At 55.8% G+C, this 57,671-nt stretch carries 52 protein-coding genes and 1 riboswitch (2 of these 53 only partly in view); of the genes, 2 read left to right on the forward strand and 50 right to left on the reverse strand.

The annotated features are described in order from the left end of the window. Positions 1-1,457 carry the 3' portion of a T9SS type A sorting domain-containing protein gene (locus RDU76_05600; GenBank protein ID MDQ7798399.1) on the forward strand. 2,116 nt of this gene lie to the left of the window's left edge, so 1,457 of the gene's 3,573 nt are visible here — the last part of the coding sequence; the start codon falls outside the window, past its left edge; its stop codon occupies positions 1,455-1,457. A 57-nt stretch (positions 1,458-1,514) separates the two neighbouring features. Here the strand turns inward: RDU76_05600 and RDU76_05605 are convergent, their stop codons facing one another. From RDU76_05605 to RDU76_05615, 3 genes are all read right to left on the reverse strand, one after another. After that, a complete protein-coding gene (locus tag RDU76_05605; GenBank protein ID MDQ7798400.1) occupies positions 1,515-5,279 on the reverse strand; it encodes an adenylate/guanylate cyclase domain-containing protein in 3,765 nt (1,254 codons plus the stop codon). A gap of 22 nt (positions 5,280-5,301) precedes the next feature. Beyond that, a complete protein-coding gene (locus RDU76_05610) occupies positions 5,302-5,631 on the reverse strand; it encodes a hypothetical protein (GenBank protein MDQ7798401.1) in 330 nt (109 codons plus the stop codon). Positions 5,632-5,709: 78 nt separating this feature from the next. Continuing rightward, entirely contained in the window at positions 5,710-6,162 is a 453-nt protein-coding gene (locus RDU76_05615; GenBank protein ID MDQ7798402.1) for a cyclic nucleotide-binding domain-containing protein, read from the reverse strand. 38 nt (positions 6,163-6,200) lie between these two features. Between RDU76_05615 and RDU76_05620 the strand changes: the two genes are divergently transcribed. Continuing rightward, a complete protein-coding gene (locus RDU76_05620; GenBank protein ID MDQ7798403.1) occupies positions 6,201-6,659 on the forward strand; it encodes a cyclic nucleotide-binding domain-containing protein in 459 nt (152 codons plus the stop codon). Here the strand turns inward: RDU76_05620 and RDU76_05625 are convergent. The 47 genes from RDU76_05625 to RDU76_05855 all read right to left on the reverse strand — a co-directional run. Further along, positions 6,588-7,355: a PHP domain-containing protein gene (locus tag RDU76_05625; GenBank protein ID MDQ7798404.1), complete on the reverse strand. Its 768-nt coding sequence runs from the start codon at positions 7,353-7,355 to the stop codon at positions 6,588-6,590. The genes RDU76_05620 and RDU76_05625 overlap by 72 nt on opposite strands. A 96-nt stretch (positions 7,356-7,451) precedes the next feature. Next, entirely contained in the window at positions 7,452-10,685 is a 3,234-nt protein-coding gene (locus RDU76_05630) for a cyclic nucleotide-binding domain-containing protein (GenBank protein ID MDQ7798405.1), read from the reverse strand. Positions 10,686-10,690: 5 nt separating this feature from the next. Next, positions 10,691-11,299, reverse strand: a complete 609-nt coding sequence (nadD, locus tag RDU76_05635) for a nicotinate-nucleotide adenylyltransferase (protein ID MDQ7798406.1) — start codon at positions 11,297-11,299, stop codon at positions 10,691-10,693. A 9-nt stretch (positions 11,300-11,308) separates the two neighbouring features. Beyond that, the gene (gene bamD / locus RDU76_05640) at positions 11,309-12,016 is read right to left on the reverse strand and encodes an outer membrane protein assembly factor BamD (GenBank protein ID MDQ7798407.1); all 708 of its coding nucleotides are present in this window, start codon (positions 12,014-12,016) and stop codon (positions 11,309-11,311) included. A gap of 32 nt (positions 12,017-12,048) precedes the next feature. Beyond that, a complete protein-coding gene (locus RDU76_05645; GenBank protein ID MDQ7798408.1) occupies positions 12,049-13,587 on the reverse strand; it encodes a YifB family Mg chelatase-like AAA ATPase in 1,539 nt (512 codons plus the stop codon). Next, positions 13,572-14,306 (reverse strand): glycosyltransferase family 2 protein, encoded by a 735-nt coding sequence (locus tag RDU76_05650; protein MDQ7798409.1) that lies wholly within the window; start codon positions 14,304-14,306, stop codon positions 13,572-13,574. Before RDU76_05650 ends, RDU76_05645 begins: the two co-directional genes overlap by 16 nt. 9 nt (positions 14,307-14,315) lie before the next feature. Then, positions 14,316-14,690: a YraN family protein gene (locus RDU76_05655; protein ID MDQ7798410.1), complete on the reverse strand. Its 375-nt coding sequence runs from the start codon at positions 14,688-14,690 to the stop codon at positions 14,316-14,318. Between the two features lies 1 nt (position 14,691). Then, positions 14,692-15,339: a ribonuclease HII gene (locus tag RDU76_05660; GenBank protein ID MDQ7798411.1), complete on the reverse strand. Its 648-nt coding sequence runs from the start codon at positions 15,337-15,339 to the stop codon at positions 14,692-14,694. A 6-nt stretch (positions 15,340-15,345) separates the two neighbouring features. Then, a complete protein-coding gene (gene rplS, locus RDU76_05665) occupies positions 15,346-15,720 on the reverse strand; it encodes a 50S ribosomal protein L19 (protein ID MDQ7798412.1) in 375 nt (124 codons plus the stop codon). A 185-nt stretch (positions 15,721-15,905) separates the two neighbouring features. Beyond that, positions 15,906-16,625, reverse strand: coding sequence for a tRNA (guanosine(37)-N1)-methyltransferase TrmD (trmD, locus tag RDU76_05670; protein MDQ7798413.1), 720 nt, complete (start codon positions 16,623-16,625; stop codon positions 15,906-15,908). Beyond that, on the reverse strand, positions 16,622-17,146 hold the full coding sequence (gene rimM / locus RDU76_05675) for a ribosome maturation factor RimM (GenBank protein MDQ7798414.1): 525 nt from the start codon (positions 17,144-17,146) through the stop codon (positions 16,622-16,624). Before rimM ends, trmD begins: the two co-directional genes overlap by 4 nt. 42 nt (positions 17,147-17,188) lie before the next feature. Next, positions 17,189-17,422: a KH domain-containing protein gene (locus RDU76_05680; GenBank protein MDQ7798415.1), complete on the reverse strand. Its 234-nt coding sequence runs from the start codon at positions 17,420-17,422 to the stop codon at positions 17,189-17,191. Between the two features lie 6 nt (positions 17,423-17,428). Next, positions 17,429-17,776, reverse strand: a complete 348-nt coding sequence (rpsP, locus tag RDU76_05685; protein ID MDQ7798416.1) for a 30S ribosomal protein S16 — start codon at positions 17,774-17,776, stop codon at positions 17,429-17,431. Between the two features lie 106 nt (positions 17,777-17,882). After that, positions 17,883-19,202, reverse strand: coding sequence for a signal recognition particle protein (gene ffh / locus RDU76_05690; protein ID MDQ7798417.1), 1,320 nt, complete (start codon positions 19,200-19,202; stop codon positions 17,883-17,885). A gap of 220 nt (positions 19,203-19,422) precedes the next feature. Then, positions 19,423-20,601, reverse strand: coding sequence for an FprA family A-type flavoprotein (locus RDU76_05695; GenBank protein ID MDQ7798418.1), 1,179 nt, complete (start codon positions 20,599-20,601; stop codon positions 19,423-19,425). A gap of 134 nt (positions 20,602-20,735) precedes the next feature. Then, positions 20,736-20,897 (reverse strand): rubredoxin, encoded by a 162-nt coding sequence (locus RDU76_05700; GenBank protein MDQ7798419.1) that lies wholly within the window; start codon positions 20,895-20,897, stop codon positions 20,736-20,738. A gap of 75 nt (positions 20,898-20,972) precedes the next feature. Further along, on the reverse strand, positions 20,973-21,482 hold the full coding sequence (locus RDU76_05705) for a flavin reductase family protein (GenBank protein MDQ7798420.1): 510 nt from the start codon (positions 21,480-21,482) through the stop codon (positions 20,973-20,975). After that, positions 21,479-22,126 (reverse strand): ribulose-phosphate 3-epimerase, encoded by a 648-nt coding sequence (rpe, locus tag RDU76_05710; protein MDQ7798421.1) that lies wholly within the window; start codon positions 22,124-22,126, stop codon positions 21,479-21,481. Before rpe ends, RDU76_05705 begins: the two co-directional genes overlap by 4 nt. An 11-nt stretch (positions 22,127-22,137) precedes the next feature. After that, complete coding sequence (locus RDU76_05715; GenBank protein ID MDQ7798422.1) at positions 22,138-22,875, reverse strand: PASTA domain-containing protein; 738 nt, start codon at positions 22,873-22,875, stop codon at positions 22,138-22,140. Between the two features lie 3 nt (positions 22,876-22,878). Continuing rightward, positions 22,879-23,613 carry a PASTA domain-containing protein gene (locus tag RDU76_05720; protein MDQ7798423.1) on the reverse strand — a complete coding sequence of 245 codons (735 nt, stop codon included), beginning with the start codon at positions 23,611-23,613 and terminating at the stop codon, positions 22,879-22,881. A gap of 20 nt (positions 23,614-23,633) precedes the next feature. Then, positions 23,634-24,962, reverse strand: a complete 1,329-nt coding sequence (gene rsmB / locus RDU76_05725) for a 16S rRNA (cytosine(967)-C(5))-methyltransferase RsmB (protein ID MDQ7798424.1) — start codon at positions 24,960-24,962, stop codon at positions 23,634-23,636. Then, positions 24,963-25,718, reverse strand: coding sequence for a DUF116 domain-containing protein (locus RDU76_05730; GenBank protein ID MDQ7798425.1), 756 nt, complete (start codon positions 25,716-25,718; stop codon positions 24,963-24,965). It lies immediately after the preceding gene. Continuing rightward, complete coding sequence (gene fmt / locus RDU76_05735) at positions 25,715-26,659, reverse strand: methionyl-tRNA formyltransferase (protein ID MDQ7798426.1); 945 nt, start codon at positions 26,657-26,659, stop codon at positions 25,715-25,717. Before fmt ends, RDU76_05730 begins: the two co-directional genes overlap by 4 nt. Further along, the gene (locus RDU76_05740) at positions 26,650-27,645 is read right to left on the reverse strand and encodes a lysylphosphatidylglycerol synthase transmembrane domain-containing protein (GenBank protein MDQ7798427.1); all 996 of its coding nucleotides are present in this window, start codon (positions 27,643-27,645) and stop codon (positions 26,650-26,652) included. Before RDU76_05740 ends, fmt begins: the two co-directional genes overlap by 10 nt. Before the next feature lie 6 nt (positions 27,646-27,651). Next, the gene (locus tag RDU76_05745; protein MDQ7798428.1) at positions 27,652-28,680 is read right to left on the reverse strand and encodes a glycosyltransferase family 2 protein; all 1,029 of its coding nucleotides are present in this window, start codon (positions 28,678-28,680) and stop codon (positions 27,652-27,654) included. Positions 28,681-28,697: 17 nt separating this feature from the next. After that, positions 28,698-29,438, reverse strand: coding sequence for a metallophosphoesterase family protein (locus tag RDU76_05750; protein MDQ7798429.1), 741 nt, complete (start codon positions 29,436-29,438; stop codon positions 28,698-28,700). A 1-nt stretch (position 29,439) separates the two neighbouring features. Continuing rightward, positions 29,440-29,859, reverse strand: coding sequence for a transcription antitermination factor NusB (gene nusB / locus RDU76_05755; protein MDQ7798430.1), 420 nt, complete (start codon positions 29,857-29,859; stop codon positions 29,440-29,442). A gap of 7 nt (positions 29,860-29,866) precedes the next feature. Continuing rightward, positions 29,867-30,331, reverse strand: a complete 465-nt coding sequence (gene ribE, locus RDU76_05760) for a 6,7-dimethyl-8-ribityllumazine synthase (GenBank protein ID MDQ7798431.1) — start codon at positions 30,329-30,331, stop codon at positions 29,867-29,869. 39 nt (positions 30,332-30,370) lie between these two features. Then, positions 30,371-31,597, reverse strand: a complete 1,227-nt coding sequence (locus RDU76_05765) for a bifunctional 3,4-dihydroxy-2-butanone-4-phosphate synthase/GTP cyclohydrolase II (protein ID MDQ7798432.1) — start codon at positions 31,595-31,597, stop codon at positions 30,371-30,373. Between the two features lie 100 nt (positions 31,598-31,697). Further along, positions 31,698-32,282, reverse strand: coding sequence for a riboflavin synthase (locus RDU76_05770; protein MDQ7798433.1), 585 nt, complete (start codon positions 32,280-32,282; stop codon positions 31,698-31,700). A 1-nt stretch (position 32,283) separates the two neighbouring features. After that, complete coding sequence (gene ribD / locus RDU76_05775) at positions 32,284-33,390, reverse strand: bifunctional diaminohydroxyphosphoribosylaminopyrimidine deaminase/5-amino-6-(5-phosphoribosylamino)uracil reductase RibD (GenBank protein ID MDQ7798434.1); 1,107 nt, start codon at positions 33,388-33,390, stop codon at positions 32,284-32,286. Between the two features lie 108 nt (positions 33,391-33,498). After that, positions 33,499-33,694, reverse strand: a riboswitch (FMN riboswitch). 34 nt (positions 33,695-33,728) lie between these two features. After that, a complete protein-coding gene (ftsY, locus tag RDU76_05780) occupies positions 33,729-34,655 on the reverse strand; it encodes a signal recognition particle-docking protein FtsY (GenBank protein MDQ7798435.1) in 927 nt (308 codons plus the stop codon). A gap of 2 nt (positions 34,656-34,657) precedes the next feature. After that, positions 34,658-35,572, reverse strand: a complete 915-nt coding sequence (locus RDU76_05785) for a magnesium transporter CorA family protein (GenBank protein MDQ7798436.1) — start codon at positions 35,570-35,572, stop codon at positions 34,658-34,660. 19 nt (positions 35,573-35,591) lie between these two features. Further along, on the reverse strand, positions 35,592-39,122 hold the full coding sequence (gene smc / locus RDU76_05790) for a chromosome segregation protein SMC (protein ID MDQ7798437.1): 3,531 nt from the start codon (positions 39,120-39,122) through the stop codon (positions 35,592-35,594). 161 nt (positions 39,123-39,283) lie between these two features. Next, entirely contained in the window at positions 39,284-40,525 is a 1,242-nt protein-coding gene (locus RDU76_05795; protein MDQ7798438.1) for a PEGA domain-containing protein, read from the reverse strand. Between the two features lie 13 nt (positions 40,526-40,538). Further along, positions 40,539-43,247, reverse strand: a complete 2,709-nt coding sequence (locus RDU76_05800) for a TonB-dependent receptor (GenBank protein ID MDQ7798439.1) — start codon at positions 43,245-43,247, stop codon at positions 40,539-40,541. 85 nt (positions 43,248-43,332) lie between these two features. Beyond that, positions 43,333-44,403, reverse strand: coding sequence for a PorV/PorQ family protein (locus tag RDU76_05805; protein MDQ7798440.1), 1,071 nt, complete (start codon positions 44,401-44,403; stop codon positions 43,333-43,335). 22 nt (positions 44,404-44,425) lie between these two features. After that, positions 44,426-47,593, reverse strand: coding sequence for a hypothetical protein (locus tag RDU76_05810; GenBank protein ID MDQ7798441.1), 3,168 nt, complete (start codon positions 47,591-47,593; stop codon positions 44,426-44,428). Positions 47,594-47,700: 107 nt separating this feature from the next. Next, on the reverse strand, positions 47,701-50,739 hold the full coding sequence (locus RDU76_05815) for a TonB-dependent receptor (GenBank protein ID MDQ7798442.1): 3,039 nt from the start codon (positions 50,737-50,739) through the stop codon (positions 47,701-47,703). 352 nt (positions 50,740-51,091) lie between these two features. Further along, on the reverse strand, positions 51,092-52,807 hold the full coding sequence (locus tag RDU76_05820; GenBank protein ID MDQ7798443.1) for a T9SS type A sorting domain-containing protein: 1,716 nt from the start codon (positions 52,805-52,807) through the stop codon (positions 51,092-51,094). 288 nt (positions 52,808-53,095) lie between these two features. Then, positions 53,096-53,434, reverse strand: a complete 339-nt coding sequence (locus tag RDU76_05825; GenBank protein MDQ7798444.1) for a hypothetical protein — start codon at positions 53,432-53,434, stop codon at positions 53,096-53,098. A gap of 60 nt (positions 53,435-53,494) precedes the next feature. Then, positions 53,495-53,869, reverse strand: a complete 375-nt coding sequence (locus RDU76_05830; GenBank protein MDQ7798445.1) for a hypothetical protein — start codon at positions 53,867-53,869, stop codon at positions 53,495-53,497. Positions 53,870-53,942: 73 nt separating this feature from the next. Further along, positions 53,943-54,299: a four helix bundle protein gene (locus RDU76_05835; GenBank protein MDQ7798446.1), complete on the reverse strand. Its 357-nt coding sequence runs from the start codon at positions 54,297-54,299 to the stop codon at positions 53,943-53,945. 87 nt (positions 54,300-54,386) lie between these two features. After that, complete coding sequence (locus RDU76_05840; GenBank protein MDQ7798447.1) at positions 54,387-56,102, reverse strand: T9SS type A sorting domain-containing protein; 1,716 nt, start codon at positions 56,100-56,102, stop codon at positions 54,387-54,389. A gap of 78 nt (positions 56,103-56,180) precedes the next feature. After that, a complete protein-coding gene (locus RDU76_05845) occupies positions 56,181-56,897 on the reverse strand; it encodes a hypothetical protein (GenBank protein MDQ7798448.1) in 717 nt (238 codons plus the stop codon). Positions 56,898-56,902: 5 nt separating this feature from the next. Then, positions 56,903-57,598 carry a roadblock/LC7 domain-containing protein gene (locus tag RDU76_05850; GenBank protein MDQ7798449.1) on the reverse strand — a complete coding sequence of 232 codons (696 nt, stop codon included), beginning with the start codon at positions 57,596-57,598 and terminating at the stop codon, positions 56,903-56,905. Between the two features lie 37 nt (positions 57,599-57,635). Then, positions 57,636-57,671, reverse strand: partial view of a DUF4388 domain-containing protein gene (locus tag RDU76_05855; GenBank protein MDQ7798450.1) — the end only. The gene runs 834 nt beyond the window's last position; the window shows 36 of its 870 coding nt (coding positions 835-870); the start codon falls outside the window, past its right edge — the gene reads right to left on this strand; the stop codon is at positions 57,636-57,638.

The raw sequence follows: 57,671 nt of genomic DNA on the forward strand, positions 1-57,671 counted from the left end.
GGTTGAAATATACCAAGTATGTTGCTTCAGCCTCTGATCTGGGCAAAATGAGTTCCGAGAAAGATTTTATTGATACCGGTGCCACCTACTACCAGGCTTGGACCCCAACGGCACCAAAAACAACGGAAAATAAGATTCTTTATGGTTTTGCGCCCACCGATACGTTGATTTTCGCCCTGAAGGCCGGGGATGAATCCTCTCCCGTCAGATGGGGCACGCTTGGCAACGAACCCCGTGTTGTGGTGTACGGGGATACCGTTACGCCCCATATCCTCCGGCTGGGCTATCCCTACGGCGGTGTAAATGATTTCTGCAAAAGCGAACGTATAGGAATCCGCCTAAGTGACACTTTGTTTACCACATGGAGTACAAGCAGCCTTTATCTGGGTTACGGCCGTAATGACTGGCGTACCGCTGGCGATCTTGTCTTTTATTTTGACACCAAAACCGGTGGAGCCGATTCGACTTATAAATATAACAGCACTGGCGCCGCGGGATTTGACATTAATTTTCACCCCGATTTCTGTTTGGTGTTTGAAAATGCCGATTCCGTCTTTTTAAAGAAGTGGAATGGCACCATTTGGGTGGACTCCATTAAAAATGCATCATACCCCTTAACTTATAGATATTTGGACAGCATAAATAAATACACTTATGCAGAAATACAGGTGCCCTTTGGTTATTTAGGATATACTGTGGGCAACGTATTTAAATTTTTAGCGGTTTCCCAGTATGAAACCAGCGACAATCCCTGGAACGCTTTTCCCCCAACCAATTCCATCACCACAAAGGGCGCCAAGGTCCCGGCCAAATACGGCTCTTATTACCAATTCAACAGCCTGGCCTCCGGGGTCTCCCCCAGGGTGGTGGCCACCCCCCTGGCAGTGGAACTTTCCCTGTTCACAGCGGCTTACCAGCAAGGAAGCGTAAACCTGGCCTGGCGGAGCGGTCTGGAGGAGGATCATAACCTGTGGCTGGTGGAGCGTTCTTCCGATGACGGGAACAATTATACCCGTTTGGCCGAAATGTCAGGTACGGGTTCGGAGTCGGATTATAACTACAAGGATAATTCGATCCAACCAGGTCAGGCCTATCTCTACCGTTTGGGGGCCCAGGACAACCTTGGCACCACCGACTGGTACGGACCGGTTTTGGTGAACATCCCGGAGGCATCCGATATCTATTCCTACAGTTTAAGGGCCATGCCCAACCCGTTCAACAACAGCTGCCAGATCCGCTACAGCACCAGCCGGCAGGAGAGGATGGCGTTAAAGATTTACGATATCTGCGGGCATCAGGTGAAGACCCTATTTGACGAGGTAAAACAGCCCGGCAGCTATGTCGCCAATTGGACCGGCACCGATGACAACGGACGGAACCTGTCCAACGGCGTATATTTTTACCGCCTGACTTCGGGCCAAGGTTACTTGACCCAGAAGATCACCCTGTTGAGATAACGGTTCAATAAAAAAAGCGCCCCTATCCGGGCGCTTTTTTTTATTGATATCATCTGACTAATCGGAAGATAACCTGGCCTCCATATACCCTTTTCTCAAATATTCCGGGATATTTCTGGCAATGTCATCGAGCTCATTCCTTTGTCTGGCCAATTCGGTTTCGGCCTCTTCTTCCAAACCCTGCATTTTTTTTAACCGGGCCATCAGCCCATCACTTTCTGCCATTTCCTCCCTGGCCCCGCTTTTGGCGGCTTCCTCCCTGGCATCCGATATGAACATCTGGGCTTCGTTGAACGAGCCGCAGACCAGCGATCTTCGGGCAGAGATCAGATAAAGCTTGCACAACAGGATGCCATCATTCATTTCCCGGGCCAGGGTCAGCGCTTCCGATATTGGGGTCGCCGCCCCTTCGTGTTCATTCTGCTGGACCATCAGCAGGGCGCTGTACATTAGGGCATAGGCCCGTTCTCTCTTGTTATGGGTATCGCCGGATATCCTTAGGGCCCGGTCAACTTCCTGCCGGCCGGCTCCGAAATCGCCCTTGGCCTGGTTCAGCTCTATGAAACCCCTGACCACCGACAGGATGACCTCTGGATCCCCCACCTTCCTGGCATCCTCCAGCGCTTCCGATAGAAGCTTTTCGGCCTGGTTCAGATCCCGAAGAGTGACCATGGTCAGCCCATAGTTGGCCCTGATATAGGCCACCATCCGGGGGTCGCCTATCTCCAGTGCCAGTTTGAGGCCGCTTTCAAATTCGGCCCGGGCTCTGCCGTAATCAGCCAACATGGAAAGATCGATCCCCAGGTTGCGCTTGGTCTCCAGTTCGTTGTTTCTGTCGCCTATCTTCAAGGCTATTTCCAGGGCATTGGTGTGATATTCCAGTGCGGCCTTGGCATTGCCCCTCACCTGTTGCAGGCATCCCAGGTTGATGTCTATGTTCATCTGCTGGGCGATATCGCCTATCTCCCGGGCCGAGGCCAGGGCTCCTTGGTAATATTCATGGGCCGAATCGTAATTCCCCATGATATACTGGCAGTTGCCCAGGTTGAAACCGGCCAGGGCTTCGACCCTTCGGTCGCCGATCTTCCCGGCCAGGTTGTAGGCGGTCCGGAAATTGACCGCCGCCTGCTCGATGCTGCCGGTCATCAACAGGTTGATGCCCAGGTTATTATTATACGAGGCAATCCCCTCCAGGTAGTTGATCTCCTGGGATATCGCCAGGGCGGTGCCATTGTGCTCGATGGCTTTGTCAAGATTCCCCATGACCTCTTGAGCCTGGGCCAGGTGCGAATTTATCCGGGCAATGTGTTTTTTGACCTTGAGCTCCTCAAATACCTTCAAGGCCGTCTGGAAATCCTCGACGGCTTTGGCCGGGTCCCCTTTTCGCAGGCATAGAAGTCCTTGATTTTGCAGGGAAAGGGCCTGGGCCTCCTTGTCCTTGTCCTTTAGGGCTGCTTTCTGGACTTTTTGCCACAGGACTAAGGCGCGGTCGGCCTGGCCCAGCATATCATGGATGATGCCGACCTCTAATGTGTATTTCCGGGAAACAGCGCTATTGCCACCCCCGGCTGTTACCTTGACTGCTTGATTGAGATTTTTAAGAGCCCGGCTCATTTCACCTATCAGCCGATAGATGGCTCCCTGGGCACCCAGTATCTCTGCCTTTTCCAAAAGCCTGTCATCGTTTTCCTTTAACGCCTTCAGGACGGTCAGCCCCTTCTCGTAAAACTCAATGGCCTCCGGATTGGCATAAAGTCCGCGGGATTTGTCTCCAGCCCGGTGCAGGTAGGATAGCGCTTTGTCCTGATTGCTGCTGTTGTAATAGTGATGGGCCAGATCCTCCAGATGGAAGAAAAGGTTATCCCGGTAATCGTTCTCCAGGGTCATGGCCACCTTGCCGTGCAGTTCCTTTCTCCTCTGTTTGAGCAGGGTGGAATAGGCCGCTTCATGGGTGGTGGTGGAATGAAATTCGTAGACCCGCCTGGTGTCCACCAGCTTGGAATAGAGCAGCCCCTCGAAATGTTCCAGGCTGTCCAGCAGGGATTGGATCTTTTCCTCCGGCTGCTTGAGCAGTTTGGCCAGCACCGTCCGGTCAAATTCCTTGCCGATCACCGCCGAATACTGCAGGACTCTTCTCAGCTCCTCTCCCAGTTTGTCGATCCGGCCCAATACCACCGAAGCCACGGTGTTGGGAAGGGTCATCTTTCCAAATCTTTTTGACGGGACCAGGCTTTCCCCCTCGCGCCTCACCAGCCGCCGCGATATCAGGTGCCGGATCACTTCCTCGATGAACAGGGGATTCCCCTCGGTCCTTTCCAAAAGCTTGTTCAGAACCTGATCCTCGACATCAGAAACTGCCGCCAGGGCCGAGACCATCTGCCAGGCCTCCTGTTTTCCCAGCGGTTTCAGGTTTATATTCAGGCAATATGGCTTGCCGATGAATGGCAGGGCCAGCTCCGGGCGGAAGTCGGCACAGATCAACAGCGCCTGGCCTGCGGTGGCATCCACCAGATGCTCCAGCAGTTCCAGGCTCAGGGTGTCGGCCCACTGCAGGTCCTCGAAGGCAAGGGCCAGAGGCTGTTTTTTTGACAGACGCAGGTAAAGCTCCTGGATGCCCTCGAAGGTTTTCCTCTTTCGTTTTTCCGGATCCAGCCCCTCTATTTCGGGGTAATTGATGCCCAGCAAAGACCCTAAAAATGATTCGAAATCGCCCAGGTCCAGCATATGGAGCATTTCTTGGATCTTTTCAAGCTTTCTTTCACTGCTGTCCTTTTCTTCGATGTTGAAGACCAGATGCATTTGCCTGATAAATGGCAGATAAGCCGCGTTGTTAGAATAGGAATGGCATTTGCCCTTGATGAATTTGAATCCCTGGTCCCTGGCCAGCAATTCCAGTTCCTTCGCGATCCTGGACTTACCTACCCCGGGGTCCCCGGTGATGGCCACCACCTGCCCCCTTGAGTCCTTGGCATTGGCGAGGGCCTGCTTGATGCTATCCATCTCAGCCATACGGCCCACTAGCTTTATGCTGCCCGCCCGCAATGTACTGGCCTGGCCGGCCTCATCCATCCGCCCCTGGATCAGGTAGACATTCTGGGGCTTGGATTTTCCCTTGACCATCACCGGTTTGAGTTTCTTCAGCTTGATCTTGCCTTTTACCTGCCGGTAGGTATTCTCACCGATGACGCATTCCCGGGCGGTGGCCACCTTCTCCAGCCGGGCCGCCAGGTTGACCCCGTCGCCGATGACGGTGTATTCCATCCTTTCCTTGGAGCCGACATTGAGCGCCACCACCTCGCCGGTGTTCAGCCCGATGCTCATGGCCAGGTCCATTTTTCTCTCGGCGCTGAAGCGGTCCATGGCCTCCAGCATCTCGATGGCCGCCATACAGGCCCGCAACGGGTCGTCCTCATGGGCCACCGGGGCGCCAAACAGCACCATCAGCGCATCTCCCATGAATTTATCGATATGTCCGCCATAGCGGGAGGCTATCTCCACCATGGTGTCGAAATACTGGTTGACCACCTCCACCACCTGTTCCGGATCCATGGTCTCGGACATGGCGGTGAAGCCCGACAGGTCCCCGAACAAAACGGTGACCTGCCGGCGCTCCCCTTCCACCTTGACCCCATCGGGGTTGAGCAGAATCTTGTCGATCACCCTTTTGGGCAGATATTTCTGAATGGATGATATTATCTTCTCCACCTGGCCCAGTTTGGCAAAAACAGCCTGCTCCAGGTCCCCCTGCAACAAGCTGCTTTCCCTGCCGGTTATATGATCCAGTTTCTCCAGTATTTTTTTTACCAGCTCCCGCTGTTCCATTATTGGCTCCTTTTCTGTATCTTTAGCTACGTGGAACCCTGGATTTTATTCCCCGGCGATCGCCGGTCTCCATGGCCCTCAACAGTTTTTTCATCTGAAATTCCTGGCTGGCAAAGTATTGGTGCTGCCTTTCCACCCAGCCCTGGATCCTCTCCGAAAGTTCCATCACCTGTTCGGATGCCAATTCGCCCTCCCGTTGGGCATCGATGATCTTATCCAGCAGTTTGGGCCCCAGGTCCATGTCGCTTTCTCTTTTGAGTTTTTCCAAAAAGACAACCAGCTTAAGGTAGTACCCATAGTTCTTTTTTTGGGTCGGAGTAGCCTGGTCGTTTTTTGATTGCGATTTGCTCATATCCTTGCCCCCGGTTTAAAAGATTCATTATTTCTTGACAGCAAAGTCTTCTTTTGCTATGCTATATAGTGATGGGCGTCAGTTGTTCTGATCCTTGAATTTTTCATCAGTCGTCCTCAAGCGGTGCAAGGCCACCTTTACTAGGGTGATCAGGAGTTTTGACGTTATTTTGGGGTCGGTTTCCAGCATCTGTTCAAAGACCTTTTTGGTGATCACCACCAACTCTCCGTCCTCTGATATTCTGGCGGTGGCTGAACGGGGCTGGGAATCGAGCAGTGACATCTCGCCGAAATAGCTGCCTGGGCCAAGGGTGGCCAGCAACAGTTCCTCTTTATCTTTTACGGTCTTGTATATCCCGACCTTGCCGGAATGGATCAGGTACATCACCTCCCCGGGAGTGCCCTCAAAAAACAGGGTCCTGCCGGCCCGGTAGGATCTTACGAAGATAAGCCGGGATATCCTCTCCAGCTCCTCTGGGGTGAGGGCGCTGAACAGGTTGTTGCCCTTAAGGGCCTCAACAATATTGGTCATTATGTCTTCCTCCCAAAAATAATAGAAAGGATATTTACATGGACGAGGTTACCGGCTTGCGGCAATGCCTGCTTTTTCAGGAATTGACCGATGAGGAATTTTTGAAGATCACCCAGATCATGTCCACCGATGCCGAAAGCTTCATGCCCGGAGCATTGATCTGTCAAAAGGACGCCCCGGGGGACAGTCTCTACATGGTAAAAAGCGGCAGGGTGCAGATCAGTCTGCCGGCCGAACAGACGGATATTATCCTAGCCGAGCTGGGGCCGGGGAAGTTCTTCGGAGAGATGTCTCTTTTGGATAAAGCCCCCCGATCGGCCAATGTGGTGGCCCTGGAACAGACCGAGATTTTCGTGCTGACCAGAAAGCACATCGCCTACCTGGTTGAAAAAGAGCCCAAGATTGCCGCCAAGACTATGTTGGCTTTATCCCGGGTGCTTTCCGCCCGGATCCGGGTGCTCAACGAAAGGATCGAGGACAGCCTCACCGCCGGCTGATCTTTTCCCCGGGAATATATTTTCCTCGGCAAGGCCCAGCTTGTTCGCTATTGCCAGCGAATGATCCAATAGGCATACCGTTCCCCGGTCGTGGCCGTCCGAACCCAAGGAGAACCTTACCCCGGCCTCCAAAGCAATTTGTATCGTTTCATATCCCGGCAGTTCCCATCGGGAACTGATCTCCAGAGCAAAATCATACTTCAGGGCCAGCCCCACCAGGAGCTGGCTCCATTTGTTATCCAGGATCTTTTCTGCATCCGGTCTGAGTTTTAACGGAAGAAGCCCCGGATGGGCCAGTATGTGAAATCTGTGCTGTTGGGCTTTTGTTTCAATCAGGTCCAACATCTGTTCAGTGACGGCCCGAGGTGCGGTCATTTGCGCCTGGCTGTCAAAAAAATTCAGGTGGCCGATCGAATGCACCCCTCCGATGAGATAATCGCATTCATCCAGCAATTGCCGCGATATTCTGATCTCGGTGCCCAGGTCCAACTCGGCCGATCTGAAAACCGGAAGCCTTTCCAAAGCCTGAAGGTAATTCCGGAATTGGTCGTCGCTGTTTATCTGGAAACTTCCTTCGCCGCAATGATCGGAGATACCCACCAGATATCCCTTGGCCTGGGCTATGGCACATACTTCTTCCGGCGTAAGTTTCCCGTCAGAATATAACGTATGGGTGTGAAGATCCTTTATAATCAAGCTTTGGGGCCTGCTTTTCTATTGTACAATTTATGCCTGCTGGTCATCAACTGAATGTCAGAATAATTTATATCCCACCGCCTTTTATTTACCCTGTTAGAAACTGATCTTGTGCCGGGTATCGCTCATCCTCCGGCTGGACGTTCTCTCCAAACTCCTGGCAAAATACAGCTGCTCCCCCAAAAGACTTTTAAAGTCGTCCTTATGGAGCCGGAGCACCAGGCATTCCGTACCGGCCACCACATCGGCCGTGCGGGGAACATCAAGCAGCAGTGCTATCTCGCCAAAATACTCGCCGGGACCCAGCTCGGCCACCTTGTTCTTCTGCCCGTCCTTCATCACCCGGACGTCCAAGCGGCCCTCTTTGATGATGAAAAAACTGTCGCCAATCTCCCCTTGAATAATTACCGGCTGTCCGGGGTGGTATCTTTCAGGAACAAGACGGGAGGCGGCCATGGCCACCTGAGCCGGGGCGAACTCGGCGAATAACGGCAGCCTTATCAGAAAGTCCCGGTTCTCTATCAGCCGATCGATGCGGACCGCCAGGTCCACCTTTCTGGCCATCAGGGATTCGAAATCCTTCCGTTCCAGAACCAGCAGGGAGCAATCGGCCACGGCTTTTACCGAGGCGGTTCGGGGGACGTTTTTGATCAGGGCGATCTCGCCGAAATAATCCCCGCGGGTAAGGTTGGCTGCCATCAGATCGGGCTCGCCTGTGCGGGATATTACAACCTCCACCTGGCCGGATTTGACGATATAGAACTTGTCGCCCGGTTCGCCCTGCCGTATGATCATCTCTCCGGAACGGACCCTTTCCTCCTTGAGGTGGGAATAGAACAGGGCTGTTTCCTCTTCGCTCAATTCCCAAAACCTGGCCACCCCGGCAATGACATTCTGGGCGTCGCGCTTCTCCTGTTTGAGGTTGGCCACAGCCATATCCCTGGCCCACAGAGAGTCCTTCATTAAATACTGCTGGGCTATCTCCCGCTCCTCCCAGTAAAGGCTTTGATAGGCCGTTTTTATTGTATTCCTGGCAAAATAAACGCCCACCTCATGGGAAAGGTAATTCAACACTTCATCCAGCATGCCCCGGAAAGCCAGGCTCCGGTCGACTATACCGACACTGCGCTCGAATCGCTCCTCGCTCCGGCTGCCGTAAAGGCGGATCGGCCAGTTCTTTTCTATCATGATCAGATTAAGGCGGTCGTCCATCGCCCGGGCCTGCCCCTGGCCGAAAAACGAGGCAAAATAACTGCTGGCCATCCGGTAGATCTTTACGGCGGCCTGGCGCATCCTTCTTTTTTCGGACGATGCCGGCTCAAAGCTTGCGCTCTCCGGGAGCCAGCGGGCGCTTTTTATTATCAAATACAGCCAAAACACGGCAAACACCAGAAGCAGCGCGGCAAGAAAACCAAAATTGAACAGCGAAAATATAAGTATGATGTTCCAGGAGATGATACCCAGCAAAAAATACATCCAAAAATATTCCAGCGAAGAACCCATATTGTGCCACACCAGGGACAACAGCATCAAAAAAGCGGTGGTGGAAAGCATTATGGACAGGGACCGCCAAGTGGACATTCCGTGAAAATATCCCACCAATACCAGTATTCCGAACCACAGCCCGCCCCATAATATACGCTGCCACTGCCGCCAGCGGCGCAGGCTGGAAAAGGAAAATTGGGTATAGGTGGCGGCGAACAATGCCACCGACCCGAGCAGCCAAGCGGCCGGCCGGAGATCAACCGGAAATATCTTTATGAATAAGCTTCCCAAGGCCGCCAGAAGAAGCCCCATCAACACCAGCCACAATGAAGATCCCTTATAATAGGAATAAACCCTCTGGGAAAGCGCCCCCAGCGCCAGGGCAAAGATAATCGAGATGACGACGGCCGGCCAGCCTTGAATATGGCTGTATATGAAGCTGCCCAGCAGGCATAAAAGGAAAAGGGCGCCGGCCATGGCTGCCGGTCTGCGATATATCAGATCAGTAAAGCCCCTCCAGAGGCTGACCGCCATAAGTTTTATCTTTTTATAAGCGGCTCCCAACGCCGCCAAGATTATCACACCAACTCCCAATAGAAGGATCAGGCGCAGCTGCTGGCTGGTGGCATTGAATAAATGGCTCCCTATCTGCTGGGCTCTTATCCGCCAGAAATACCCTACGATGGCCAGGGCCAGAGCCGACCAAACGATGGCACCCAGGCCGTAAGCCGTAAAGACCTTGTCCTGCCAGCTAAACGGCTCTTTGGCCCTGATCTTAGGCCATAACCGTTTTTTGACGAAATCGGAGGCCTTGGCCTTAAGGCCGGGAATCTCCAGCCAGTCAATCAGAACGTAATATCCGTCCAGCTCCAGCAGCGGATTGAGATTGAGGAACACCGTCAGGTAGGACAGGAAGGCGAATTTATAAAGCAGCGGATTGATGAACAGATGGGGAAATATCATTATTACGGCCGACAGGACCCCGGCGATAAAGGCCTGGGAGAAAGGCCCGATCAGGGATATCAGAACCCTTTTTCGCTTGGGCAGCAGCCAGGAGTCCGTGATATCAACATAGAAGGACGGAAAGACTGTGTTTATGATCACACCGCCGCTGTTGATGCGCCGCCCGTAATGTTTGCAGGCCAGGGCGTGTGATAGCTCATGGGCCACAATGGAAACGTAATTGAGAAGCACCAGCACCGCCAGCCCTAAAACGACCGAGCCGGACGATTTAAACAGGCTGTATTCTCCGGCCCCGAATAGGTGGGCAAACATGAATAACCCTGCCAGGGAAAAGACGGCGGCCACTACCTGCACCGGCCTGAAATAGAACAGTTTGAAGCCTTTTTCATACAGCCAGGTGATGCCGTTGTCCAGATTTGCAACCGGCCACTGCCGCCGGGGCAGCGATTTTAAGAGAGCAATAAGCTTGACCAGTGGTTTATCAAGTTTGATCCTCTTGAGAAGCCTGCTGTAAAAAGATCTCGGGCTTTGGGAAAGAAAGCCCCCTTTGAAGAGCTCCTGCACCAGGGTCCCCAGCCTGGAGAAGGCCAGAGCACCGTATTTCCTGAAATACTCCACCAGGACCTCCTGGACCGTCCGGCTGCCGTCGAGCAGTGTGAACAGGAAATGATCCTTGGCTGAAAGGCGGATATAGCCGGCTCCGCCGGGGGATTTCAGAACATAAAACTCTTTGCCGTCGCGACTGATAAAACTGGCCTCCTCGCATCCCGGCCGGATAGCCGGTCGGCTTTTGGCAAAATCCATCTTGTCGGCCAGATTTTGCCAGAATGAAATTGATGATGGAGAATTATTGTTCTGGGAGTCCATCGTTTTATCGCACATATCAGTCATTTATCTTTATAGAGCCCCTGCTGCTGGATGTATTGTCTGACCCTGGGAGGCACCAAGTATTCTATACTGGCACCGCGAAAGATTCTCCCCCGAATATCTGAAGCGCTGATCTCGATAAGCGGGACCGTCAGAAAACCCGTCTCCTTCCTCCATTTGCTCTCAACCTCCACGGTCCTGTACCCGGGCCGGGACATGACCACCACTTGGCATATTTTCAATATCTCCTCGGGCTTCCTCCAGGTGGAAAGGGCCAAAGCCTGATCCAGGCCGATCAATAGGTATAATTCTGAACCGGGGAACATTTTTTTTAACTTCTTCAGGCTTTCTACCGTATACGAGGCGCACTGAGATGCCAGTTCGATATCTGAAACCGTAAAATGCTTATTGCCCGTAATGCCCAGCTGGACCATTTTAAATCTTATTGCGGGCGGGGATATCTTCCAGTTGCATTTATGGGGCGGCTTCCCGGCCGGAACGAATATCAGCCGGTCCAGCCCCAGGGCCTCCAGGGCGCTCTGGGCGGCTATCAAGTGTCCGTAATGGATGGGATCGAAGGTGCCACCGAAGATCCCGATCTTTTTTGTTTTATTTTCGATCACCACCATGTAGACGGCCTAGTTGGTCTGGTCGCTCTTGGTGCTGTCAGCCGCTGGCTCCGGTTTTGCCGGGGCCGTTTTTTTCAGCAGCGGTTCGATCTGCAGCAGCATCTGGCCCGATTTTCCGGCCCAGGAAGTTCCGGGATAATCCTTGATGACGCCCTGGAAATATATCTGGGCCGGGGAATATTGTTTCATCTTGAAATATATCAAGCCTGACTCGTAATCCTTGTGGGCCAGCTTTTCGTTTACTTGCAGCAGCAGCTTCTGGGCATCCTCCTGGCCCTCCGGGTAGCGCTCAAAATACAACTGCAGAGTGCTTTTGGCTTTTTCGGCGGTCTCGCTTTGGTCCAGGGCATAGTTGGGCGACATTTTGTAATAAGCGTAAGCCATGCGATAAAGGCCCTTTTCGGCCATGGGGCTGGAAGGATAGTCGGAGGTCAAATGCTGGTACTCGTCAACCGCCGCGGCATAATCCTTGGTGTTAAAATAGCATTCCCCCAGGTAATACGAAGCCTCGGCGGCCACCCTGGTGCCGGAGTAGTTATAAACGATCTCTTTGAAATCGTCTATGGCATCCACATATTTCTTCTGGTTGTAAAACTCCATGCCCCTGGCAAAAGTGTCCTCGGCATCAAGTTTGGCCACCGCCTTTTTCCCGCCGCAGGAGATCATTGACAACATTATCAACAGCGCCGCCGTTATGGATAGGATACCTTTTTGCATTTACTGCTCCTTGTATTGTGAGATTGAATATTTCACTGGCCCCACACGTTCCGGTCCAGGCTGCGGTATTGTATGGCCTCGGCTATCTGGGCCGGGGAGATGTTTTCCGACCCGTCCAGATCGGCAATGGTGCGCGACACCTTGAGTATCCGGTCGTAGGCCCTGGCCGACAAGCCGAATTTGTTGATGGCATTGCGCAGCATTTCATCGCTGGATTCATCGATGGTGCAGAATTTACGGATATCTTTTGACTGCATATGGGCGTTGCAGAAGATGTTCTTCCGGCCCTGAAACCTTTTAAGCTGTACATCCCGGGCCTGGTCAACCCTGGATTGAATGGCCCCGGAGCATTCCCCGGGTTCTTTTTGGGTAAGCTCCTGGTACTTGAGGGCCGGCACTTCTATATGGATGTCTATCCTGTCCAGCAGCGGGCCGGAGACCTTGGACATGTATTTTTGAATGCTCTGGGGGCTGCAGTTGCACTCGTGGTTGGGGTCGGTGTAATACCCGCAGGGACAGGGATTCATGGCGGCGGCCAGCATGAACCAGGCCGGAAAGGTCAGGGACATGGCCGCCCTCGATATGGTCACCTTCCCGTCCTCCAGCGGCTGGCGCATCACCTCCAGCACGTTCTTGTTGAACTCAGGCAGCTCGTCCAGGAACAGCACCCCGTGATGGGCCAGGGAGACCTCGCCCGGCCGAGGATGGGCGCCCCCGCCGATCAGTCCGGCGTCGCTGATGGTGTGGTGCGGGGTCCGGAAAGGCCTGGTGGCCACCAGGGCCGAATTGACCGGCAGCAGGCCGGCCACGCTGTGGATCTTGGTGGTCTCCAGGGCTTCGGCCAGGGACATCTTGGGCAGAATGGTGGGAAGCCTCCTGGCCAGCATGGTCTTGCCGGACCCCGGCGGTCCGATCATCAGGATATTGTGGCCGCCGGCGGCCGCCACCTCCAGGGCCCTCTTGACATGGGCCTGGCCCTTGACATCGGAGAAATCCACCGGGTAAACTGCGCTGTCGCTGAAGATCCTGTTCAGGTCGACCCGGTGGGCCTCTATCACGGTCTCTTTATTGAAGAAAGCCACCGCCTGCTTCAGGGTGTTGACCGGATAGATCTCTATCCCCTCCACGATGGCGGCCTCCTGGGCATTTGCGGCCGGCAGCATCAGCCCCTTGAACCCGGCATCCCTCATGGCCGCTGCTATCGGCAGGCTGCCCCGCACCGGCCTTAAGCTGCCGTCCAGGGAGAGCTCGCCCAGTATGGCGATCTTGTCGAAGTCGTCGCCCAGCACCTGCTGGTGGGCCGCCAGGATCCCCAGGGCGATGGGAAGATCGAAAGCCGATCCCTCTTTTTTAATATCGGCCGGCGCTAGGTTGACGGTGATCCGCTTCAGGGGGAAGACAAAATTGGAGTTTTTTATGGCGCTCTCCACCCGCTCCCGTGATTCCTTGACCGCGTTGTCCGGCAGACCCACCATGGCAAATCCGGGAATGGTGGAGCCCAGATCGGTCTCGATCTCCACCGGATAGGCGTCTATGCCCAGCACCGCCGCGGATATCAGTTTTGACAGCATTTGAATGGATCCGATCGGAGGATATTCCATTTATTCAGGCGGTACAGCAGGGCCGTTTTCAGGCATCCTGCGCCGTACCCCAGACTGCGGAAAAAGTTTATCGAGGAGGCCTCCTTGAAATATTTGGTGGGGCAGGTCACCTCGGCCACCCGGAAATCATGGTACAGGATCTGGGACAGCATCTGATTATCGAACACAAAATCGTCGCTGTTGGCCTGCCAACCTACCCTCTGCAGCACCTCCCGGCTGAAGGCCCGGTATCCGGTATGGTATTCCGAAAGCTTTTGCCCCATCAGGATGTTCTGGACCATGGTCAGCAGCCGGTTGGCGTAATATTTATAACGGGGCATCCCTCCCTGGATGGCCTTGCCGCCCAGTATCCGGGAGCCCAGCACCACGTCGTATTCTCCGGACTCTATAAGATCGATCATGGCCGGTATCAGCTTGGGGGTGTACTGGTAATCGGGGTGCAGCATGATGATGATATCGGCCCCCAGCTCCAGGGCCTTTTTATAGCAGGTCTTCTGGTTGGCGCCGTAGCCCCGGTTGCTCTGGTGAAGATGGGTCTCTATGCCCAGTTCACGGGCCACCGCCACCGTCTGGTCGTTGCTGGCATCATCCACCAGGATCACCTTGTCCACCACGGACAGCGGGATCTCCCGGTAGGTATCGGCCAGCGTTCGGGAGGCATTATAAGCCGGAAGGACTACAACTACCATCTTCACCAATCATCTGGGATTGATACGGAAAGCGTCCTCGATGTGCTCCATTATCTTTTTCCCGCCGGTAAATTTTATGGCCACCACGTCGAAACGGCAGTCGGCTTTTCCATAAAGATCTTTCAGGTACAGGTATTTCTTGGCCAGCCGGCCGATCTGCCTCTGTTTGCTTATTCCCACAGCCTGGACCGGCTGGCCGTATTCTTCCGAGAACCGGGTCTTGACCTCTATGAATACTATGATCGGCCCGTCCCGGGCTATTATGTCGATCTCTCCGTCCCGCCCGGAGTGCCAGTTTCTCTCATCTATGACATAACCCTTTTGCGACAAAAAAGAGACGGCCAGTTCCTCCCCCCATTTACCGGCGGACGGCGTCTCTTTCATTTCAGGCTCCCAGTAAAGATTTGACCGGCTCAAAACTTTTGCGGTGAATGGCACAGGGGCCGTATCTGTTAAGTGCGGCAATATGATATCTGGTGCCGTAGCCCTTGTGCCTGTCAAAACCGTAGCCGGGGAAATCGTTATGATGGGCCCTCATCAGCGAATCCCGCAGGCATTTGGCGATTATCGATGCCGAGGCGATGGACAGGCTGAGGGAATCCCCGGCTATGACCGCCCTAGCCTCTTGGGGCTTGAGGCCCTTGGGCAATCCCCGGGGGATCCTATTGCCGTCGATCAGGACCAGGTCGGGCCTGAGATTAAGGCCGCATAGGGCGTAATTCATGGCCTTAAGCGAGGCCTGCAGGATATTGATCCGGTCGATCTCCTCGGGAGCAACGATCCCGAGGCCCACCGCCAGCGAGCTTTCGAGCACCAGTTTAAAAGCCCTCTCCCGCTGCTTTGGGCTAAGCTTCTTGGAATCGTCGATGCCCGGCAGGGCAGCCTTTGCCCTAAGGATCACCGCGGCGGCCACCACCGGCCCGGCCAGCGGACCCCGCCCGGCCTCGTCCACTCCGGCGATAAGTTTATAGCCCTGCCGCCGGTATGAGCTGTCGAACAGGTATAATTTATTGCCTTGGGACCGGCTGGCCATTTAAGCCTATTTTACCGCCGGGGCTGCGGGCTCCCTCTTCTGGGCCACCTTGGCGGCCTTGCCGGTCAGTTTACGCAGATAGAACAGCTTGGCCCTTCGGACATCGCCCTTCTTGATCACGTCGACCGCGGCGATATTGGGAGAATGAAGCGGAAATATCCTCTCCACCCCCACTCCGCCGGAGATCTTCCTGACGGTGAAGGAAGCGCCGATTCCCCGGCCCCTCTTCTGGATGACCACGCCCTGGAAGGCCTGCAGCCTTTCCTTGTCGCCCTCGATGACCCGGACCTGCACCTTTACCGTGTCCCCGGCCCGGAACTCCTGAAGATCGCTCTTGGTCTGTTCGGCCTCTATGCTTTTGATCACAGCTTGCTTGTTCATAATGGTTGATCTAAACCTCCTGATTGTTTTTTTATTATTATTTGTGGCTTCTGTAAAAATACTCTTTACCACGAAAACCCTGAATTTTCGGAAAGAAATCACCAAGAAAATGAAGATTTAATGGATGTCACTCCGTGTTACTAAAATTTCCGTGATTAAGTGGTTGGTTTCGCAGCGGTCTCTATTTATTGTTCGCTTTCTTTTAAAAAGGCGGCGTCCTGGTCGCTCAGATCGGCCTTATCCAGAAGATCGGGCCGGTGCCTTTGGGTCAGCTTCAAAGCCTGCTGTCTGCGCCACTGCTTTATCTGGGCATGGTTCCCGGAACGCAGCACCTCCGGCACCTTCATCCCCCGGTAATCTTCGGGCCTGGTGTAATGGGGATGGTCCAGCAGCCCGGTCTCGAAGGAATCGCAGTTGGCCGACTCCGGGTCGGAGATGGCCCCGGGCAGCAGCCGGACGATGGCGTCGATCACCACCAGGGCCGCCGGCTCCCCCCCGGACAGGATATAGTCGCCCAGGGAGATGTCCAGGTCCACCAGGCTCCGGTTCCTCTCGTCGATGTCCTTGTAATGTCCGCAAAGGAATACCAGATGCTCCTCTCCGGCCAGCCGCCGGGCGGTCTCCTGATTGAATACCTTCCCCCGGGGGGACAGCAGAACCACCTTGGCGTCGGGATCGGTCTTTATCTTTTCCACCGCTTCGAATATCGGCTCCGGCTTCATCACCATGCCCGGGCCGCCGCCGTAGGGAACATCGTCGCACACCCGGTGCTTGTCGTGGGCGAAATCCCGGATATTGACGATGTTGAAGTTTACGATACCCCTCTTCTGGGCCTGCCCGATGATGCTCTGTCCCAGCACCGGGGGGAACATCTCGGGAAACAGGGTCAATACGTCTATCTTCACCTTAGGCCTTCCGCATCCCTGATGACCATCACCTTTTTATCCAGGTCTATCTGCTGGATGATGTCTCCCTGACCCGGGATATAGAATTCCCCCTCCGGCCCCTTGACCAGGTAGATGTCGCCGGAGGGCATATCCTCGACCTGCGACAGCACCCCCAGCTGCCGGTTGTCCTGGGATACCACATTGAGCCCCAGCAGCTGAAAAGTATAATAACGTCCCGGCTCCAGCGGCTCCAGGCGGGAATCCGGTATGGCCAGCTCCGCCCCCCGCCAGGGCTCGGCCTGCTCGATGCTGGATATCTCGGCCAGCTTTAACAGTCCGTACTTGTTCTGGGGCGTAAAACTCTCCACCGTCGCTTCCTGGATCCGGTGGGCCAGGACCAGCAGCAGGGACTCGCCCGGCAGGAACCTTTTGGGATTGTCCGTCTCCACCCTGACCTTGAACAGGCCCTTCAGTCCGTGGCTTTTCATCACCGTGGCCACCACCACCAGGTCGTCCCTATTTATGTCCTGGGAGAGCACTTTATCCCGACGCTTTTTTACAAACGGAGCAGCCCATCCCGGTCACTCGATTATCTCCAGGGAGGTCCGCTTGCCCAGCTTGGTTCCGGCGGCCGCCAGCAGGGTCCTCAGCGACTGGGCGGTCCGGCCCTTCTTGCCGATCACCTTTCCGATATCCTCCTTGGCCACCCTCAGTTCATACACGGTGACGCTGTTCTTGGTCACTTCGCTGACGCTGACCTTTTCGGGCTGGTCCACCAGGGACTTGGAAAGGAACTCCACTAAATCCTTCAACATAATTCATCAATCCTTTTTCTTTTTGGCAGCCAACCGTTCCTTGTGGGTCTTTTTGGTTTTGGTTGACGCAAAAGTGACCATCACCTTCTTCAGATCCACCCCGTCATTGGCGGCCTGCTTCTCGGCCAGCTTGATCACCCGCATGGCCGTGCTGGAGACGATGGCGCCTTTCTTGATCCACTCCCGGGCCTTTTCCAGATCCACCCGGGCTTCCACCGGCTTGGCGGCCGGGCGATAGTATCCCAAAGTATCCAACTGGGAACCGTCTAGCTTGGACCTGGTGGTTGCCACCACGATTCTGTAGGCGGCTAATTTGTTGCTTCCGCCCCGGGACATTCTGATTGATACCGACATTTGGTTTGACACCTCCCTTGGTTGTAGTGATTATTGTTATTGATTTATTTTGATTTACTTTTATTTAACTATCGTATGGCCATTGTTTTCTATTGCATGACCGCCGTCAAAATCCCTTGGGCATCCTGAAGCCCCGGCCCTTTGAATTCATCATCTGCTTCATCATCTTCTGGCTCATCTCGAACTGGTTCAGCAGGCGATTGACCTCCTGGACGCTGGTGCCGCTGCCCGAGGCTATCCGCTTGCGCCGGCTGCCGTTGATGATCTGGGGGCGGTTCCTCTCCTGCGGGGTCATGGAGCCGATGATGGCCTCGATCCTGCTTAGGGCCTTATCGTCGATCTCGGCGTTCTGGGGAAGTTTGGCCGCCCCGGGGATCATGGCCATTATCTCCGACATGGAGCCCATCTTCTTGATCTGTTTCATCTGCTGGGAGAAGTCCTCCAGGGTGAAGCTCTGTTTGCGGACCTTCTCCTCCATCTTGGCGGCCTGCTTCTGGTCAAAGACGTTTTGGGCCTTCTCCACCAGGCCCACCACGTCGCCCAGGCCCAGGATCCGCGAGGCCATCCGGTCGGGATGGAACGGCTCCAAAGCGTTGAGCTTCTCGCCCAGTCCGATATATTTGATGGGCTTTCCGGTGACGGCCCTGAGGCTTAGGGCCGCCCCGCCCCGGGCATCGCCGTCCAGCTTGGTCATGATCACGCCGGAAAGCTCCAGCTGCTGGCCGAATTGCGAGGCGATATTGACCGCGTCCTGCCCGGTCATCCCGTCCACCACCAACAGGACCTCGTGGGGCTTGACCGCCGCCTGGACCGCCTTCAGCTCCTCCATCATCGGCTGGTCAATGTGCAGGCGGCCGGCGGTGTCCAATATCAGCCAGTCTGCCAGCCGCTTGACCGCCTCGTGCTGGGCGGATTTGCAGATGTCCACCACATCGGTGGTGTCCTTTTTAAAGAAGTCACAGCCCACCTGCTGGGCCAGTATCTCCAGCTGTTCGATGGCGGCCGGGCGGTAGACGTCGGCCGCGGCCAGCATCACCCGGCGGCCTGGCTGCAGCAGGCTCTTGGCCAGCTTGGCGCAGGTGGTGGTCTTGCCGGAGCCCTGCAGACCGCAGACCATCACCACCGTGGGCGGCTGGGAGGCCATTCTCAGCGGCTCGTTCTTGGTGCCCAGGGTGGCGGATAATTGCTCGTGGACTATTTTAATGAACTGCTGGCCGGGGGTGATACTGTTAAGCACCTCGGCCCCCAGGGCCTTTTCTTCTATCGCCGCAACGAAATCCTTGACCACCTTGTAATTGACGTCGGCCTCTAAAAGAGCCCGTTTGACCTTCTGGGAGGCTTCTTTTATATTATCCTCGGAAAGTTTGCCCTTTCCGGTGAGATCTTTGAACAGACCTGTGAGTTTTTCTGATAATGAGTCGAACAATTTTTACTTAATATTAAATTACAAATACAAAACGCCGTCAGTTGTACTGCGTTAATTCCTCAGGTTCCGCCAGGAATTTGGCGTTGCACGGCTTTACTGATCCCCTTTTAACCACCAAGACACCCCAGCTTTTTCGGGGTTCACGTATCTTATTGTTACCTGTGGTTCTCAAGGCACAAATTATTATCTGGGCCTATGAGTCTCAATGACAGTCAAACACTTATAACAGCCCTAAAGATCTATGCTTTTCGAAGACCGCCTCGGCCAGCTTGTCCAAAGCCTCGAAATCATCTTTGCGCGGCGCGCCCTTGATGTAGACCGGCTCCAGCAGTTCGGCCTTAAGGTTGGCCAACAGCGATTTGACGGTCTCCACCGCCTTGCTGCCCCAGCCGTATGATCCGATGATGCCCAGAAACTTGGTCTTGGGCCTTAAGGCCCCCACCAGCGCCGCGGCATACAGCCCCTGGGGATGCGGCCCCACCAGGACGGTGGAGGTGGCCAGAATGACCGTGGCGGCGTCCACCAGCGAGGCGGCCAGTTCGCCCAGGTCGGTCTTGGTCAGATTGAACGGTTTGACGGCGATGCCTTTTTTGACCAGGGCCTCGGTAAGATGCTTGACCATGTCCTCGGTGCTGCCGTGCATCGAGACCCAGGGTATCACCACTTCGTTTTTGACATTCTCCGAGCTCCAATCCCTGTAGGCCTCCACGATGTGGAACGGCTTTTTGTAGACCGGCCCGTGGGTGGGGGCGACCAGGTCCAGATCCATGGTATCCAGCTTCTGCAGGTTCTTGACTATGGAGGGGCGGAAGGGCATCATGATCTCGGCGTAATATCGCTTGGCGCCCTCCAGCACCGTATCGTCGCAGGCCAAGATGTCGGTGGTGGCCAGGTGCGAGCCCAAAAAGTCGCCGGAGAAGAGGATCTTGTCCTCCCTCAGATAGCTGAACATGGTCTCCGGCCAGTGCACCCAGGGAGCCAGGATGAACTCAACTGTCTTGTCGCCCAGCGATAGCGTCTCCCCGTCCCCGACCACCTGGAACCGGCCCTCCGTGATGTGCAGCAGGTCCATCAAAAACCCTTTGCACTTCTCGTTGGTCACCACCACCGCCTTAGGGAATTTCTCCGCCAGGAACCCGATGGAGCCGGAATGGTCCTGCTCGGCATGGTTGCAGATGATGTAATCCAGCTGCTTGACATCGTGCTCGGCCAGGTTGGCCAGCAGTTCATCATACTTGGCCGGATCCACCGAGTCCACCAGGGCGGTCTTCTGACTGCCCTTTATCAGGTAGGAATTATAGCTGGTGCCGTGCGGCAGGGGGATCAGTTCGTCGAACAGCCTGCGGTCCCAATCCTGCACCCCGACGGCGTAAATGTTCTTCTTTAATTCTCGAATCATCTTATTCAAACCCCGTACGCAAAGCCGATATAAAGTCGGCTAGATTATGAACGCCTATCGAACCGCAAAGCCACCAAAAGCGTTAAGACATGAACCCTTTATCTTTGTGCCTTAGTGCCTGGGTGGTTTTTCCCTCAGTCTTCCGGCTCAAAGGCGTCCTTGGCGGCGCCGCACACCGGGCAGACCCAGTCGTCGGGCAGGGATTCGAAACTGGTGCCGGGCTGTATCCCGTTATCGGGATCGCCGATGGCCGGATCGTACTCATAACCGCAGACAGTGCAGGTGTACTTCTTCATTTTGGCTCTCCTCTCTGTTGGGGCAATTCATGAATTGCCCTTTCTTTTATAGTTGGGGCACGGCATGCCGTGTCCTTACTTTGCGATATACGATGGCGCGTTCTTCTGGGTCTTCCCGCCTTTTATCCGGTGATAGTAATCGTAGGTCATGGGGAGGCCTTCGGCCAGGACCTCCGATTCCACCACCTTCCCGATGAACAGGGTGTGGCTGCCCAATTCCACCGATTGGACCACCTCCAGGTCGAAATGAGCCAGGCTGTGGTCCAGTATCTTGGGGTTGCCGCTGGAGCAGACCTGGTATTTGACCCCGCTGAACTTGTCCACCTGGCGTCCGCACTTGAAGCCGAAGGTGCCGATGGTGGTGAGCGGCGTCTCCTGGGACAGCACCGCGATCGAGAATTTTTTTGAACTCTTGATGAACTCGTTGGTCAGGTTCTGGCAGTTGAGACTGACCGCCATCAACGGCGGCTCGGCCGTCACCTGAAAGACGGTGTTGGCTATCTGGCCGTTCAGCTTTCCCTCCCTGAAGCTGGAGACCACATACATCCCGTAGCTGATCAGCCGGAAAGCGTTGGGATCCATCATATCCCCCTGATGGCTTTTATCTGCGCCGCCCGGTCCCGGTGTTTGAAGATGGCCGCTCCGGCCACCAGCACCCCGGCCCCGGCCTCCCTGGCCTGATGTGCGGTCTCGGGGTTGATGCCCCCGTCTATGGATATTATGGCTTTGGTCCTTCCCTGCTTTTTGAGGGCGGACAACTGCCGGACCTTGTCCAGCGCTTCCGGCATGAATTTCTGCCCGCCGAATCCGGGATGGACGCTCATCACCAGGAAAAGGTCTATCCCTTCTATGGCCGGCAGGGCCTTGTCCAGCGGGGTCTCTGGGTTGACCGACAGGCCGACCTTTACCTTGAGTTCTTTGACCTGCTCCACCGCCGCCGGCAGGTCATCGATGGCCTCGGCGTGAATGGTGATGTAATCGGCCCCGGCCCGGGCAAACTCCGGAGCGTATTTCAGGGGGTCGCTGATCATCAAATGGGCGTCCAGCGGAAGCCGGGAGATCCTTTTAATGGCTTCCACGATGAAAGGCCCGAAGGTGAGGTTGGGAACGAAGTGCCCATCCATCACGTCCAGGTGCAGCCAGTCGGCCCCGCCCTGCTCCACCGATCTGATCTCGCTTTTTAGATCTGCAAAATCCGCCGACAGCAGAGAGGCCGCTATTTTGATCATCTCCGGCATCCCTACTGGGTGCTGACCGCCAGGTTGACGGTGTCGCCCTGCTTGATGACGAATCCGGGCTGGGGGGCCTGCAACATGACGGTCCCCGGCTCCAGGGCCTGGCCGGAGATGTACTTGATCTGGCCTATCACCAGGCCCTGGCCCACCAGCTGGCCCTGGATCTCGGCCAGCTTGCGGCCCACCAGGTCGGGCATCAGCATCTTGCCGGTGGGGCCCTTGCTTAAGGTCAGCTTGATGGCGCTTTTCTTGGCCAGCAGGGCCCCGGCCGCCGGGCTGGATGATACCACGCATCCCAGGGCGATGGAATCGCTGGAGATGCTGTCCACCTCAGTCACCGCCAGTCCCAGCCGGTCGATCAGGTTGATGGCCCGCACCGAGGACAGACCGGCCAGATACGGCACCGGGACCTTCTCCTCACCCCGGTTGATGATCACCCGCACCTTGCGCCTTTTCTTGACCATCATCCTGGGTTCGGGGTCCTGGGAGATGATGGAGCTGTCGGGCAGAGCGGCGTCATAGCGCCAGCCGGCGTTCACCAGTTCCAGCTCCCGGGCCTGCAGGATCTCCTGAGCCTGTTTCAGGCCCAGGCCGCGGACATCTGGCACCTCCACCACCGAGCCCTGGCGGACGATCAGCGGCATCAGCACGAAGTTGGCCAGCAGAAATCCGGCCAGGAAGACCAGCAGCACCCAGATCACATTGCGCCACAGCCGGGGAAGTTTTTTGAAAAATTTAGGCATTTATTATTCCGGTTCGACGTCGGTGCTTATCCAGAGGTTGACATTGGAGCCCTTGGCGACCTTGGATCCCGGCGAGGGATCCTGTCGGATCACCAGGCCCGGATCCTGCTCCTCGTCGTAGACATATCGGATGCCGCCCACGTTAAGGCCGGCCTGCTTGATCATCTCCTGGGCCCGGGACCGGCCCCAGCCGCGCACCGAGGGCACCGCCACCTCTCCGGCCCCGGCGCTGACTATCAGGTCCACCGCGCTGTCCTTGGACACCTTCAGCCCGAACACCGGATTGCTGGATATCACCCCGTCCTTCTCCACCGAGTCGGAGGGCTGCATTATCACCTGTCCCAGCTTAAGCCCGGACTGCTGCAGCACCACCGTGGCCTGGGCCAGAGGCAGGCTCTTCATATTGGGCACTTCGGCCCCGGCGCTGTTGGGCCACACCTTGACCGTCCACCCTTTGCGGACCTTGCTGCCCGGCACCGGATCCTGCTTGCTGACCGTCCCGTCCGGCACGGTGGGATCGCTGATGGCCGTCTCCTCGTACACCCGGAATCCGCGGCCCTCCAGCAGCGATTTGGCGATCTCGACCTTCTTGCCGGTGACATCCGGCACCTCGGACATCTCCAGGATCGGCTGGATAAAGGCCCAGAATAAAATGGTGGTGATCAGGCCGGACAGGGCCCCCGAGAGGATCGCCACCCATACGTTCTTTTTGTTGCTGGTCTGCTCGTATATCGGCATAGCTTTCTCCTGGATTGGTTTTATATGTTTTTACTTTTTATTAAGCGGGCGGCAAAGGCCCCGTCCATCTGATGGAGCTGCGGCCAGGCGGCCAGAAAACCGTCCTGGGCCAGCGCTGCCGGAAGATATTTTTCGGCCGGGTCCAGCCGGAATTCGGGATGGCGGATCAAAAAACCCTTTACCTGATCCTGGTTCTCCTCCGGGGTCAGGGTGCAGGTGCTGTACACCAGCGCCCCGCCTGGCTTGACCAGCCCTGCGGCATTTTCCAGGATCCGGCTCTGCAGCCCGGCCATCCGCTGGATATCGGCCTCCCTGATCCGCCAGCGCAGGTCCAGCCGCCGCCGAATGACGCCCAGCCCGGTGCAGGGCACATCGGCCAGGACCAGATCGAAAGCGGTTTTGAATTTTATATCAACGGCATCGCCGTTGATCAAATACCATGAATCCAAGCCCAGCCGGATGAAATTCTCCCTGACCCTGGGCAGTTTCCGGAAACTTCGGTCCAGGGCGAACATATCCGCCCGGCCGCCGGCCTGCTCCAGGGCCAGCCCGGCCTTGCCCCCCGGAGCCGCGCAGAGGTCTAAAATGTTGTCGCCTTCCTTGGCACCAAAAAGCATCCCCGCCGCCTGGGCGCTGAAATCCTGAAAATAGAAATGCCCCCGGACAAATAATTCATTATCAACCAGTCCGGAAGGGTTGTCTATTTCTATGGCCTGGGGAAGGATTTCCAGGCATTTGGGCCCAAACCCGCCAGCCTTAAGTTGTTCGAATAAATTTTCGGCCGAGGCCTTCAGACGGTTGGCCCTTATGATCACCGGGGCCGGAGAATTATTGAATTCCAATATCTTTAGGGCATCATCCCAGCCCAATTGCTTGGCCCATCTTTCGATCAGCCATTCCGGATGGGAATATTCGATGCCGGCATCTTTAACTTTATCCCCGGTATCGGGTTTTTTCAGATATTTTTTGTTCCTAATTATATCCCGCAGCACGGCGTTTGTCAAGCCAATTATCTCTTTCCGGCCAAAGCGTTTAACCAGTTCAACGCTTTCATTTACCGCTGCAAATGCCGGGATTTTGTCCAAAAATGCAACCTGATACAACCCCAACCGCAAGATATTGGCTTCCAATGTATTCAGTGATTTAAGGCCCCTTTTAAGCGACCCATCCAGCAGCCAGTCCAGTTTGGCCCTTTGCCTGAGCACCCCGGACACCAATTCCCTGGCCAGGTTCTGGTCGACCCGGGAAAGCCCGGCCTGGCTGAAATATTTTCTCAATATGCTGTCGCTGAATTCGGTATTCTGATCTATGGCCGACAGGATATTGAGAGCGGTTTCTCTGGCCGTCACTTAAACTTCCTTTCCCAGCAGGGAGAAAAATCCCGCCTGGACCTTTTCCATGTCCACCGTGGTGTTGTTGCACGGTCCGTGGGGGCGCTGGTTCAAAATGCCGTAGACCGGGATGGGGTAGGCATCCAGGATCCCCGAGACCAGGTCCCGTTCGCAGGCCACCGCCAGGATCAGGGTCGGCTTGATCTCCACGATCAGCCGCCGGGCCAAGGTTCCTCCGGTGGCCACTGCGATCCTGGCGTTGATTTTTCCAGAAAGCTCGGCCAGCTTGGAGATGGCACATTTGCCGCATCTCCGACAGTTCCCGATATCCGATGTTACCCGATATTGGCAGTCGCTCAGCTGCAGGCAGTGCGGCAGCAATATCATTATCCGGCCGGGATCGACCCGCTTTCTGGTGGCCCGGACCAGGGCATTGTTGAATTCCACGAAAGACTCCCCCACCCTCTCCCGGCCGATGCCCAGCAGAAATCCCAGAAAAAGGTTTATGGGGTAGAGCACCTTGACCGTCACCTGTTTTTTCCCGTGGGGGAACAGGAAATCCCTTTCGGTTATGGCCGACAGGAAAAGCAGGAACAGTCCGCCGCTGACCACCAGCAGGAACAATGCTGCCGCGGCTCCGGCGGCATAGAACATCCATTCCGACAGCAGCTGCAGGCGGGGCATCACCAGCCAGAAAAGCAGCATCACCCCGCTGCCCAGGATGGCCAGGCTGGCGAAGGACAGGGCCAAAAACAACCTCTTGCTGCCGGTCATGATAACTTTTCCCCCACCAGCGGCTTGTATCCCCGGATGAATTCGTCCCCGCTCATCGCATTTTTTCCCTGTGGTTTTAGTTCCGTCAAGATGACCGACCCGTCCAGGGTTTTAACCGCCAGTCCGCTGTTTTTGTCCGTTGCCACTACTTGCCCCGGTAGTAATTCGTAATTTTCAATTTTCAATTTGCAATTTGTCAGTATATTCAGGATCTCTAATCGTTTCCCTTTGAACAGGGCAAAGGACCCCGGCCTGGGGGTCAGCCCCCGGATCTGGTTCTGTATCTCTATGGACTTCCGTTTCCAGTCTATATGCCCGTCGGCCGATGAAAGCTTTGGAGCATAGGTCACCAGGGACTCATCCTGTTTTTTAAACTCTGCCTTGCCTGTCTTCAAAATATCCAAACTACTGGAGATCAGATCTGCCCCCAGCTTGGCCAGCCTGGCTTCCAGCATCCCGGCGTTTTCATCGTCGGTGATCGGCACCTCCTGCTGCAGGATGATGTCCCCGGCGTCCATCCTGTCGTTCATCAGGATAGTGGAAACACCTGTCGCCTTGTCCCCATTTATCAAAGCATGATTGATGGGTGCCGCCCCGCGGTATCTGGGAAGCATCGAGGGGTGCAGGTTGACCGCGCCGTATTTCGGGATGTTCAGGATGTCGCTGGGGAGTTTGAGCCCGTAAGCCACCACCACCAACGCTTCGGGGGCCAGGCTGGAAACAGCCTGGATTATTTGATCCTGTTTCAGATTGCCGGGCTGTTGAACCAATAAACCCAGCTCCAAAGCCTTCTGCTTGACCGGGGAAAAGACAATGCTGCGGCCCCGGCCCGCCGGCCGGTCCGGCTGGGTAAAAACCGCCAAGACCTCGTGCCCCTTTTGATGAATGGCCTCCAGGGTGGACAGGGCAAACCCCGGGGTCCCCATAAAGATTATCCGCACTTTGAACCGCCTTTATTGTCATTGGCCGGTTTGCGCCCCCCATAGATCAGCCACAGTATTCCGCCCAGCAGCGAGATGGCGATAGCCACCAGATGGTATAAAAACCCCAGGGAAAGGGCTGCCGACCTGACCACCCCGGCCCGGCCGAAGAACAGGATGAACGCCCCCTCCTGCAGCCCCCAGCCGTTGATGGACAGTGGGATCATGCTCACTGCTGCTATCACCGGCATGTACAGGAAGAAGGGAATTATTGAAATGGATATCCCCATCGATACGGCGATGAAATAGGCCGTAAAAACCACGAACAACTGGACCATCAGCGATTGGATGAAAGCCCAGAACACTTCGTTTTTATGGGTGCGATATATGTACAGGGAATGATAGAAATCGATCAGGTGATTTTCAATCCTCTCTACCAGTGGAAGTTTCAGGACCCAACGGAACTTCTTCACCAGAGATTTATTCAGGAACAGGGCCACGAACAGCAACACCGCCACGATGACTATGACCATGACCCTCAGCAGGAACAATTCTTCCCCAGTCTTGGCCACCAAGACCAATCCTACGATGCCGGTGATGATCACCCCGAAAAGACCGATGAAGCGATCCACCAGCACCGAGGCCAAGGCTTCGGATTTTTTATTGCAGTCATTCACAACCAAGTAGGCCCGGGCCAGGTCGCCCCCCACCGTGGTGGGCAGAAAATTCCCGAAGAACAGCCCGTTCAGAAAATATCGGAAGAGTCTCCAGTAGCCGGCTCTGATTCCTCTGGCCGATAGCAATATCCGCCAGCGCCATGTGCAGAACGCATTGACTATGAAGTAGGCCACAAAAGCCCCTATCAGGTACCAGTGATCAATGTTTTTAAAGGTCGCTGTCAGCTCCTGGGGATCTTTTTTATAGGGCCAAAGTATCCACCCGATCAGTCCCAGGCTGACCAATATCCTCAGGATCAGCAGGGAGGTTTTCTTTATCTTTTCTCTCATTTCACTTTATAAATCGTTGGCAGTGCGTTTGCCCTGAAGAAAATACCTGACCGCTATGCTGCCCCGGTACATTTCGGCCCTGATCCTGCTGTCGCTGGCGGCTCTTAACTTCTGGACCTCCCGGCGTTTTTTCCAGACCAGCCGGGGGTTTTCCGCCATCCATAAACCCGCCTGGACAATGGCCCGGGCCCACTCCAGGTTGCCGGATGCCAAGGCTTTCAAGAAAGCCATCCCCTCCAGCGCCAGCCGCAGGGGCCAGATCCACAGCAGGCTGACCAGCGAATAGTTCTTCCACAGCATCAGCAGGCTGTTGCGGTGGTTAAGGTACATCTTGCGGAAATTGCCGGCCGGCAGGGAGCCTCCGGATAGATGATAGATCACCGACCCGGGGACGGCTGTCACCCGGTGCCCGGCCAGGTGCATCCGCCAGGCCAGGTCTATCTCCTCCATATGCATGAAGAAATCCTGGTCCAGCAGGCCCACCTTGTCCAGCACGCTCCGGCGGTATATGGAGGCCGATCCCGAGGCCCAGAAGATATCTTTCTGGTCATGGTCGTACTGCCCCAGGTCCTTCTCCTTGCAGTCGAACAGGCGGCCCAGACAATAGGGAAAGCCGAAAATATCCATCATGCCCCCGGCCCCTCCGGAATAATCGAACAGGCTGCGATCCTTAAGCCACAGGATCTTGGGCTGGGCCGCAGCTATGGTGTCGTCCTGGTCCAGTTCGGAGGACAGCTTGCCCAGCCAGTCCGGTTTGACCTCGGTGTCATTGTTCAGGAGAACGATATATTTCTCGGTGGTGGAACGGATGCCCAGGTTGCAGCCGCCGGCATATCCCAGGTTCTGTTGGGAGGAGATCACTTCTATCTGCGGATAGTTTTGTTTGGCCCATTGGGGGCTTCCGTCCCGCGAGGCATTGTCCACCAGGTAGATCCGGAAATTGTCATATTCGGTCTGGGCCAGGGACCGCAGACAGTCGGCCAGCATCTGTTGGCCGTTGTGATGCGGTATTATTATGGCTGTGGCGGTTGACATGGCTGCGATATCCCCCGTTAGATCCCGGTTGACAGGCGTTCGGCCAGACGGGCCGGCAAACCGGCCCGGATTATCTTTCCCTGGGCGGATTTGATGTCGTACTCCACCCGCCGTATGGCCACTTCCATTCTTTCCCCGTCGCAGATGGCATAGGTGGCCCTAGGGTCGCCGTCCCTGGGCTGCCCCACGCTGCCCACGTTGATTATATATCTCCGGTCCCTCTCCAGGTGAACGTACTCCCGGCCGGCTATGCTGCACTTGCCCTGGGCGTCGCATTCCCAGAATACGGGCTGGTGGGAATGGCCGACAAAACAAAGCCTTTCGCCAAATTTTTCAAACTGGTATTCGGCCTCATCCAGCGACAGGATATAATGCCAGTCCTCCGGCTTATGGGGAGTGGAGTGAACCATCAGCATTTCGTTTCCCTGAATGCTGGATTTTAGATTAAGTGGTAGTTTTTTGAGGAGGTCCCTTTCCCCCGAGGTTAGCTTTTTCCCCGTCCATTCCGCCGCTTTGCGGGCATTAAGATTGAAGTTGGAAAGATCCAGCAGGCCCACCGCCCCATGGTCGTGATTGCCGGCAATGACCTTATCGGTAAGCCCGCCTACCTCCGCCAGGCACTCGGCCGGATCGGCGCCGTAACCTACGGTGTCGCCCAGGCAAAATATGTCCTTGATCCCTTTTTGTTTGATATCGGCCAGCACCGCGGCCAGGGCTTCATGGTTGCCGTGTATGTCTGATATTAAGGCGCACCGCATCTTATCTTTCCTTTTTTCCCATATCCTTGAATATCTTGTCCAGCACTCCGTTTATGAAGCGCCCGGATTCCTCGTCCCCGAACTTCTTGGCCAGTTCGATGGATTCGTCGATGGCCACCTTGGGGGGCACCTGCTCCTCAAGATGCTGCAATTGAGCCACCCCCAGACGGATGATATTCCGGTCGATCAGGGCCATGCGGTCTATGGTCCAGTTCTGGGCCGCTTTCACGATGACCCGATCGATGCTGTCCAGGTTGGTGATCACGGCATTGACCAGGACCCCTGAAAACTCGACCATTTCAGGATCCTCTGGATTCCGGTGTTTAAGGTCATACAGCGCCTTCTCCACCAGGTCCCCGGTGACGTCCACCTGGTACAGGGCCTGCAGGGCCAGTTCTCTTGATTTTCTTCGGGAGCCCATCGGTTCCTTATATCTTCCGGTAGAGGTCGGTCAGCTCGATGGCCGACAGGGCCGCCTGCCATCCCTTGTTGCCGGCCTTGCTGCCGGCCCGGTCCAGGGCCTGGTCCAGGTTGTCGGTGGTGATCACTCCGAACACCGTGGGCACCCCTGAATTCATGGAGACCTGGGCCACCCCCTTGGCCACCTCGGCCGCGATATAGTCGAAATGCGGGGTATCGCCCCGGATGACGGCCCCCAGGCAGATGACCGCCTGATATTTTTTGGATGCGGCCACCCTGGCAGCCACCCCGGGGATCTCAAAGGAGCCCGGCACCCAGACCAGCTCCACGTTGGCGTCGCTCCCGCCGTGCCTGGTTATGCAGTCCAAGGCCCCGTCCACCAGGCGCTGGCTTATCAGGTCGTTGAACCGTGACACCACCAGGCAGAATTTTTTGTCGGCCGCGCTTAAGTGGCCCTCGATTATCTTTGGCATTTTAACCCTCCTTAAAATAATGAATGTTCCGTTAACGGATCAGCTGAGGCAGAAATTCTTGTCCAGCAGATGTCCCATCTTGTCGCGCTTGGTCTTCATATAGCGGGCGTTGGCCGGGGTGCAGGGCACCTGACTGGCGATCCGCTTTACTATCTTCAGGCCATAGCCCTCCAGGCCGGCGATCTTATCGGGGTTGTTGGTGATCAACCTGATGCTGGAGAGGCCCAGGTCGGCCAGTATCTGGGCCCCGATGCCGTAGTCCCTCTCGTCGGCGGCGAAGCCCAGGGCCAGGTTGGCTTCGATGGTGTCCATCCCCTGGTCCTGCAACTTATAGGCCTTCAGCTTGTTGAACAACCCGATGCCCCGGCCCTCCTGCCTCATGTACAAAAAGACCCCCCGGCCCTCCTGGTCGATCATCTTCATGGCCCCCGCCAGCTGGTCCCCGCAGTCGCAGCGGCTGGAGCCCAGAATGTCCCCGGTCAGGCACTGGGAATGCACCCGCACCAGGATATTTTTCCGGTTCCTGACCGCCCCCTTGACCAGGGCCAGATGATGGTAGTTCTCGATCAGGTCTTCGTACACCACCAGCCGGAACTGGCCGTATTTGGTGGGCAGCCTGGTCTCCAGCACCGGCATCACCAATTTTTCCTTCTTCCGGCGGTATTCTATCAGATCCTTGATGGTGATGATCTTCAGTTTGTGCCTGGCGGCGAAGGCAAAAAGTTTTGCACCCCGGGCCATGGTGCCGTCGTCGGAGATGATCTCACAGATCACCCCGGCCGGATACAGTCCGGCCAGCCGGGCCAGGTCCAGGGCCGCTTCGGTATGTCCGGTCCGCCGCAGCACCCCGCCCTCGGCCGACATCAGGGGGAATACATGGCCGGGCCGGGCCAGATCGGAGGGCCGGGTCTTGGGGTGGATCAGGGTTTTGATGGTGGCCGCCCGGTCATGGGCGGAGATGCCGGTGGTGGTGCCCTTTACGGCATCCACCGAAATGGCAAAGTTGGTGCCCAGCTTGGCGGTGTTGCGCTCCACCATCGGGCCCAGATCCAGCGCCTCCAGCCTCTGTCGGGCTAGCGACGCGCAGACCAGGCCCCGCCCCTCCTTGGCCATGAAGTTCACCGCTGCCGGCGTCACCCTGGCCGCGGCCATCACCAGGTCCCCTTCGTTCTCGCGGCACTCATCATCCACCACAATGATCATTTTGCCGGCCCTGATGTCGCGGATGGCCTCGGAAATGGAGTTGAATTTAGGTTTACCGTTCATCGTTTCCTTATAAAATAACATTCCGGATTTGGCCACATAACGCACATTAATCACAAAATACATCTCTTGGTTTTGATTTGTGCCTTTTGTGGTTGAATTGTCACTTGCCTTTTATTATTGACTCGGTGTATTTGACCATCATATCGAATTCCAGGTTTACCCTGTCACCTGTTTTTCGGTGTTTCAGGTTGGTATGGTCCAGGGTATGGGGAATGACGGCTGTCCAGAATCCGTCAGGCTCTTTGCGTGACACGGTCAGGCTGATGCCGTCCACCGCCACCGATCCCCGGTCAACTATGTACTTCCAATGCCCTGAGCCTGTCGATATCTTGATCTCGGTGCTGTCCGGCCGGCGGATGATCTTGGAGATCTTTGCTGCGCAGTCGATATGGCCGGACACAAAATGGCCGCCAAACCTGTCTCCGGCCTTCAGGGCCCTTTCCAGATTGACCGGAGCCCCAGCTTTGATCTCAGAAAACGAAGTTTTGCTGATGGTCTCCCGGCTGAGGTCGGCGGAAAAGCCCCCGGCGACCATCCTGGCCACGGTCAGGCAGGCCCCGTTGACAGCGATGCTCTCACCCAAAACCAGGTCGGACCACCCGGCCGCAATATCGATCTGGGCCGAATGCCCGGCATTTTTGAAGGCCTTGATGGTGCCTATCTGCTCTATCAGTCCGGTGAACATATCAATCCCTCGCCGGGTAGGCTTCGACTAAAATATCATCGCCCACCGGCCGGGCCTTCAGATCGCGAAGCTTGAAGGCCTCGGCGATGTTTTTCAGACCCAGCTGGCCGAAAGGCGGGACCCCGTCCCCCCCGATGATAGTGGGCGTATAAAGGAGGCTCAGCTTGTCGACCAGCCCCGCTTTTAAAAATGACGTGGCCAGGCCGCTGCCTCCCTCGACCAGGAGGTTGCAGTATTCATGAAGCCCCATCTGGCGCAGCAGTTCCTTTATGTCCACCATTCCGTCCGGCAGGGCCCGGATTGTCCAGATCTCTATTTCTTTCTTTTCCAGTTCCGCTTTCCTGCTGGGATCAGCCTGGTCGGTGGTTATCATCACCGTCTTGGCAATGGATTGATCAAATATCTTGGAGTTGATCGGACTCCTTAGGGTGCTGTCGACCACGAACCTGGTGGGCTGCTTGTGATCCGGATTATCAACCAGCCGGACGGTCAGCTGGGGATCGTCCTTGGTCACCGTGCCGCTGCCCACCATGATGGCCTCCGATTCCAGCCGCAGTTTATGCACTAGTTCAAGGGATTCCTTCGACGACAGCCCACGGGACTCCCCGCCCGGGACAGCGATCCTGCCGTCCAGGCTTAAAGCCATTTTCAGGACGGTGAAGGGGTACCCGGTGGTCATGTATTTCCGGTAAACTTCGTTCAATCCTTGGGCTTCTTTTTCCATCACTTTTCCTATCGTTTCGATTCCGGCTTTTCTGAGTTCTTCGGCTCCCTTACCATTGACATTGGGGTTGGGATCATCCATTCCGTACACTACGGTTTTGATTCCGGCTCCGATGATTGCCTGGGTGCAGGGCGGGGTCCTTTTTCCGCTGTGGCAGCAGGGCTCCAGGCTGACATACAGGATGGCCCCCCCGGCCTGTAGTCCAGCCTGTTCCAGCGCCTCAACCTCGGCATGATTCATTCCGGCCTTTTGGTGATACCCCCGGCCCACCACCCGGCCGTCCTTGACGACTATGGCGCCCACCATGGGATTGGGCCAGGTCCGGCCTTTGGCCTTAGCCGCCAGCTCCAGGGCCATCATCATGTATCGTTTATGTTCTCCCATCTGGCTCACGCATTGACAAATAAAAACCCCGAATAAGCCTAAAAGACTCCTTCGGGGAAACCAAAACAGACAGCCCTTGCGCAAAACGCTGCTTGCATTCAGGCCCTGTTAAACCTTCTTTCATCCGGACTTTCCCCCTCCGCTCAACCATTGAAAGAGCAGATTGTATCAGGTATTGTGGAGGGACCGTCGGCCCCGGAATCTCACCGGGTCGATCCTTAATGGATTTGCGGGCTTTGTCCGTCAGGCTTATTTTGCGGACCTACCGCCGATCGGGGAATCTCACCCCGCCCCGAAGGTGTGGTAAATATATCCCATTATCGAGATAATGTCAATATTCAAATGCCTTTAAGGGCCGACTGTTGTTCCAGCAGGCTGTCCACAAAAGCGACCTGATCGAAAGCCAGCAAGTCATCCAGCCCCTCCCCCACCCCGGTGAACAAAACCGGGATCTTCAGCTCCATGGCTATGGCCAGCACTATGCCGCCCTTGGCGGTGCCGTCCAGCTTGGTGAGGATTATGCCGTCTATCCTGGCCGCCTGGGAAAATAATTTTGCCTGGCTGACGGCGTTCTGTCCGGTGGTAGCATCCAAAACCAGTAAAGTGAGATGCGGAGCTCCGGGCATCTTCTTGCCGATGGTGGAGTATATCTTGCCCAGCTCGTCCCGCAGATGCTTCTGGGTATGCAATCTGCCGGCGGTATCTATCAAAAGATGGCTGATCTCCCTGGCCGCGGCCGATTCCACCGCATCGTAGGCCACGCTGGCCGGGTCGGCCCCGGTCTTACTGCCGATGAACTCCACCCCCAGCCGGTCGGCCCATTTTTTAAGCTGCTCGATGGCGGCCGCGCGGTAGGTATCACCGGCGGCCAGCATCACCCGCCGGCCCTGTTCTTTCAGGTAATGCGCCAATTTGGCGATGGAGGTGGTCTTGCCCGACCCGTTGACCCCGATGATCAGCCATACCTGCGGCTTTATTTCGAAATTTGAGATTTGAGATTTGAGATTTGAATTCAGGGAGAGTATCCCCGTCATCTCGCCCTTCAGCCGTTCCATGGCCGTTTGGTCGCTCGGGTCGTTCCTGACAGCGTTGATCAGCCTTTCACCGGCCTCCACCCCGACATCCGAAAGGATAAGAAGCTCTTCCAGTTCCGACAGTTCCTGAGGAGACAGCGATCTTTTGCCGGTGATCAGGCCGACCGTTTTATGCCAGATGCCCGTCCGGGTCTTATTCAGGCCGTCCCTGATGGTTTTGATCAGGGGCACGGCTACCACTTTTTGAAGCGCCAGAACAGCATGAAGGCCACCACCGAGACCAGGGCCAGTCCCATCACCATCCAGAAGGCCGCCGGGTGCCAGGAAAGGGGGATGCCGACGTTCATGGAGAAGGCGCTGACCACGAAGGTGGGCACCATGATGCCGATGGTGATGATGTTCAGGGTCTTCATCAGCACGTTGAGGTTGTTGCTGACGATGGAGGCTCTGGCGTCCATCATGCTGGCCAGGATGTTGGAATATATCTCGGCTTGCCGGTAGCACTGGTTGTTCTCGATGATGATGTCGTCCAGGAATTCCAGCTCCTCGGGCGAGAAGTCGATCTTGGCGGCATTGGTCTTGAGTTTTTCTATCAGCATGGAATTTGAGTTGATGGCATTCAGGTAATAGACCAGGCTCTTCTCCAGGGTGAACAGGTTCAGCAGGTATTTGTTCTCCATGGAGGAGCTGATCTTGTCCTCCAAAGAATCGGTTATCATGTTTATTATCTTCAGGTGCTCCAGGTAATGAAAGATGGATCGGTAGATCAACTTAAGCAGCAGGTCGTTCAGGGATGCCACCCGCTGGAACTGTTTCCCCTCGAACAGCGGAGACTCTTCCGGCATCACCACGATCAGCCGGTCCTTGAAAAGGAATAGGCCGACCGATGACACCTTGAACAGCAGTTCGTCCTGGGAGGAGTAGTTCTTGGGCCGTTTGAATATCAGGGCCGCATGGTCCGGCTCGAATTCCAGCCGCGACAATTCATCGGGATCCAGGGCCGAGGTCAGGGTGTGCTCGTCGATCTTCAGCTCATTTACCAGATGCTTCTTTTCCTGGTCGCTGGGATTGGTATATACCCAGACGGTGCCCTGTTCGCCGGAACAATCGGACACCTGATGGTCTTTTATTTGGCATATTCTTAGCATCGGTTATAACCAGTTAATGTCAGTTGTTATCAAATTTGACCGAGACCACCTTTGAGATGCCGGGCTTCTCCATGGTCACCCCGTAAAGCCGGTCGGCCACCTCCATGGTCCGCTTGTTATGGGTGATCACCAGGAATTGGGTGCCGCTGGCAAAATCCTTGAGCATGGCGCAGAAGCGCTGGACATTGGCGTCGTCCAGCGGAGCGTCCAGCTCGTCCAGGACGCAGAAGGGGGCCGGTTTGACCAGGTAGATCCCGAACAGCAGGGCGGTGGCGGTCATGGCCTTCTCCCCGCCCGACAACAGCCGGATTGACTTCATACTCTTGCCCTCCGGGGTGGCCAGGATCTCGATCTCGGCCTCCAAAGGATCATCGCTGCCGGTCAGTTTCAGGTCGGCCTCCCCGCCGATGAACAAGCGCTGGAATATCTGGGAGAAGCCTTTCTTGATGGCCTCGAAGGTTTCCAGGAACATGGCCCTGGCGGTTTCGTCGATTTTCCTGATGGTGTTGGCCAGATCCTCCTTGGCCGACAGCAGGTCGTCCCGCTGTTTGACCAGGAAATCGTACCGTTCCTCATCCTGCTGCAGCTCCTGGAAGGCGGCAAAATTGACCGGGCCCAGTTTCTTCAAACGGTGGCGGAGATCCTCTATCCGGCTGCGGCTCTCCTCCAGGTTTGTTTCTTGGGAGGCCGCCAGGTCCTGGATATCGACCTCGTATTCGCTCCTCAGCCGGTTGGTGATGTTGTCCAGATCGTTGCGCACCGAGCCTAGCTCTATCTGAGCCTGGGAAAGCTTGCTCTGAAGCTCGTCGCTCTCCAGGCGGCTGCGGTGCATCACCGACTCGGCCTGCTTCAGGCGGTTGAGCGAGCCCTGGCTCTGCCTCTGCATCTCCTCCCGCTGGGCCAGAAATGTCTTACGGTGGGCTGCGCTGCCCTCGATCTCGATGCTCAGCTTTTCCGCCTCCTCCTGAAGCTTGGCGATGGCGGCATACCCGGCCTGGTCCTCGGCCCGGAAGTTCTGGATCCTCTCCAGTGCCTCGTTCTTCCGCTGCTCCATGTTGGCCGATTCCTGCCGCAGCCGTTCCCTTTCCGACTGGGCCTGGGACAATTCTATCCGCAGACGGTTCACCTCTTCGGCCGCCTGATTGCGCTTTTCCTCCTTCTGCGACATATCCTGATCCCGCTGTCCCAGCAAACCGCTTTCGTCCTTGTTGCTTTCGCTTATCTCCTGGAAAGATCCCCGGGCCTGGTTCAATTCCGATTCCAGAAGGGAGAGGCTGCCCTGCAGGGCTTGGGACCGTTGCTCCAGTTCGTTCAACCGGCGGTGGTTCATTTCCAGGGAGGATTTGCTCTTGGCCAGGGATCCCTCCGAGGTCGTGATCTCCTTCTGGTATTTTTCCGTCTCCCGATCGACGTTCTCCAGCTGTTTGTCCTGCTCCTCCAGCTTGGCCTTAAGGCTCTGGATGCCGCCAACCTCCTGCTTTATTTTTTCTTCAAAAGAGGATATCTCTGCGCCCAGTTTTTCAATCCTCTCCTTCCTCTGCAGCAGCCCTATCTGGCCCTGGGGAAGCTCTCCGGCTTCAATGGCCCCGGTGGAATGCAGCACCTCCCCGTCCAGGCTTACCAGGCGCACTCCGGGGTATTTGCTTGAATATTCCCAGAAATTGTCCAAGCTCTCGACTATTATCACATCCTTCAACAGAATATTGACGATATTTTGAATCTTCTGGTCGCAGCGGACGAACTTGAAGGCAGACCCCCTTATCCCCGGCCCGGAGATCTCCCGGCCAGCGGTGTTTTCCACCGGAGCCGAAAGGGCTATCAATGCGGCCTTGCCGGTTTTTTCGGATTTCAACAGGGCGATGGCCTTTTTAGTGTTATCCAGATCCTCCACCGCCAGCCATTGCAGCTTTTCGGCCAGGGCGGCCTCTATCGCTGCCTGATAGCCGGGCTCCGCTTCTATCATCTCGGCCAGGGGCGCTATGGTGCCGGTGAAATCCTGCCGCCGGGAGAGCAGGTGCTGCGCCCCCTGGCCGTATCCCTCATACTTCTGCTGCAGTTCGGACAGCAGTTCCTTTTCTTTCTGCAGCCCGGAAAGGCTGGAGGACAGTTCCCGCAGTCTGTCGTTGGCGATCAACAGCTGCTTCTGCCAGTCACCGCTCTTCTGCTTCAGCCTTATCTTTTCCTCGGTCAGCACCTGGAGGGCCTTTTTCTGGGAATCCATCCTGTCGTTCAGCTCGGCCAGTTTCAGATTACCCTCCTCCAGCTCCCGCCGCAGGGATTGTCCCTCCTTTTGGGCCTTGTCCTGCTCGGCCACCGTGTTCCCGTAGCGGTTCTCCAGCAGGGCCAGCTGTTCCTTGCCGTCGGCCTCCTGCTTCAGGGACTCGAATAATTCTTTCCGGGCCTCGCTCAGGGCCAGTTTGGCCGAGGTAAGCTCCGATTCCAGCCCGGCCAGGGCCGATTCCTTTATCTTCAACTGCTCGGTTTTGGCCACGATATCGCCGGACGACCTTTGCAGGCTCTCCTGGACCCTCTTGATCTGGCCCTCGTGCTCGCCGATGGAGGCCATCAGCAGTTTTATTTCTTTCTCGCGACGCTCCATGGATTGCTCGATGCCGGAACGCCTTTCCTTGATCACCGCCTGGTTGTTCTCCCATAGCTGCAGCTGCTCGCTTAGTCGGGATAACTCCTGCTGCAGTATTTCTATCTGCCCCTCGTTGACCTCCAGGGCCTCCCGGGCGGAGGAGATCTCCCCCTCCTGCATCTCCAGTTTGGCCGAAAGTTCGCTGCGGGCATCCTGCCATTGGGATATATTTTCCTTCAGTTCCAGGGCCTGGACATTCAACCGGTCGCGGTCGATGGCCGCCACCTTCAGGTCGATATCCCTCAACTCCTGGTTGAACTTATCATAGACCCTGGCCTTGCTGGCCTGGCGCTTCAATGAGCGCAGCCTCTTCTCCACCTCGCTGACGATGTCCTGCAGGCGCAGCAGGTCCTCGGTGGTGGCCTCCATCCGGCGCTGGGCGGTCCTCTTCTGCAGGCGATACTTGGCCACCCCGGCGGCTTCCTCGAACAGGCTGCGCCTGATGGAGGGGTCCTCCGACAGAATGGTGTCGATCATCTTGGATTCTATCAGGGAGTAACTGTCGGCCCCCAGCCCGGTGTTCAGGAAAAGGTCCACGATGTCCTTTAAGCGGCAGACCTGGTTGTTCATCAGGTATTCGCTTTCCCCGGAGCGGAACAGCCGGCGGGTGACCGATACCTCGCTGTATTCCACCGGCAGCTGCCCGTCCTGGTTGGAGAAGATCAGCGATACTTCGGCCATGGAAAGCGGCTTCTCATCCCGGGCCCCGCTGAAGATCACATCCTCCATCTTGTCGGAGCGCAGCATCTTGGTGCTCTGCTCGCCCAGGCACCAGCGAATGGCGTCGATGACGTTGGTCTTGCCGCAGCCGTTGGGGCCGACTATACAGGTTATCCCCGAGCCTATCTCCAGGGTTATCTTCTGGGGAAAGGATTTGAATCCGAACAGCTCTAATCTGGAAAGATACATTTTTATCCCTGATTTATTGTCTTTATTAACTTGTTTTAACTGCTAAGTTTAACAGATATAGCCGGTGTCGTCAATGAAAATATACGCTCGGAAAATGGTCATTTTGCCTATAAAAAACAAAAACCGGAATAAAATTCCGGCTTATGCCCCGCTTTGTGATATTATTCGGTGTCGGTTCGAAAAACAAGAATGTCGTAATACTCCAACAAATAGAGAAATTTACCATCTGGGGATTGATATACCGCCAACGGATATTGGCCCGAAGAAATGTATGTCACCGGCTGCCAGGATGATAGGTATATCAAAATTATATTCCCTATAGGCAATGGTGCTGGACTTCCAATAATGGGCAGATCGGTTGTCACCACCCAAACATAGGCCCCGTCACCGGAAAAGCAGGCCCCTCTTACCACTTCTCCATAGGCCAGGGTCGGACCATTGACGGCGGCCCAGCTGCTGATATCCACCGGGACAATGGTCAACTCATCCCTGCCCATATTGCAGAAGCCCAAGATATCCCAACTGTTGTTAAAGAAAATGGCTCCGGGATACGATCCGGTGGATAGTTCGTTCTCCACCAGGCCGCTTTGAAAATTCACTTTAAGGAATTTTCGGCTTTCCTTGCAGGTAACGAACAGGTACCGGCCATCGGGGCTGATGGCCACGTCGGTCGGTTTTCCGTCCAGGTTTATATATCTTACCACGCTGTCTGTTTTGGTATCAATTATTCCCAGGCTCCGGTCGCTGCTGTCGGCGGTTATCGCCCAATTGCCATCCAGCGAAAAAACAATCTCGGTGTATCCCATCGGTCGGGTGGTAGTGATCCGCTTGATCATGTTTTCGGTTGATAGGTTGATAGCTGTGATCGTGTCTTGGCATTCAACATATATCCGTTTGGCCGCAGAGCTGGCGGCAATTTGGCCCTGACCCGTCTTGCCTATCTCGATGTAGTTTTGCCATATTGCATCAGAGTCGCTTATTTGGTATGCCGATAGTCCGGTCAGCCAGTTTGAATGTGTGACATACGCTTTGCCAATCTCGGGCAGATATGCCATATCGGATGCCGCACTTATAGGCAACGTCACCTTTTTTATCACCCGGTAATTCATGGCGGCCAACGAGGCTGACAGGCGTTTGGTAGTGCCCGGCTCGATGTCCACCTGTTGGGACCACACCTTGTATCCAAAGTGCATCACATCGACCTGATGCTTCCCCACCTTCAGGCCGTCTATTTTGGCCGGGGTAAGCCGCTTGGTGTTTATCCCGTCTATCACCACTTCGCAGGGCGTCGGCGAGGAGATGACATACACCGAGCCGACGTCGGGGTATACCGGATGGTGCTGGCAGCCTGACAGCCAGGCCGCTCCCGCCAGGGCAATTGTTATCATGACAAAACGGTTCATATGCGATGCTTTTTTAAAATTTTATTGTTAACCCTGCCCGGTACAGGCGGGGCATTCCGGACAGGGCCGGATTGGCAGAGTACAGCTGCTGGTAATATAATATGCGGTTCCATTGCTCCTCTACCGTAAACACCCCGTTCCCGTCGGTGTCCCCCTCGGCTTCGTAATAGGGACTGGTGTTAAAGTAATCGCTCTGGGGATCTTCGGGCTGCCAATCCCGGGTATATATTTCGTAAGGGCTGATCTCCCTTTCATAGGAGTAATTATAGTTGTCCCAGTTGAAGAGATTTAATATCTCAAAGCTGAGGGTGGCGTTCAGCAGGTAATATTTGAAGCTCTTGGTGAATTTGATGTCTATCTGCGAATTGCTGGGGGTGCGCTGTAAAGAGGGGTCGGGGGTGGCCTGCTTGTCCGTGTTGAAGACCAGGGGGGTATATGGCAGTCCGCTGCCGAACTGGAATATTCCGGTAAGGTTGGCGTCACGGATAAACCAGCCCCAGCGCCCGGCGACCGGGTCCTTGTTGAACAGTGATGCCTCAACAACCAGCTTGTTCCTCTGGTCGAAATCCAGGGGGCGGATATCCCGGGGCAAAGTGCCCAACGATTCCCCGCTGACCGTGGACAGGTAATTTTCCATCACGTCGTTGGCATCCGCGCCGGTCCCCTCCGAGCTGGAAAAGGCATAGCGGATGGATCCGGTAACGTGGCGGCCGTAATGTTTTTTAAGGCAGACCTCGACCCCTTTGGAGGATGCGTAATCGACGTTCTCATACTGGTAATAAGGCACCGGCAGGGCGGGAACAAGGTTGACGCTGACCAGGTCCTTGATGTCCCGGTAATAGATGGTGATATCGGCGCTCAGGTCCCTGTTCAGCTCGGTCACTGTCCCGAACTCCAGGGAGGTTGATCTCGAAGGCTTCAAAGCCGGGTTGCCCAGGATGTTCCCTTCGATCTCCGAGGGATCGTAAGCCTTCAAATACTGGTAATAATACTGCAGCTGCGGCTGCTGGAAATACCGGCCGTATCCCAAGTGAAAGGTGGTATTGGGCGAGATTACATAGGACAGTCCCAGCCTGGGGCTGACAAACTGCCGGGCCTCGATCTGGCCTCCTTCTAGCGCCCTGGCCCACAGGGCGTTGGTATCGGCATCTTTAATGTCCAGATCTAGCCGTTCATACCGCACCCCGAGATTTAGCACCAGGCCGTCATATTCCACCTTGTCCTGAAAATAAGCCCCTATATTTGATGGCTTCCTGCAGTAGACATCAAAAATGGGGTTGCCGATGGCGGTGGGATAAAGATACAGATTATCAACAATATATCTCTTCAGCTCCGCTCCGTATTTAAGCTGATGGTATTTTGAGGCCTGGCTGGTCAGGTCAAATTTAACAAATCTTTCATCGGTGATCCGCTCCCGGTATTTCCAATAATTCCCGAAACGGTAGAATAACATGCAGTCATACCCGTAGCGGTTGTAATCGGTGGTGAACACCAGCTTGTCATATTCATTGTAATATACCTGATTGTCCCAGAAATCCAGAAACCTGATATCCTCCCACCAATAGCGCCCGATGTCCCAGAAGGTATCCCTTACTCCGAACTGGTTCTTGTTCCAGAACCATCCCAGGGAGATCTTGTAAAATGTGGCGTTGGAGATTGTTTGGTTAAGGCTGAAAACACCCAGCCGTCCCTTTTTAAGGTCGGAGCGGTAATTGGCCGGCATATAATACCAGTCATGGCTGTATCGGCCGTATTGGCTGCGGGACTGGACCCCCAGGAGAGATGCCCTGATGTTGTAGGGGAGGTTGAAGGTGGCTTTGCCCACCAGGGAGTAATCCTCCCGGTCCTGATGGGGCACTTTCGTCCGGTGAGGATCCCAGTCGTCGGTCAAGGTCAGGTCGCCGGCGGTGAATAGCTTCACTTTATCGCCCCTAAAACTCCGGCCGGCATCAAACTGGTAGTTCCGGTAGCCCCTGCCGGACAGATCGCCAAAGACCGATCCGTTGTTGTGATAAAAATTAAGCTGCCGGTTGCCGCCATCCTTTACCGTGGCATTGATGACCCCGGACATCACCTCTCCGTATTCGGCGTCGAAGATCCCGGTCAGAAGGGTCAGGTCCGACAGGGCATTGCTGTTCAACAGCAGCCCGGTGGTTCCGTCGGTGGCATCCCTGACCGAAATGCCGTCTATCAGGTAATTGACCTCATCGGAACGCCCCCCCCGAACGTGAAAAGATTCGCCCTTCATCACCACCCCGGCCTGGGACGCCAGGGCCTTCTCGGGGGTGTCCCAGGGCATGCTGGGAAAATCATCCAACCGGATGGCCCTTCTGGTGGCGGTCAGGTCCTTATCAACCACCGGCCGCTCGGCCACCACCACTATCCCCTCGGTTTTTATGGGCGATGGTTTGATCCTGAAATCCACTTTGGTGGTCAGGTCCTGGTTGCATTTGACGTCGGTCACCGTCATCGAGGCATACCCGGTGGTATAGGCCTTCAGGCTGTATTTCCCCGAAGGGATGTTTATTATGTAATAATACCCCTGGCTGTCGGTCAAAGCTCCCTTATTGGTCCCCAGCAGCTGAACCGAGGCCCCCATCAAAGGGTCGCCGTTTCCGGCATCCATTACCCGCCCGGCTATCTTGCCGGTATCGCCCGCTTTAAGCAGGCCGGCGGCCCAAAGGACCAAGGCCGCCGCCATGAATATCGTCTTTAGCTTCATATTTGCTTTTTAGTTGGTTGGTCCCGCCCGGCCAGGAAAAAATTCGGGGAGATGTGTTCACATCTCCCCGAATGGTTAATAATGTTTAGAATCCTAATCCCACGCTAAAGCGGTGGACGTTCTCCAGATAGCCCATGTTGGTGTAAGCGTAATCTATGTTGAATTTGCTGGTGCCAAGGGCTTTGCTGACGCCCATTCCGGCGCTGACATTGTCCATGGCGCTCTTGGTCTCATACCAATCGGGGTCGTACTTGTAGCCTCCCCGCAGTGCAAAATCAAGGATGGGGTTCTTCCAGGCATATTCGGCGCCCAGCAGAACCTTTTCATTTCCGTCATTGGGATGCACCAGTTCGGTGGAGGTGGTCAAAAGGTGGGATTTCCCGAACATAAAATCGTAAGCCACGCCCATCTTGAACTGCAGGGGCATCTGGAAGGGTGTGGTGACTATTTCCCAGGAGTTCCCGGTGTAATTTTCCGGCCAGGTGGTCTCCTCTTTTTCGGCCTGAAGGTCCTTCCCGGAGAAACTGACATCCGGCCCGTAATTTAAAATGGCCATCGCTATGCGCAGGGTCTTGTAGCCGGTACGATAATAGGTCCCCACATCAAAGGCCAGACCCCCGGTGCTCATGTCGGCTATCTTCTCCCGAACATACTTTGAAGTGACCCCCACCGTGAATTTGTCGGTCAGGTTCCGGGCATAGGTCACGGCCAGCGCCAGATCGTTGGCGGAGAAAGGCGTCAGGCCTTCTCCCCAGTCCTCCCTGGCTATGGTCTCGATGTCATCGATGGTGGTTCTTACAATTTCCCCGTAGGAAAGAAAGGTGGCGCTGAAGCCGATATTGCCCATCAATCCCATGGGAAGCACCACCCCCACGTATTCGTGATTCAGGTCGACCAGCCAGTTGGTGTGGGAGAATATCACCTCGGTCTTCTTGAGCCGGGCGATCCCGGCCGGATTCCAGTAAAGCGCGGAAGCATCGGTGGCGACCGCCGTGAACGCCCCGCCCATGGCCACGCCCCGTGACCCGGCACCGATCTTTAGAAACTGCAGCCCGGCCCTGCCCACGTTGGAGTAGTCCGGGGCGGTCCCCGCCTGGGCCAGGGAAGCCAGGCCGATCAGAGCCAAAATGGTAAAAATTGTGATTGATCTTTTCATTTCTTATGCTCTCCTCGTATTTTTACTTGATTATGGCAAATTTACCCAGCTTGGTGCCGATGCCGGGGGCGTCCACCTGATAGATGTACATGCCGCTGGCGACACGCTTGTCAAAGGTGGTCAGCATATCCCACTTTTCGGAACCCTCGTTGCTGCCCAGGGAAACCTCGTGGTTCAGGACCTTCATCAGCTCTCCCGCTATGTTGTAGATCCGGACGGTGCACTTGGAGGGCAGGTTGGTGAAGTAAATATTGGGATAATTCTTGCTGACATCCCAGTTGGCCCTGACCAGATAGGGGTTGGGCACCACGTTGATCTTGTCCAGCAGGCTGGCGGACAGGGAGGTCAACTGTTTGGCCTGGGTGGTCACAAAGGTTACCACGTCGCCCTCCACCGGGGCGTACTGCCCGCTGCAGTAGATCCTCCAGATATCGCCGGTCTCCGGCCGGTTGGGCCAATCCATCCTGCGTAGAGTAATACCAGCTTTGTTGAAATAGACGGTAATGCCGCAGATCTGCATTCCGAGGGCTTCGCCGCTGGTGGAGGTAAGGATGGTGGCCGAAGAGGTGTTGGCGGTGGGGTTGAAGCACCAGGAGCTCTTGGTCATGTTGGCCTTGGTCACTCCGGTCTCCAGCGGGACCAGAATATTATTTGAAATATCCCAGACCTCGGCCGTTAGGCCGGTCAATGTATCCTTCCATCGGACCTCAAAATCGGAACCCCTCCACTGCCAGGCGTTGCTGATCGGCGAAAAGAACCCCACATTGAGCTGAACATTGACGCTATCCACTGGATAGGTCCTGATGCCCGATGGATTCTCGGTGATCCTAAAGCTGTCAATATTACATCTATCGGGGACGGGGTCGTTGCGATAGGCCGTAGCCGCATACAATTGTTTGGGACTCCACTCTATCTTGGGTTTGTATATGGCATAGCCAAACGGCAGTTCGTCCACCCCTGAGGACAGGAAAAGGTCCGGTTCGTAGTGCTCCTCGTCGAATTTAGCCAACACCCTTATGGAATCGATCAGGGTATCCTTGCTGACGCCTCCGGATATTATGGCGTCATAAAGGTGAGCCCGGTAGATGGGGTTGCGTTTTAGGCCCAAGGCCTGGCGGTCGGTGGGCTGCCACCTCAGCCAGAAGGTGTCGTTCCTGACCGAATCCGGCGCGGCCACCCGGATGTCGCTGTAATCCACTATCCCGCCGTGCAGGGCATCGGAGGCGCCGGTCACCGAGGCCTTGACCAGGGTGGGCAGGACGGCATCGGCCACCACCGATGAGGCCTTGACAAACCCGCTGTTCTCGGCCGGGTTGCTCATCAGGGTGGTGGGGCATTTATGGGTGAAGTAGACATTGCTCTGGTAGTCGTAGGCCGACACCCCGTACCAGTAGCCGAAGCCGTTGACCACATTGCTGTCGGTCAGGGAATAGATCAGGCCGCGGTCGGTCCCGATGGTGTCGAATTTGGGTATGGAGACCGATCCGCCGCCGGGATAGGTGTAAGTGATGGTCTCCAGGTCCCGGACGATCTTTATATTGTCAACCTTATCGTACATGTAACCAGAACCGCCGCTATAGCTTAAGGTGGCGGAATTAGATGCGGTATCCAGGTCCACATACAGGGTTCCCAGATATTCCCGCTTGGCGGCATCAGCCAGATCGGCCTGAGACGAGGCCCTAAAGACAAAATACCCTTGAAAATCGTATTGATTGTAGAGTTCCTGCTGTGAATAGAAAGCGTTCAAAGTATCTCCCCCAGTGGCCGGCTGTGGGGCTCCCCGGGCGATGCGGATGTAATTCGCGCTCGCATTGTCCACAAGCTCAAAGCTGTCGACCAGCAACTGGGTGGCCGGCAGGGTGTACTGCCAGGTTCCCGAAAAATAGGTGTACCAGTTCTTGCCTGCCGGAAGCTTGGCCCAATACGGGTCCGGGGTGATCTCGGCCCTTTTATCCCAGCTCAGGCGGATGCACTTGTCGCCCGGCATAATGGTCAGGGTGGGGGCGGCCGGCGGAGTGGCCAGTTCGAAGTCATTATCGTATATGACCTGGGCCACATCCGAGGCCAGTTTCAGGGCGGTGGTGTCCAGGGCCCCGATCACCCCGATGCAGGTGGTGATGGTGTCGCCAATACCCATGTTAAAGGGCCCGCTGGACATGGCAAAGCGCTTGTCGGCCGGTGTATTGGCTCCCCACTCGTCATAGGCGTCATTTATCATGTCCCAGTAATTGACCCCGGTCAATTCAAGATATCTTTCCTCGTCGGTGCTGGGGTCCTTCTCCAGGGTGAATATCTTGAAGGCGGTCATGCCCAGCGCGCTGTCCGGCAGGATATCGTGAGAAAATTCATTGTCCACCACATGCACTGTGGCGCCGGTGTTGTTGAACGGGCTCTCGAAATACCGGAAGCCCACCACCCCGGTCTCCGGCCAGCCGCTCTCGGGATCGGTCTGGAACTGGATGGCCAGGTTGCGCTGATAGTCGAATATGGTCCGGTCGTTGGCGGAGGTTCCCGACTCATCTCCGATGTCGCAATCACTTACCGGGGCCACATAAACCTGGCTCAAGGCTCCGCCCGAGATGTTGGCCACCCGGAAATAGAAGAAGATGATGTCGTTGTTGTCGGCATAGTTCCAGGCATAGCTTATCTGCTCCACCCTGATCCCCAGCTGTTTGTCCCCGGAAAAGGTGAATTGGGGGTTCTGGTCGGTGTAGCGGGCATAGCTGTCCTGGCGGGATTTTATCACCGGCTCCGGCCAGTTGGCGGCATCCACCGGGTCGGTGGATAGATAGACCCGGGCTTTTGATTCGCTTAAATAACTGGCATAGCTATCGTTAAAATCCACCGGGCCCATTTCATAGCCGCCGCTGTTGGGGTTGTATCCGCAGGCCACGATCTTGTTGCCGGAGGCGTCCTGGGCTCCCACCCACAGGCCCGCACCATAAATATATCCCCGGCCCGAGCCAGTCGGCCAAAAGCCCCCGGAGCCGGTCTGAGGCTTGACAAAGGGCCCGTAGTTGGTGGTGTATATCTCCCAGGCATTGGTCTTTAATATCTTCTGGGACATCAGTTTATTGTTATCGGGCAGGGTTCCCGGAGCAGTGACGGCAAAAACCGCTGATGTCATCCCTATCATAACCAACAGCGCCAAAGGCAGGAACCAAAAACCCTTTTGCTTGTAATTAGCCATTGACTATTCTCCTAAGTATGGGTTTAAATTGAAAATCTGTCTATTTCCGGCGCCGATAACGCCGGCCCCAAGGGCCCGGCGTTACGGCAGACAACTATTGTTGCTTGTTAAAAATTGAAGCTCAGACCCATGGTTGCCCGGCGCGGTCCGGCATAGGCGGCGGTATTTGGCACCCGGCCGCCGCTGTAGGGATCGCTGATATAGTCGTTATGGGCAGCGATGGCGGTGGTATAGCTTTCGTAGGGGTCTATGGTGCCGTCGGAATTAAGGTCTCTCCATTTGCTGTAATACCGGTTGGGAACCATCACATCGTTGCCGGATCCGTCAACCGTATAGGAGACGCTGTCGGGGATGCTTCCCAGGGCAATATAGGTAGCCAGATCGAAAACTTTTCCGTCGTTGTCGGTGGCGCCGGTGTAGGCATAGACATTCTGGACGTTCTTGCGGTTGAACAGGTTCAGGATCTGCAGGTCCAGCGACATTTTAAGGCCGGCCACCGTAAATGATTTGCTGGCCAGCAGATCGCAGTTCCAGGTCCAGGGCATTCTTCCCTCGTTGGTCTCGCCTACCTGTTTGCCCCTGGCATCGGTGATGGTATAGGGGAAGCCGCTGCCCAGGTTGTTGAGCAGGCTGATGGAGACGTTGGCCGCCGGCTTGAACCCCAGAACCTTGGGGCCGAAGTTGGCGTCGAAATCGACGTTGGTGGAGACCGAGAAAGTGTGCCGCTGGTCGAACTCCAGATAGGAATCGACCTTGGGGCTGGGATAGGGCAGGCCGGTGGCCGGATCGGTCCCGCTGTTATAGTTATTAAGATAACTTTCCAAAGCACTGGAGGCCGTGCCCTTGGCCAGCATCAGGGTATAGGACAGCTTGCCGGAGAACATCCCGTTGCCGGGGCGTTTTTGGATGGTGGCCTCGAACCCCCGGGTGTTGCCGTATTCGGCATTGAGGTAGGAAGTGTAGTCCAACCCCGAAATGGAATCCCTTAAAAGCCTGGTGCCCATCAGGTCGAAAATGTCCTTGTAATATATTGTGATGTCGCCGGCCACATCGTTGCTGAACTGCTGGGAGAAGCCGATCTCATAGGCAATGGTGCGCTGGGCGCCCAGGTCCGGGTCCCCCATGATGGTGTTGCCCCGGGAGATGTTGGCCTGCAGCGACTCGTACAGGTACTGCAGCTGGGGCTGCTGGAAGAAGTGGCCGTAGCTTACGTGCAGGACGGTGCGGTCCGTCACCGGGTGGGACATGCCCAGCCGGGGACTGAGTTTGAACTTTGTTTCGGAGTCCATATAGGAGGCGGTGTCGGTAAGGTTGAAGTTGTTGACCTTCTTCTGGCATTCCGGCATCAGCATGTCCAGCCTTAGGCCGGCGTTGACGATGAATCCCTCGAACTCCAGCTTGTCCTGCAGGTAGGCCGCTCCGGTGATGGGGTTGAAGTCGTAGTAATCCTTGAAGGGAACCGGATCCCAAGGCAGGGAATTGTTCTTGGTATATACATTGTGTCTCTTGAATTCGGCTCCGCCCTGGATCTGGTTGAACCGGTTGATCTGGGAGGTCACGTCCAATTTGGCGCCCCAGTAGGCGGCCAGGGTTTTTTGCCACAGACGGGCCAGACCGGTAGTATAAAAAACGCCGTCCACCCCGTATGGATTATTGACGTCGTTGTCGCTGTAGGATTGTCCGGCGTAGGCGTCATAGATGCTGTCCCCGTTGGCATCCTCATCCGACAGGAAGGTGTAGTCCTCCCACCAGCTCCTGGTGGATTCGGCCACCGAGTCCCTGACACCTTGCTGGGTCTTGGTGGAGAATTTGTTGAATATCAGGGTGTAGAAGGTGTTGTTCCCCAACTGTTGCCGCCAGGTGGCGTTCACCTGGTAGGCCTTTTGGAGATAGGAATAGTAATTATCCAGGTTGTATTTGAAGGATGCGGTGTATAATCCCCTCTGGTCGCGGTTGGCAAAACCGCCCACCGAGATCTTGGCGTTGATGGGCTGGATATTATAGCTGAGTTTGCCCTGCACCCGGTAGCTGTTGAAATCGCCGTGGGGCAGGTAGTTCTTGTCGTATTCCTTCCAACCCCTCATGGTCCCCTCGGCTATGCGTCTCTCCAGTTCTTCCGCCCAGGCGGCATCCGAAGAATCCACCCAGTCCCCGGTCCAGCCCATATAAAGAAAAGTAGTGTCCGGCGCAAAGATGCTGTCCCAGGTTGCCCGGCTGTAGCGCAGGGTGTCGGCCCAGAAATAATCCTTGCTGGGGTCGTGCTCGTAATAGGTATCGGGCATGAAGCAGGGGCGGATATCGTCGGTGTTGTTGAGCTCGCCCGACAGGAAATAGCCCAGGTTCTTGACATAGGGCACCGGGCCTCCCAGGCTGATCTCGCCCTTGTTGTAGTTGCGGCTCTTGCTGAGCATGAACATGTCGGTGGTATAGCGGCCGTACATGTTGAACTTGTCGCCGCCGTCCTTGGTGACCACGTTGACCACCCCGGACATGGCCTCGCCGTATTCGGCGTTGAAGCCGCCGGTGATGACCATCACCTCTTCGATGGCGGCAGTGTTGATCTGGGCGCCCATGGATCCGCTCAGGGCATCGGTCACCGAAACGCCGTCCACGAAAAAGGCCATCTCATCGGAACGTCCGCCCCGGACGTTCATCTGGCCGCCCGAACTGACCACCCCGGCGGTGTTGCCGATGACGTTGGTGGCACTGGCGTTGGGCATGGCCATGATCTCCTTGGTGGAGACCACCCGGGAGGTGGAGGTGGCGTCGGGGATGACCATCTGCCGCTTGGCGGTAACGGTGATCCCCTCGCTCAGCAGGACGGTTGGTTTGAGCTTGAAATTGATGGTGGTGGTCAGATCCATGATGGATTTGACATTGGTGATGGTCACCGTCTCATAGCCCATCATCCTGGCCTTCAGGGAATAGCTCCCCACCGGAACGTTGACTATGAAGTACCGCCCGTCTATGTCGGTATTGGCGCCGATGGTGGTGCCCAGCAGCTCCACTACCGCTCCGGGGATCGGTTCTTTGGTCTCGGAATCCGTCACGGTCCCGACTATCTTCCCGGTGGTGCCGGCAAACAATAAACCGCCGGTCATCACCACACAGACCATGGCTGCAATTAAGAACTTTAGAGTCTTCATAACTTCTTATTTACCTCCAGAAAAATGGTTGTTGCTTTATTCTTGCTTGATCCTTGGGGTGTAAATGGCTGTTTGACCTGTTTCCGTTTAACAAGGATGTTCTCCGAACTTTCACCTCCTTATTTATTTTTTCATTTTATATTTTGTTTTAATTAATTTCAAACAGGATGGATCTATATGTCTTATCGGCTTGGGGTTTTTCGTCCCCAAAACGTCAATCTGCATGGTCGGGCCCGGCCCTTACCGGCCGGAAAAGTTGATTTGGAAAGACCTTCGGGTTAAATATGGGTTAAAAATAATATTTCTTTACAAAGTTGGCGGGGCATCAAGCCCCGCCAACTTAAATCTGGAGTTATTTGACTACGATCATCTTCCTGGTGGCGGTGTTGCCGGCGGCATTCAGCTGGTAGAAGTAGACGCCGTTGGAGACGTTCTTGCTGTTCCAGTTGACCGTGTTGTTGCCCGCATTGCCGCGGCCAGTGATGGTGTTGACAACCTGTCCGGCCACGTTGTAGACCTTGAGGCTGTAGTCGCCGGCCTTGGGCAGGCTGAAGGAGATGGCCGTCTTGCCGCTGACCGGGTTGGGATAGTTGCGGTTGAGGGCAAAGCCGTGGACCGGCAGGGGAGCCGGAGCTCCGGCCACGCCGCTGGGAATGTCGTCATAGTTCACCCAGTGGATGTAACCGTCGTTGGCCACCTGATAATAGACCGGCACCTTGGTCCCGGCCCCGCCGGTGACGAAGGGAAGGTGGGGATACCAGCAGGCCTGGGTCCCGTCGGTGATCTTGAGGGGCGCGCCGTAGGAGGCGCCGTTGTCCTTTGACATGGTGATATAGATGTCGGCCGGATCGCCGTCCAGGCTGGAGCCGAAGGACAGGATCAGGTCGCCGTTGGGATCCAGGGCATAGTTGCAGAAATCGGGATAGATCGAGGTGGGCGTTCCGCCGGTGGTGCTGTCGATGGCGCCGCAGATCTGGGTCAGAACCCAGCCGCTGGCGGTCTGGTGATAGTCATAGATCCCGGACAATGGTCCGTAGTCGGAGCCGTCGGCCAGGGTGTCCAGGGCCAGATAGGTGGCAAAGTGGGGATAGCCGTCCTTGTCGATGGCCAGGCCCATGTCATAGCTCTGGGCTTCCCAGCTGATGCTGCCCTGATCCGGCGCCCAGGTCAGCGGGGTCCAGGTTAAGCCGGCGTCGGTGGACATGCGATACCAGAACAGGACATTGCCCAGGGTGTCCGGGGTCAGGCCGCAGGAGCCGACCATCACGGTGTTGCCGTCCAGGGAGCTGACGATCTGGACCTGGTTGACATAGCCTTCCACGATGGGATCGTGGACCACTGAGCCGCCCTTGAATATGTTCAGGCTGTCCTCGGTGCCGAACAGGTCATAGTACATCAGGTCCAAAGACCGGGGATCCTGTCCGCTCCAGGTGGCGCCGTTGTCGGTGGAGCGAAAGTAGAACGAGGCGTCGGGGGTGAAGTCGCCCCAGTAGTTGGCCAGCACGTGATAGACGCCGTTGCTGCCCATGGTGCCGTTGACGCAGTAATAGGCCGTACCGGCCACGCCCTGGCCCAGGGTGTCGACCAGGGTCTCCGAGCCCCACAGGCCGTCGTTGTAGTTGCCGTCGTCCCACAGGGTGTAGGCGCCTTCGCCGACCGCGCCCCAGCCCCAGTTATAGAAGGCCACCGGCTTCTGGCTGATCCTGTCGCACATTCCGGAGGGATAGCGGATGCTGGCGGTCAGCGGGCCCATGGTGCTCCAGGTGGCGCCGCCGTCTATGGTTCCGGCATAATACATCTGTCCGCCGGTCGCCCGGAGGAACATAACGGCTGCGCCGCCGCTGGTGCCGAAGGCGGGATCCATGTCCAGACAGCGGGCGGCCGTCATGTAGCAGGAAAAATCGTGCACGCCGCTGATGACCAGGTCGCCGGTGTCTTTTACCTTCTTGATGGTGATCTTGCCGCCATCTTCGATCCCGCTTTTCTCCATCTTGGTGTTCGGGACCAGCGCCAGAGCCAGTGATGCAGTCACGATCAAAGCCAATACAAATAAACTGACTTTCTTCATTTTTTTCTCCTTGAGTTTTGTTGATTTTAGTTGCCTTTAGGATTAGGGTTCGGCGTTTTTGGCCGAAATTAAAATAAAAAACTCTCTGGGACTCCCTCACCTCCTTTCGAAAATTCAATCATTAGATAAAAACAATGCAATAGCACACTGATCCCAAAATTCATTTCTTGGGATTTACGCCATTTGAAAAATTACCATTTTTTATCAAAAAAGTCAAGGGTTTTCTAAAATAAAATTTTATCTTTTTGGCCGGCCGGCGGGTTGAAATAAAAAATCCTTGTCCCCCGGCTAGCGGCTGGTCCACCGGGTGTACATCCAGCCGGCCAGAATGGATATTATGCCAGCCAAAAATATGCCGGCCGCCTCGGCCGAGCGGTTCTGGCAGATCTGCATCAGCTGGTCGGTGCGGGAGGGGTCCAACTGGGGATAGATGGCCAGTGGGATGAAGTGAAATATGGCCCCCAAAGCCAAAAATCCGGCCCCCACCATGGGCAATACCCAGATGCCGGATTCCCGTCTGATGACCGCCAGGAGCTTCTTCAGGATCCTGGCATATAAGAACAGCGACATACAGAACAGCGCCACACCAACAGCGAACAGCAGTTCGGCCGGTATCGATATTTCCATGCTTGCAGCCTCCTAAAAAAGGTTTAGATACAGCTTGATGATGCCCGGTTCCCTAAAAGATCAGGCGGCCGGCTTTACCGCCGGGGCGGGCTTTTTGACCGGGGTCACCACCTTCTTGAACTTCATGGCCCCCAGCAGTGACAGCAGCCCGGACAGCAGGAAAAAGGTGTAGGCGATCCAGGACTGCATGACGTTAAGTTTCACCTGGCTGGCAAAGGCGATGATCTGGATGACGGCGTAGACCAGGATCCCGGAGGGGGCGAAGATCATGTACTGCCAGTCGGTCTTCTTGCGCAGCACCAGCTCGTACTTCCGGGCGATCAGCCCGAACAGCACGCAGGTGATCCACAACAATATGCTGCCGGCGATGGTCACCAGGTTGGTGACGGTGACGTACCACAGGAACTCGTTGTCATAGAGGAGCAGTTTGAACATGTTCACCTCCAAATGTTGATTACGGTGATTTTATGTTAAAAATTCAAAAGCAAAATTCAAAAAGCAAAAAGTTTTATTTTTTAACGAGAAGCTTCTTTGTATTTTTTATTATCGTCACGAATATCGCAGTAAGTTCATTGTTCTCTTTTACGGCGGCATTGATTTCGTCAAGTTCATACCGGCAGCTTTCTGAAATCAGTTCCAGCCAATACCCCGTTTCTTCAAGTTCTTGGAGCGAAATATTAGCCTTGGAAATAAATTCCTCTTTGGATCGCGCCCTGGCAGCTTCGCGAAAGTTTGCACCGACCGAGGTGCCGGACCTCAGCATCTGCTTTCCGAGTATCTGGGCAACATTATTTTTGGGCAGTTTGCTGTATAGCCGGATTATCTGTAACGCAAAGTCTTTGGTCCGTATTTTCAAATCTACCATTTCTGCCTTCTGCTTTCTGCCCTCTGCCTTCTGCTTTCTGCCCTCTGCCTTCTGCCCTCTGCCCTCTGCCCTCTGCCTTTTGATTTGTTATTTCAACACCGCCATCTTGCCGGTGGCGGATCTTCCATTGGCCGTAATATTATAAAGATATACCCCGTTGGCAAACCCGCCAATGTTGCATTTCAGGTGATTGGGGCCTTTTTGCCCGTGGCCGTCAATGCTTTTTACCAACTGCCCGGCAATGTTGTAAACTTTTAAACTGTATGGGCAATTCTTGGGCAGGGTGAAGGAAATGTTTGTATACCCTTTTACCGGGTTGGGATAATTTTTATTTAGGGCTAATTCGTAAACCGGGAAGGAAATAGAACCATAGTTTACCCCAGGAGGTGGTGGAGCATATGGCCCAACCCAATGAACATAACCATCATTGCCTACTTGATAGAATACTGGAATATAGGTTCCGACTCCGCCGACCCTGTATGGTATGTGCGGATACCAGCAGGCCTGGGTTCCGTCGGTGATCTTGAGGGGCGCGCCGTAGGAGGCGCCGTTGTCGGTAGATTTGGTGATATAAATATCGGAGGTGGCAATGTCGCCCCAGTTGGAAGTAAAAGTAAGGATCAGGTCGCCGCTGGGATCCAGAGCATAGTTGCAGAAATCGGGATAGACCGAAAGGCCGCCGGAGCTGTCGATGGCGCCGCAGATCTGGGTCAGCACCCAGCCGCTGGTAGTTAAATGATAGTCATAGATGCCGGACAATGGTCCGTAGTCGGTGCCGTCGTCCAGGGTGTCCATGGCCAGGTAGGTGGCAAAATGCGGATAGCCGTCCTCATCAACCGCTATGCCCAGGTCATAGCTTTCGCTTTCCCAACTAATTACGCCTGGATCTGGGGCAAATGTCAATGGTCCCCAATTGATGCCGGCATCAGTGGACATGCGATACCAGAATAGAACTTTACCCAGGGTGTCCGGGGTCAATCCGCAGGAGCCCACCATTACGGTGTTACCGTCTAAGGAGGTGGCAACCTGAACTTGGTTGACATAGCCCGCAACGATGGGATCGTGGACCACTGAGCCGCCCTTGAATATATTCAGGCTGTCCTCGGTGCCGAATAGATCATAATACATGTTGCAGTCGGAACGGGGGTCTGCCCTTTCCCAACTGTTGCCGTTGTCGGTGGAGCGGAAGTAGAATGAAGCATCCGGGGTGAAGTCGCCCCAATAGTTGGCCAGCACGTGATAGACGCCGTTGCTGCCCATAGTGCCGTTGACGCAATAATAGGCCGACCCGGCCACGTCCCGGCCCAGGGTGTCGACCTCGGTCTCCGAGCCCCACAGGCCGTCGTTGTAGTTGCCGTCGTCCCACAGGGTGTAAGCGCCTTCGCCGACCGCGCCCCAGCCCCAGTTGTAGAAGGCCACCGGCTTCTGGTTGACCCGGTCACACATGGCGGAGGGATAGCGGATGCTTCCGGTCAGCGGCCCCATGGTGCTCCAGGAGGTGCCGCCGTCGATGGTTCCGACATAATGTATGTTGCCATCGGTTCCCCGCAGGAACAGAATCACTGCGCCATCGGTGCCGAACCCGGGATCCATATCAATACAGCGGGCGGCCGTCATGTAACAGGAGAAATCGTGAACACCGGTAAATACCAAGTCGCCGGTGTCTTTATTCTTTTTGATGCTGATCGGGCCGGCTTTGGGGTTCTCGATCCCGCTCTTTTCCAGCCTCGGGGCGGGAGGCAAAGCCCATGTAAAAGAACTGATGATGAATAAACTCAAAATATACAGACCGGCATTTTTCATATCGTGCTCCTTGTATTAAGGAACGTTATTGAAGCCGGAAAAGAAAAGTGACGCACCGGTTATAGAACTACCGGAACATCACTTTAACAACATCATCATTTTGTCGGCCATCTGCTTGGCGGCCGAGGGCCCGATGATCATCGAGGCGTCCTTCTGCAGGGCGTAGCAGAACTTCATCACCGAATCCCTGGTCAGCTTGGAGGTGTTCAATTTATGGTCGGAGAGCTGGTTCTCGTAGATGGTGGCGCCCAGCTCGCCCAGGGCCTCCTCGGCCAGGGCCAGGATCTTCTCCAGGATGGAGGCTTCCACCGTGGTGGGCGGCTTGGGAGCCGGAGGCTTGGCCGGCGCCTGGGCCGGCGCCGGGGCCGAAGCGGGCTGCTGAACCGGCGCTGTTTTGACCGAGGCGGCCACCACGGTCTGGGGCACGGCTGGCGGGGCCGGGGCCGGGGCCGGCTGCTGGGCCATTATCAGCATTTCCTTTAAAGCCCCGTCCAGGGCCGAATCTATCACGCTGACATCGGCGGTGATATCGGTCAGCAGGTTCAAAAATCCCTTGTCGCTGCGCCGGATGAACAGCCGGCTGCCCCCGGTGTTGACCATCATCCGGTTTATCCTGAACTGGGCCACCTGGGAGAGCGCTTCGAAGGTCTGGGCCAGCACCATCACCGCCCGCTTGGCGTTCTCCTGGACGAACGACGAGGAGAGCGACTGGGAGACAAAGCTGCTGTCGTCCCCCACGAAAAAGCTCCCGGTGACGCCGGGCAGGCTGGACAATCGTATCAGTAATTCTTCCATGGCCGCTACCTCTTTTCCGCCGCCAGCCGGGATATCACGGCCTGGAACTTCTGTTTGACCTCCACGAAACCGATGGAGGCGATGGCCTTCTTGCAGGTCAGGTTCACCAGTTTCTCAAAGGCGTCCCCCACCTCTTTCTTGGAGATATCGGTCTTGACCCCGCTGCGGGCGGTGACCAGCCCCGCCCCGGCCTCCAGCATCCTGTCCAGCCGGCCCTGGGGATCGACGTTCTTGATCTCCTTGTCCAGCATCTCCTGCCACTCCTTGGCTTTTTCGCCCTTGGATCCGAATTCCTCCAGCAGCATGTTCAGCAGAATTACCTTCTGTTTGAGCAGTTCCTCGGCCTCGGAGATCTCGGTCATCTTGTCCTCGGAGAGCAGCTCTATGGGGTTTATCTGGGTGGCCCACCAGGGAACCTGGGCCCCGTCCAGCTGCACCCCCAGATAGGCCGTCCCGACCGGCATGATCAGCATCTTATGGCCCTCGCCCTCGGCCACCACCGAATTCAGATTGCCCAGATCCAGGTTGGAGGTGATCACCTCCGCGGCCGAACCGATAAAAGCCACCACCTCGCCCAGGTTGCCCGGGGCGCCGGCGGAGGCCTTTATTGTGGACCCGTCCTCCTTGGAGACGGCGGCGCTGCACTTGACGCCCTCCATCTTCAGGACGCTGTCCATCAGCTCAGCTGGTTCCTTGGCCATAATCTCTCCATCAACGCTTTAAAAATATCCTGCCCCTTTAGCCGCTCTTGACCAGCTTCTGGACAGCCTGGTA

It is taken from the genome of Candidatus Edwardsbacteria bacterium (genome assembly GCA_031082425.1).
In the GTDB taxonomy this organism is placed as follows: Bacteria; Edwardsbacteria; AC1; order AC1; family EtOH8; genus UBA2226.

Excerpts from the sequence above, each read along its gene's own strand:
- RDU76_05815 (MDQ7798442.1), bottom strand. The coding sequence starts at position 50,739 with ATGAAGACTCTAAAGTTCTTAATTGCAGCCATGGTCTGTGTGGTGATG.
- RDU76_05795 (MDQ7798438.1), bottom strand. The coding sequence starts at position 40,525 with ATGAACCGTTTTGTCATGATAACAATTGCCCTGGCGGGAGCGGCCTGG.
- RDU76_05610 (MDQ7798401.1), bottom strand. The coding sequence starts at position 5,631 with ATGAGCAAATCGCAATCAAAAAACGACCAGGCTACTCCGACCCAAAAA.
- bamD (MDQ7798407.1), bottom strand. The coding sequence starts at position 12,016 with ATGCAAAAAGGTATCCTATCCATAACGGCGGCGCTGTTGATAATGTTG.
- RDU76_05845 (MDQ7798448.1), bottom strand. The coding sequence starts at position 56,897 with ATGGAAGAATTACTGATACGATTGTCCAGCCTGCCCGGCGTCACCGGG.
- RDU76_05720 (MDQ7798423.1), bottom strand. The coding sequence starts at position 23,613 with ATGCCGATATACGAGCAGACCAGCAACAAAAAGAACGTATGGGTGGCG.
- RDU76_05810 (MDQ7798441.1), bottom strand. The coding sequence starts at position 47,593 with ATGGCTAATTACAAGCAAAAGGGTTTTTGGTTCCTGCCTTTGGCGCTG.
- rpsP (MDQ7798416.1), bottom strand. The coding sequence starts at position 17,776 with ATGTCGGTATCAATCAGAATGTCCCGGGGCGGAAGCAACAAATTAGCC.
- rplS (MDQ7798412.1), bottom strand. The coding sequence starts at position 15,720 with ATGAACAAGCAAGCTGTGATCAAAAGCATAGAGGCCGAACAGACCAAG.
- RDU76_05715 (MDQ7798422.1), bottom strand. The coding sequence starts at position 22,875 with ATGCCTAAATTTTTCAAAAAACTTCCCCGGCTGTGGCGCAATGTGATC.
- RDU76_05785 (MDQ7798436.1), bottom strand. The coding sequence starts at position 35,572 with ATGCTAAGAATATGCCAAATAAAAGACCATCAGGTGTCCGATTGTTCC.
- RDU76_05835 (MDQ7798446.1), bottom strand. The coding sequence starts at position 54,299 with ATGGTAGATTTGAAAATACGGACCAAAGACTTTGCGTTACAGATAATC.
- RDU76_05800 (MDQ7798439.1), bottom strand. The coding sequence starts at position 43,247 with ATGAAGCTAAAGACGATATTCATGGCGGCGGCCTTGGTCCTTTGGGCC.
- smc (MDQ7798437.1), bottom strand. The coding sequence starts at position 39,122 with ATGTATCTTTCCAGATTAGAGCTGTTCGGATTCAAATCCTTTCCCCAG.
- ribE (MDQ7798431.1), bottom strand. The coding sequence starts at position 30,331 with ATGCCAAAGATAATCGAGGGCCACTTAAGCGCGGCCGACAAAAAATTC.
- RDU76_05765 (MDQ7798432.1), bottom strand. The coding sequence starts at position 31,597 with ATGAACGGTAAACCTAAATTCAACTCCATTTCCGAGGCCATCCGCGAC.
- RDU76_05660 (MDQ7798411.1), bottom strand. The coding sequence starts at position 15,339 with ATGGCCAGCCGGTCCCAAGGCAATAAATTATACCTGTTCGACAGCTCA.
- RDU76_05655 (MDQ7798410.1), bottom strand. The coding sequence starts at position 14,690 with ATGAAAGAGACGCCGTCCGCCGGTAAATGGGGGGAGGAACTGGCCGTC.
- RDU76_05650 (MDQ7798409.1), bottom strand. The coding sequence starts at position 14,306 with ATGGTAGTTGTAGTCCTTCCGGCTTATAATGCCTCCCGAACGCTGGCC.
- RDU76_05750 (MDQ7798429.1), bottom strand. The coding sequence starts at position 29,438 with ATGCGGTGCGCCTTAATATCAGACATACACGGCAACCATGAAGCCCTG.
- RDU76_05700 (MDQ7798419.1), bottom strand. The coding sequence starts at position 20,897 with ATGAAGAAGTACACCTGCACTGTCTGCGGTTATGAGTACGATCCGGCC.
- RDU76_05730 (MDQ7798425.1), bottom strand. The coding sequence starts at position 25,718 with ATGACCGGCAGCAAGAGGTTGTTTTTGGCCCTGTCCTTCGCCAGCCTG.
- RDU76_05805 (MDQ7798440.1), bottom strand. The coding sequence starts at position 44,403 with ATGAAAAGATCAATCACAATTTTTACCATTTTGGCTCTGATCGGCCTG.
- RDU76_05615 (MDQ7798402.1), bottom strand. The coding sequence starts at position 6,162 with ATGACCAATATTGTTGAGGCCCTTAAGGGCAACAACCTGTTCAGCGCC.
- RDU76_05830 (MDQ7798445.1), bottom strand. The coding sequence starts at position 53,869 with ATGTTCAAACTGCTCCTCTATGACAACGAGTTCCTGTGGTACGTCACC.
- RDU76_05840 (MDQ7798447.1), bottom strand. The coding sequence starts at position 56,102 with ATGAAAAATGCCGGTCTGTATATTTTGAGTTTATTCATCATCAGTTCT.
- RDU76_05705 (MDQ7798420.1), bottom strand. The coding sequence starts at position 21,482 with ATGATGGATCCCAACGCTTTCCGGCTGATCAGCTACGGGATGTATGTG.
- RDU76_05820 (MDQ7798443.1), bottom strand. The coding sequence starts at position 52,807 with ATGAAGAAAGTCAGTTTATTTGTATTGGCTTTGATCGTGACTGCATCA.
- nusB (MDQ7798430.1), bottom strand. The coding sequence starts at position 29,859 with ATGGGCTCCCGAAGAAAATCAAGAGAACTGGCCCTGCAGGCCCTGTAC.
- RDU76_05745 (MDQ7798428.1), bottom strand. The coding sequence starts at position 28,680 with ATGTCAACCGCCACAGCCATAATAATACCGCATCACAACGGCCAACAG.
- RDU76_05695 (MDQ7798418.1), bottom strand. The coding sequence starts at position 20,601 with ATGATTCGAGAATTAAAGAAGAACATTTACGCCGTCGGGGTGCAGGAT.
- RDU76_05645 (MDQ7798408.1), bottom strand. The coding sequence starts at position 13,587 with ATGCTGTCAAAACTGATATCCGCGGCGGTGCTGGGCATAGACGCCTAT.
- RDU76_05740 (MDQ7798427.1), bottom strand. The coding sequence starts at position 27,645 with ATGAGAGAAAAGATAAAGAAAACCTCCCTGCTGATCCTGAGGATATTG.
- RDU76_05630 (MDQ7798405.1), bottom strand. The coding sequence starts at position 10,685 with ATGTGCGATAAAACGATGGACTCCCAGAACAATAATTCTCCATCATCA.
- rpe (MDQ7798421.1), bottom strand. The coding sequence starts at position 22,126 with ATGATCAAAATAGCGGCCTCTCTGCTGTCGGCGGATTTTGCAGATCTA.
- RDU76_05770 (MDQ7798433.1), bottom strand. The coding sequence starts at position 32,282 with ATGTTCACCGGACTGATAGAGCAGATAGGCACCATCAAGGCCTTCAAA.
- RDU76_05605 (MDQ7798400.1), bottom strand. The coding sequence starts at position 5,279 with ATGGAACAGCGGGAGCTGGTAAAAAAAATACTGGAGAAACTGGATCAT.
- nadD (MDQ7798406.1), bottom strand. The coding sequence starts at position 11,299 with ATGGTGGTGATCGAAAATAAAACAAAAAAGATCGGGATCTTCGGTGGC.
- ribD (MDQ7798434.1), bottom strand. The coding sequence starts at position 33,390 with ATGGGAGAACATAAACGATACATGATGATGGCCCTGGAGCTGGCGGCT.
- RDU76_05825 (MDQ7798444.1), bottom strand. The coding sequence starts at position 53,434 with ATGGAAATATCGATACCGGCCGAACTGCTGTTCGCTGTTGGTGTGGCG.
- RDU76_05850 (MDQ7798449.1), bottom strand. The coding sequence starts at position 57,598 with ATGGCCAAGGAACCAGCTGAGCTGATGGACAGCGTCCTGAAGATGGAG.
- RDU76_05680 (MDQ7798415.1), bottom strand. The coding sequence starts at position 17,422 with ATGTTGAAGGATTTAGTGGAGTTCCTTTCCAAGTCCCTGGTGGACCAG.
- RDU76_05620 (MDQ7798403.1), top strand. The coding sequence starts at position 6,201 with ATGGACGAGGTTACCGGCTTGCGGCAATGCCTGCTTTTTCAGGAATTG.